The sequence below is a fragment of the Falsiruegeria sp. JB4-1 genome (genome assembly GCF_055693495.1).
In genome coordinates, this window is the sequence record NZ_JBVFTZ010000001.1 from 796960 (window position 1) to 852694 (window position 55735).

The following is a 55735-nucleotide window of genomic DNA, read 5'->3' on the forward strand; positions in this document are numbered from 1 at the left end:
CGGTAATTTGGTTCAACCATTGGGCTGCCTGTTGCTGGGTTCGATCACGATAGTGCCCACCTTGCGCCAACCCGGGCGCGACATAGGCGTTTGGCAAAGCGTATTGGCCGCCCAGCACATCGATCAACAGAAATTGCACCCCGTCGTTGAGAGCTTGGACCAATCCTTGAGTTGATACGATTTGGCCCCCGGGCAATGCTGTTGGGGTGGCCGCATGGAACTGTCCCTGCCGCAATTGATCTGTCGGCGGCACTCCAAAGTCGCGTGTTTCAAAGGCGAGTATCTGCGGATCTAACTGAATGCCCTGCTGCTGTGGTGGGGTCGGATCGGGTACTTCAGGCCCGTTGCTGGGTGGTTGCGCTGGCGTAGTGCCGCCCGGTTCAACTACTACCGGACCAAAGCTGCCGCCGGAAAAATCATCTCCTCCGACTGAGGGCGGTTGTTGTGACTGCTGTGTGTCTGGGGGCTGTTGTGATTGGACAGGTGTGCCACCTTCGGGACCAAAGCTGCCTCCAAATCCGTCAGACGCCGCCCCTTGAGTTGGAGTTTGGGTCTGCTGCACGGGATTTGTTGGTTCAGGGGTGTTGTCGAAATTGCCACCAAAGCTCTGTGCGTGTACCGGTTTCAGGAGCAGGCCGATGGCCAATCCCCCAATCAATGCTGCAGAAGTCACCCATATTCTCTGCATCACTTCACCCTCCCTGCACGTGGCGAGCGATCCAATCATAGTAGTTGGAAAGGCGCGTGTAGACAGAGTAGAGATTTTCATGGGCGCAACGGGATTGCGCATCCAACGGCTCGCGTCCCCAACTAACGACACCGACCTGCAACCATTGCCCGTTCGATTGCCGGATCATCAGCGGTCCGCCGCTGTCACCACTACAGGCAGTGCGGGCTCCGCTGGGAATACCGGCACAGATCATATTGTTTGTCAGGATTGCCCCCATATTGTTGGCAAGCAAGGAAAACGCCTGTTCCAGATGCTCTTGTGCGATACCTGTGGCTTGCCCCAAACTTAGAAGATATCCACCCAGTTCTCGGCGCGACTGCTCGGCCATGCCGACGTTGCAGGTGTCATTCGAAACGATGTCGATATCTGTTTCCATCAGCGTGGCGGGAAACTTCTCTTCTTCCATCATGCCCCAACCGATCACCATTGCCGGGCCGTTGGGTAAGGCTGCACCCTGTTGTGCAATGCTGATTGCGCCAATCGGGCCAGAAGCTTGTTGAATGGGTTGGGTTAGCTGCAGCAACGCGATATCGCTGTCAAATTGGCGCGCGTCATAGTTTTCGTGCACAATGACCCGTGCGACCGGCCGCAAGTCACCTTTGAAAATATCCACCGAACTGGACCGTACCACCACTTTTTCTGGCGGCGTCACTTGCCCGTTGTCGTCCACCAAGCAATGAGCCGCCGTCAGAATCCACTGGCGGGCTATGATCGAGCCACCACAGAACTGTGATTGAAACATACCGTCGTCTGACTGGCTGATGCGGTCCGGGTCATGCAACGAAACCTGCCAGGGCCAAGACCCTTCTTGCGCTGGTCGACCACCAAAAATACGCGAGGCCTCGCCGTCGACAACGTTGGCTTTTGATCGCATTTCCAAAACATGTGCACGTACCGCAACATTGGGTCCGGACGGCAAGGCAATGGATGACAGGTCCGCATTGCTTTGAGCAGTTGCAGCCCCACTCAACGCACCCAGTGTTGCGCTGAGGGCAAACGCTCGCATTTTGTGACCAAAATTCGTTCTCATTCCCGTTTCCTCCCTTTACTGACCGGCCTGGTCCTTAACCTGCCGTGCAAAAACTTCGGGTTTTGGCAACACAGTCCAGTTGAACTGTTCGACCCAAATGTCCGACACCCCCATTGCGCCCATGGCACCGCGTGTTGTGTTGCTTTGTTCTAAATCCTGCAAAAACGCCGCCATTCCCGACGGCGGCAAACCTCGGGTATTGCTGTCGCCAACGCAGGTTTCCAGCAGCCCTTCAAGGTTGAGAGGGGCTGCGTTCGCGCGGGCTTCGGTGATCAAAACAAACAGCCGCTCTTCGTCAGCGCTATACCCACCAGGGCAATCTGAACACATGGTCATGTCGGGACCAAGGCGGCGTGCTTGGCTGACATCCTCGACCCGCTCGTGGCTGACGTGTACGCAATATTGCGCGTCGATGTGTATCCGGTTCACGTCGCGCGCACCGGGCACCAGCCCCTGCACGGCAAAGGAAAGCCCGTCACATTGTTTGATCGTCGCACCTGATTCCAGTGGAGCTTCCTGATCCGGCAACCGGTTGCCTATGGCGATCCTGCATTCCCGCCGGGGGGATAACCCTCTACTTTGGGGTACGAGATCGCCGACTTGCACAGGCTTGGCGAGACCGTCGACCTTGATCGGACTGGGGTTCAGTATCGATGCCTCGCCCCCGGCAGTGGTTAGCAAACGCGACAGATGTTCAGCGCGTGCAATTCGGTCGAGCAATAGCGACAACGGGCTCGAATTCGGCTCCCATCTCAAGCCAACGAGCGAGTCTCCGATCCGAACGCGCGGACCCAACCACAGGGTGTCGCCATCCCACAATGTGGCAACTTCAAACTTGGTCGCGGACAGCTCCAATGGTACGCCTTGCGATTTAGACAACTCTTGAACGGCTTCTTTGAGGGCAAGTTGAATCGGATGTTCCGGGGGCAGTGTCGCGCCGGTGAGAGTATCGACCGGCTCGGCGATCGTCACGGTCAGGTCAGTGGGCCGAGCCAGCACCTGGGCAAACCGCGCCTCGGCAGGCAAAGCCCCTTCGGATGGGCAAAGCTGCGAGGTCAGCGGATGGCATTCCGGGGATACTGGGCGTAAAAATGCCTGTGTCGCTTCGGTGAATTCAAGCTGGGCAACACCAACAAATGCGTTGGGGGGGCTGCGACCTGTTCAACCAACCCCACAAGCGTACCATCCGTCAGTCCATGCACCAGCCCCGCATCCAGTTCATCACCCCGAACAGGAAAGCGCTGCACACCGCTGGTTTGGGCTCCACCAAACAGAGCTGCGTCGATCAGCGACCCTTCCCACAACGGGGTTTGCAGGCGCGCAGCTCCGGGCACGGATTGGTCATTCATGTCTCGCAGAACCGCTTGAAACAACTGTCTGAAGCTGGTCTCTGCCCCGGTTTCAAGCCGCCCCGCAAGCTTAGAGGTGAACAACCCGTACCAGACCTCATCGTGGTCGCCTGGAGCCATGTTCAACTCGCGTGCCACTTCTGACGATTGGGCTGCATAAAAAGCGATCACGCCCCCCATTTCCGCAGCTTGCTCTTGGCTGGTGGACGGAGCGGTGGCAGGCACATCCGAACCCGCCAGAGAGACCCCCAAAGTTGCCGGATCGACAAACCGCGTGGCCACGTCGGTGAGACCAGCTCGCAACCCAGAGCCGGAATGGCAGCTGTCCATCACCAGCCAGACATTCGCACCACGCGCCCGGATTGCATCAACAGCTTCACCGATTTCGTCGTCTGTAATGGCGTTGCGGATCACACCGCTGCCTGGGTCGGCATGGGCTGTGTCTGCTGGTAGAAACACCTCGTCCAAACCGTCGGTCTCGTCAGCATTCAAATCCTTTTGCCGCGTGCCGTGGCCGCTGAGGTGGATATAGACAAAATCTCCCGGAGCGGCGGCCTCGGCCAATTTTGCCAGAGTGGTCAGTATTGCAGAGCGGGTAGGGCGGGCAGCGTCTTCAACGTGATCGGCAAGGACTATGACATTGTCGACCCCTCGCGCCCGCAGAACGCGGCGCAACAGGCGGACGTCGTTTGGCGGGCCTTTCAGATCGGCAATCCCGGTTGAGTCGTCGTAATCCGCAACGCCAACCAGAAGCGCAGTGATCTCTGCCTTGGCCGGAACAGCAAGGCACAGTGCAAGAAAAACGTAAGCACAGCGGAGAAAATACTCCACGGCAATACCCCCAACGCTAACCAAACTATCATCAAATCGAGTCGATCTATGCGCTTTACCTTAGGTCATTTGATCAAGCGCTCAAAACAGTTTCGGTCGCTTTACTTGTCACAAAAGGCGAGTAACATAAGGCTATTGCGACTTTTGGAAATGGATTTTTGCTATGCGGATCTTAAGGATCCTGTTCTGTTTGTGTGTCTTGACGGTATGTCTGTATTCGCAGGCGGGGTTGGCGCAGAACGTTCAAAAACAACATGTTCGGATTCCGAGTCTTTCCCAACTTGCGCTGTTGGAACCACCGGTCGCTTTGAGTGAAGTTGATGTTGCAATCAACAATACGGGGGCAGACAACCCGCGACTGCTATTCGACCTTTTCTTCTACAAAGCGGAGATATTGGAACAACTTGATCGCAATGAGGAAGCCGCAAAGGTCTTATTCGACCTTGCCCGGTTTGCGGCGCGTCAGCGCGCGGTTTTGGATCAGGACCCTGTGCCGCTTTATCGGGCGTCAGCGAAGATTTACGAGATTCTGGATCAGCCGCTCAAGGCCATATCAGCGGTCGAGTTGATCCTTGAAGAGCAGCGGAACGGAGGTTCCTCAAGATCGATACTTGCGGCGACGCTGGAAAGACTGGCGGAGCTTTCTGCTGCCGCGGGGCGTCAGGGTGATGCGGATGGGTACCGCCAGGCCGCCAATGATGCCTTGTCCGACCCTTCCGCAGATGCTCAAACCCGCAGCAGCGATCAAAGAGGATTTCGTGAGGTGGATGTGTTTTATGCCACCGACCGGGCGCGTAGCGGCGCGCAAGACCCGGAAGAATTCTACGGCTATGGCCGCAGTGAACTTGAACTGGGGGTTGCGATGGTCACGATCCCGGACAGTCATGAACCAGGCCTTGTTGAGGCACCTTCAATCTGGCGACTGGAATTTGGTCCGAACCCGGCCAAGCATGTGGTGCTGCAAAGCGTTACGCCAGTGGCCCATGACCAATTCTTTGGCAAGTTGTCCACTCGGCTCAAAGACCCTTCGTCGCCCAATCTGTTTGTTTTTGTCCACGGCTATAACGTCAAATTCGATCAGGCCGCGAAGCGGGCTGCGCAGATGGCCTATGACATGAATTTTCCGGGTGTTCCCGTGCTCTATTCCTGGCCCTCGCGCGGATCGATGATGGGCTATATCTCGGATACTGCGGTGGTTCGATTGAGCGGTCGCAGGCTGTCTCGGTTTCTGGATGATCTGGTGGATCGCTCCGGTGCCAGGTCGATCCATATCGTGGCACACTCGATGGGGAACCGCGCACTGACGGATGCACTGGAACTACTGTCACTGCGGCGTGGGCTGACACCCGAAGATGAACCGATTTTTGACCAGGTCCTGTTTGCGGCGCCTGATGTGGACGCTGACCTGTTCAGTGAAATGTTACCTACCATTCGTCCAGTTGCCCGCCGATTGACTCTTTATGCCTCGCAAAAAGACTGGGCACTAAGTGCGTCGCGAGAGTTGCATGGGCAAGCCCCACGGGCTTACCAGGGTGGCATTGACATGCTCACACATAAAGAAATCGACAGTGTGGACATGTCCGATTTGGGCGAGGACATGCTGGCGCATTCTTACTTCGCTGACGACAGCTCGGCCCTTGCTGACATCGTGGCTCTGTTTTGGCGCAATGCCGATCCGGGGCAGCGTTGCGGGCTGGAACCTGTGAAGACGGACGAAAAGTCGAACCCAATCTGGTTCTACAAGATCGGCAAATGTGCGGATCGCACATTAGTCGAGGTGATGGCTCATTTGCAGCGCGACAACGTCACCGACCCGAAAGTTGCCCGACAAGTGGTTCGCTCGACCGTTGAGGATCCGGCAACCGCCCGTCAGTTGACCCCTGTCGTTGTCAAACTTTTGGGGAACTAGAAACCATCAATCACGGCTTTATTGCGCGATGGTTTGCAGGAACTGCAGGTGTTGAATGTCAGTGCGCAAATCGTTGATGGCGACACCGATTTGATGACGTTGCCAGGCCAACTCGTTGTCTTCGCGACGTTGCTGGGCGGTGGTCTGGTTCTGCGCAGCCCGCTGCCGGTAAAAGGCATTCATCCGAGTTTGCCAGTCAGCGTTGACCTGAAAACTGGATAACACGTGTTTCAAAGTTTCTTCGTCGCTGGCACGGCGCTCAGGCGCTATGCGGATCGAGCGAAGCGGTTCGATCGTTGTTGTTTGCGAGAAGGTGCCAAAATTCGGGTCTAGCGGTTCAAGTTGGAACATGTACCAGCTGAAAAACAGGGTTTCGATCACGGGTTGCCCTGACGGAGAATAAGTCATTTCGATCTCATTCGAGTCAAAAAACACCTTCATCCCTTGGGCCACACCCGCAAACATCTTGCGGTAATTATCCTGCATGGCGGTGTTTGGCCGCTTCGCTACAACCTGCATATCCGAGGGACGTTGCACGGCCCCATTGAACAGTTGATCTGCCGAATTCACCATCTGTACATGACAGTTGGAGCCGCGAAACTGGCTGGCCATGCGATTTCTATCAGCGTGGACCTGGGCTTGCATCATCTGTGCAATCTGCTGGTCAAAACCACGCACGACCACATCATTCCAAAACACCCGATGCCCCGGCTGAATGCGAAATCCGGTGCGCCCATCCGGCGCTGTCAGTTCCACGACCAATTCAAGCACATCACTGGAACTGCAGGGCTTTTGCCAAAAAACCTCACCGCGCGCGGACCACCCCTGCGGCACGTCAATTGAATAGGCAACCAGCGGTGCCTCAAACCCCTGATTGTCCATAATGTCAAAGCGGTGGAAACCTTCGGCCTGTGCTGAAGCGCTGCTGCATAGCAAAACTGAGATAAAGAAAAGCAAATAGGATCGTAGCATTCCAGTAACCCTTAACGTTTCACCTCAAATTCAAAATTGGATAGACCAATAAATACCCCAGAACGAACCAGATCAAAACCAACGCCATAATCCGCCGGTTTGCGTGACGCGAATAACTGCGCTGGATGACCCAGTCTTGCAAGTTGCTCGACGACCGCGCCCGAGGGAAGCTTTGCAAATCCTCGACGACGGCTTGCAGGCCGGAATAGGTTTCACGAAAGGCAAAAATCGTGATCAAGGAATTTAGTGTGTAGAACAAAAAAACAAGCAGACGCTGGACCGCAAACAGATGCTCTGTTGTCCCAAAGAACACCATGACACCGACAATCGCGGCATGGGTATAAAGAACGCGCTGCCACAGCATGTCCAACCGCCCGTTGAACGACAGGGTCAGCCCCATGAGGTCAGCGAAACTGACGTGGTCTTCGTCTGTAGTTTTCTGGCCGTCTTTTTCGCCAGTGTGCTGCACAACGCGTCTCCTTGGGTAAGTGCGGTAAACCCTGTTGCTGTTCACAGTTTATGGAGAACCATCGATAACTTTCAAAAGAATTTGTTGGGTGATCTACCTCGAAAATAGCGAGATTGCATTGGCAACCACATCCAAGAGGCGAGGCTGCTCACGCCAACTCAGCCGAAAAAGTAATTAGCAACATCCAAGCATTGGAAGTGCAAAGACACTGAGCAAAAAGTCAAAATCAGCTGGAAACTGACCTGGACAGAGTAGATTTGAGCAGGGCGATCAAGTTCACTGCACTTTCAGGTCAAGTAGGCGCTTTGCGGGTGATGATCATCAACGAGGGTTTCCCTCAAGACTTTGGTTATTCTTGTGGGCTCTGGTCGCTTTCTGGTTATGATCGCAAATTGGGTTCGGTAATGGAAAGTGTCCGGTTTTACCGCTCTCATTACCCCTCTTTTCTGAAAAGGTTCGGCCAAATGATCCGGCAAGAAACCAATGTAGCGCCCAGACATGATCAGAATGGCCAGTGCGTGTTCCGATTGAACCTTGGCGGATCTACGAAGCTTGAGTTGCTGACCTGTTCGCAGATTGGGTGAATTCACGCTTATCCCTGCATAGTTGCTGTCCCGAACATTCTCCAACGTGATGTCGTCTTGATTGGCTTCAAAAAACGGATGCCCAATGCCACAATACATGTACATATGCTCGCCATAGATTGGGCTGTAGTCCAAGCTTTCCGATGGGCGGTTCAGCGGTACGATCCCAAGGTCAAGCTTTCCCTCGATCACCTGGCTTTCAATAACTGTGGGTGGTTCAAGTGACAATTCAACCTGCACTGCCGGAGCGATTTCGTTGAACTTGCTGATGGATCGGGCAACATACGCCTCTGGATTGGAAGCGCAAAGATCAAACAATGCGACCCTGACTGTGCTTAGCCAAGTTCTCCTTGATCTCGTTAACCTGCACCCGAAACTTGGTGACGGCCGAAAGCAGTTCGTCTGCGGCCTCAAGCACGCGAGTTCCTTCTTCGGTGAGGGAAAACCCGGCTGGCCCGCGATGACACAGCAACAATTCCAGCCGTGTTTCCAGATCCGAGATGTGTTTTGAAATCGTCGAACGCCCGATATTGAGTTCGGTTTCCGCTGCGGAAAGTCCGCCACTGTCCACCACCGCCTTGAAAATTCTCAACAATCTCAGATCGGCGTCGCCAATCCGGGTAACCAAAGATTTTTTTGCCATTCTATGTTCGCTATTTGTGAAACTTTGCGCGAATAAGTTTACATTCAAGAAACATATGAAACAACCTAAGACGACCTCCACCGGAGCAGAATCGGACTGGCTCATCTCTCCCCGCGCCAGCGCGCTCTTCGGACAAATCGACAAATGGGAGGACCTCCATGTCATTTTTCAAAAAGCTCAGCACCCTGACCGCCGCCGTCTCTGTGGCTGCGATCATGGCCGCTGGCGCCGCCGACGCCAAAAACTTCAAGATCGCTGTTGGTGACGGCGCAGGTGGTACACAAGAAGCTCTGGGCAAAGCGTTCATCGCTGCTCTGGAAGAAAGCACAGATCACACTGCAACTCTGTTCCTGAACGGCCAGCTGGGCTCCGAGCAGGACACCGTGAACGAAGCGGCGATCGGCACTCTGGATTTCTCGATCCTCGCGATCAACAACGTGACGCCGTTCTCGCCGACCGTTGGCACGCTGACTCTGCCCTACATGATCTTGTCCCTGGAAGACGCTGAAAAGCTGACCCAAGGTCCGATCGGCGAAGAGCTGGTGGCAAACACCATCCGCGATTCCGGCGTTCGCATCATCGGCTGGGCCTATTCGGGCTTCCGCGTTCTGACCAACTCCAAGCACCCGGTCAAATCGGTTGCGGACCTGTCGGACCTGGTTATCCGTACCCCCAAGAACGAAATCATGATCGCGACATACCAGTCGTGGGGTGTAAACCCGACGCCGATGGCATGGTCGGAAACCTTTGCTGGTCTGCAGACCAAAGTTGTTGATGGACAGGACAACCCTTACATCACCAACTACGCGATGAAGTTTGACGAAGTTCAGACCTACATCACCAACCTGCGTTACCTCTTCTCGATCGAGCCTCTGATTGTTTCCGAAGCGGTATTCCAGGGCATGTCTGCTGATGACCAAGCCGCTGTTCTGGCCGCTGGCGAAGCTGCAACTCAGTTCTCGGCTCAGTACCTGCGCGATCAGGAATCGACCATCAAAACCGAGCTGCAGTCGCGTGGCATGGAAATCGTTGATCCTGAGAACAACGAAGAAGAGTTCATCAAACTGGCAACCGAAGCCGTCTGGCCGAAATTCTACGACTCGGTTGGTGGCATCGAAAAAGTGAATGCCGCTCTGGCCGAAATCGGTCGCGACCCGGTCGAATAAGACCCCGCAGAAAAGACCGGTAAAGAGCGCGATCCTCGCGCTCTTTCCTTTCTCAGGGAGGAGTAACAAGAAATGTTCTGGAAATTCCTGGACAACATAGAGAGCATCATTTGCCGGATCCTACTGTCCGGTTTTGTCGTCCTGTTGTTCACACAAATCATCGCCCGCGAAGTATTCGGCTTCTCGTTCAGTTGGATCGAAGAACTGTCCGTCTACATGTTCGTCTGGTTCGTCTACTTCGGTGCCAGTTATGCCGCGCTCAAAGGTGCCCACAACCGGGTGACTTTCCAGTTCAGGTTCCTGCCCGGAAAATATATCAAATACATCGAAGCATTTGCCGATATCTTTTGGCTCTTCTTCAACGTCTATTTCATCTACCTGGCCTCCGATTTCGTCTTCAACAAGATGAACAAGTTCTGGAAATCCCAGACCTTGGGCATCGAGATGAAGTACATCTACATGGTGCTGCCCTTCGCGTTCACGCTGATGACCATCCGTGTTCTGCAGGTGAACTATCGCAAGTTGATCAAGGGCGAAGAAATCGCTGACCCCGATCAGATCGACCTCGACGAAATCAAAGCTGCCACAGACGCAGCGAAATCCAAATAATTAGGAGGGAGTAGTCATGGAATCTGAAATCGTAAGCATCCTGTTTGGAACCTTCCTGTTCTTGTTGCTCATCGGTGCGCCCATCACGGTCGCGCTTGGCTGTGCATCGCTGATCTCGTTCATCTATCTGGATGAGAACCCGATCAAATTCGTGCAGATCGCCTTTACCTCGGTCGGATCCTTCCCGCTGATGGCGCTGCCCGCCTTTATCCTTGCTGGTGCCTTGATGGAGGCCGCCGGTATCTCAAAACGCCTGATCAACGTGGCCGAAAGTTTGGCGGGCCCATTCACCGGCGGCATCTCGGCCGCGACCGTGATGGCTTGCTTGTTCTTCGGCGCGATCTCTGGCTCAGGCCCGGCAACAACAGCTGCCGTGGGCATGCTGATGATCCCGGCGATGATCGATCGTGGGTACGAGCGTGGCTATGCATCGGCCATCACCGCATCCTCGGGCGGTCTGGGCATCATCATCCCGCCTTCGATCCCGATGGTTATCTTCGGCATTGCCGCGCTTGGCTTTACCGCACCACCTGAAGCGGTCGAGAAATTCGGCACCTTCCAGTCGGTTTCGATCTCGAAGCTGTTCATCGCAGGGTTCATCCCGGCCTTCCTGATTGCGGGTCTCGATCCTGACGCTGAACTACTTCATGTCGAAAAAACGCGGCTACAGCGGTTCGGCTGAAGGTTGGTCCGCCAAGAACATCGGCTGCGAGATGTACCGTGGGTTCTGGTCGTTGATGGCACCGATGGTGATCCTGGGCGGTATCTATACCGGCTTCTTCACCCCGACCGAGGCTGCGATTGTCGCGATCTTCTACACCCTGTTTGTGGGCGTGGTCATCTATCGCGAAATCACCTGGGCCAAGCTGTTCCAGGCGCTGGAAGCCACCACTTGGCTGACAGGTCGTGTTCTGCTGATCCTGTTCACTGCAACCGTGTTCGGCCGTCTGCTGGTTGAAAACCAGATCCCGGCGATCATCGCGGACTCGATGCTGAGCTTCACCCAAAACCTCTATGTTATCTGGGCGCTGATCATCTTCTTCTTGCTCTTCGTGGGCATGTTCATGGAGACACTGGCGACCATTCTGATCCTGGTTCCGGTGATGTTGCCGGTGGCCTATTCGGTGGGCATCGACCCGATCCACTTTGGTGTGGTGATGGTCTGTACTCTGGGTATTGGCTTCCAGACACCGCCACTGGGTGAAAACCTGTTCATCGCATCGGGTATCTCGAATATCTCGATCGAACAGATCTCGCTCCGCGCGCTGCCGTTTGCAGCTGTGAACACGATCGCGATTTTCATCATCGCCTTCTTCCCGGAACTGTCGCTGTGGTTGCCACGCGTCTTTGGCTATTAACCTCGAAAGGATAACTCGATGGAACCAATGGTTACGCATATCCTGTTTGCCACCGACCTGTCGCACAACTCGACATATGCTTTGCGCCACGCTGCTGCGTTGGCCCAAAGCACCGGGGCCAAAATTCACGTGTTGCACGTGAACGAGCCCCTGTCGGACGACGCCAAGGTGACGATGGAAATGTTCATCATGAGCGAGGAAAGCCGCAAGAACGCAATCGAGCGACGCCACGAAATGGTGCGCAAGGTTCTGGCCGAGCGGCAAGCCAACTTCTGGTCCAAGCTCGAAGGGGACGACGCCAAGATTAAGGATCAGGTTGCTTCTATCGAAGTAACCGACGGCCACCCGGCCGAGGTGATCCTGCGTCGTTCGCAAGAGCTGGGCTGTGATCTCATCGTGCTGGGCGCCCATGACCACGGCTTTTCGCACACCTTCCTGGGCACCGTGGCCAAGCGCGTTTTGCGCCGCTCGGCCATCCCGACCCTGATCGTTCCTCACCCCAACGACGGGTGAGACCATAAACCAAGGCTGCCCGCGCATTCACCAACGAATGCGCGGGTGGCCCTTGCCCCCCTAGGGCAGAAAGCCTTTCGACATCATGTTGCGCGTCAACCTGATCTCGAAACGCTTAACTCAAAGGAACAAAGCAATGACCAAAACCCTGACCGCGCAGGACCTCGCCGATACGTTCGACGCGTTCAACCGTCATGACATTGACGGGGTGATGACCCACTTCGCCGATGACTGTGTGTTCTACACTGTCGGCGGTGACGAGAAATACGGCAACAAGGTCGAAGGCAAAGCCGCCATCGCCGCCGCATTCTCGGCTGTATGGGCTAAGCATGAAAGACGCGCATTGGGATCACCACAGCCACTTTGTTCACGGTGATCGCGCTGTGTCCGAGTGGACTTTTTCGGGAACCGATGCAGACGGCATGCGGGTCGAGGCCGAAGGCGCCGATCTGTTCACCGTTCGTGACGGCATGCTCGTCGTGAAACAGGCGCTGCGCAAGTCGCGCCCGATGTTCAAAGCCTAAACCGGCGAACACTAACCGGAGGAGTTAAGAATGGTGGACAACAGCATCCCTCGTCACTGGCCCAAAACCAGCTATGATCCGAAATACGATCCGATCATTGACGCTGGCCCGGGACACAACCGTGATCATGCACCGACCTATTGGATTGGTACTGCGGGTACACCGCCTGCTGATGATGGCCCTGTGTCAGGAGACATGGAAGCCGACGTTGTGATCGTCGGGTCGGGGTATACCGGCCTGTCGACCGCCATTCACCTCGCCAAGGAGCACGGCATTCAGGCCGTGGTCCTTGAAGCCAACACCGTGGCCTGGGGCTGCTCGACCCGCAACGGCGGGCAGGCCCAGATCTCGTCCGGCCGCCTCAAGCGGTCGCAATGGATCAAACGCTGGGGCGTCGATGTGGCCAAAGGCATGCATCGCGAAGTGTCCGAGGCGTTTGAGCTGTTCAATGACCTGATTGCCAGCGACGACATCGACTGCGACCCGCAGACAGGTGGCCACTACTACATCGCGCACCGCGAAAAAGTGATGGCAGGGCTGCAAAATGAAAGCGACCTGCTCAACAGCACCTTTGGCTATGGCTCGCGTATCATCGGTAAGGAAGAACTCCACGCCGAGCACGTGAACGATCAGGAATCCCATGGTGCGATGTGGGAGCCTGACGGAACCTGCATCCACGCAGGTAAGCTGGCATTCGGCTATGTGAACATGGCCCGTCGTCTGGGCGTCAAAATCCACACCGGTAGCCCCGTGATGGGTTGGGAGACCAAGAACGGCATTCACCACGTCCGTACGCCGGGCGGCATCGTCAAGGCCAAGAACGTTGCGCTGGCGACAGCGGGTTACACGCCTCCGGGTCTGAATTCCAAGACCAAGCACCGTCTGATGCCGATCCTGTCGAACTCTATGGTGACACGCCCGCTGACTCAGTCCGAGCTTGATGATTGCGGCATCAAGACCATGTCACCGCTGACCGACACCCGCACATTGCGCCACTATTATCGCCTGCTGCCCGATAACCGGGTGCAGATTGGCTCGCGTTCAGCTGTGACGGGGCGGGATGCGGAAAACGAAAAGCACCTGCAAATGCTGCGCGCCAACCTGGCCCGCAAGTTCCCTGCGCTTGAAGACATCAACCTGGATTATTCCTGGTGGGGTTGGGTCGACGTGAGCCATGACATGATGCCACGCATTTTCCAGCCTGACCCGAATCAACGCATTTTCTATGCAATGGGATATGGCGGTAACGGCGTGATGTATTCGGCCCAGGCAGGCCGTCGCATGGCTCAGCTGGTGGCAGGCAAGAAAGACGAAGCGTTCAATCTGCCGATCTTCACCTCCCCTTTGCCCAGTCACGGCCTATTGACCCCGTTCCGACGAATGGGTCAGCGGATGGCTTATGTCTGGTACTACCTCAAAGACGAAGTAATCTGATTACCTCCCCAACTCAGGCCCCTTCGGGGGCCTTTTTCCTGATAGGAGACGACACCCATGACCCACGTCATTTCCCTGTTTGACGAACCTGCCTCGCGCAGCGAACGCCGCCTTGCTGACCTGCCAGATCGCGTGACTGAAGGCGACCCGCACCACAAGGTCGGCATGCACTTCACCAGTCCCGACGGCAAACTGTCGGCCGGTACTTGGACCTCGACACCTGGCAAGTGGCATGCGTTCACCGACAAGGATGAGTATTGCTACATCGTGTCTGGCCACTGCGCGCTGATCCACGAGGACGGAACGCGCAAGGACTTCAAAACCGGTGACAGCTTCATGATCCCGGATGGTTTTCGCGGTTTTTGGGAGGTTGTCGAGACCACGACCAAGCATTTCGTGATCCGTGACACGTCTGACTAAGACGAACATCAAAAGCAACTAAAGAAGCCCATGCCGGGCTGAGTTTTGCCGGAACGCGAATTGATCGCGTTCCGGCTGTTTTTCTTACGCTACATCAAAGCGATCGGCATTCATCACTTTGGTCCAGGCCTCGACGAATTGCTGAACAAATGCAGCCTCGCCATCGCTGGAGCCATAGACTTCGGCCAGGGCGCGCAGTTGCGAGTTGGAGCCGAACACCAGATCGGCACGGGTGCCGGTCCACTTGATCTGACCCGACGCGCGGTCCTTGCCGTCAAAGACGCGGCTGTCCTCGTCTGCTGCAGACCATTCGATGCCCGCGTCCAGCAGGTTGACGAAGAAGTCGTTCGACAGTTGGCCGGGCCGGTTGGTCAGCACGCCATGTGCCGAGCCGTCCCAGTTGGTGTCGAGCACGCGCATACCACCAATCAGCGCAGTCATTTCTGGTGCGGTCAGGGTCAGCAACTGTGCCTTGTCGACCAGCAGCTCCTCGTCAGCGACGCTGAACCGGCCCTTGGTGTAGTTGCGGAAACCATCGGCGATGGGTTCCAGCACGGCGACGGATTCAACATCTGTCTGCTCGGCGCTTGCGTCGGTACGACCGGTTGCGAATGGCACCTCGACAGAGTGACCAGCAGCCTTGGCTGCCTGTTCGATGGCGGCAGAGCCACCCAGAACGATCAGATCTGCCAGCGACACTTTCTTGCCGCCCGATTGCGCGCCGTTGAACGCGGATTGCACGCCCTCAAGCGCCGACAGGACCTTGGCCAATTGCGCCGGGTTGTTGGCCTCCCAATCCTTTTGCGGCTCCAGACGCACGCGTGCGCCGTTGGCACCACCACGCTTGTCCGATCCACGGAATGTCGAGGCCGACGCCCAGGCTGCCGAGACCAGCTCCGACACCGACAGGCCAGTTGCCATGATCTGCTCCTTGAGTGCGGCCACATCGCCCGCATCCACCAGATCGTGGTCGACGGCAGGGACGTTGTCCTGCCACAGCAGTTCTTCGGCCGGGACATCGTCGCCCAGGTACAGGCTGCGTGGGCCCATGTCGCGGTGGGTCAGCTTGAACCAGGCGCGGGCAAAGGCGTCGGCGAACTGATCCGGGTTTTCGTGGAACCGGCGCGAGATCGGCTCGAGGTCGGGGTGCATCCGCAGCGACATGTCGGCAGTGGTCATCATCGGTGCATGGCTTTTTGACGTGTCATGTGCATCGACAACCATGTGCTCGGGCGCGACGTCCTTGGCTTGCCATTGCTGGGCACCTGCGGGGCTTTTCACCAGCTCCCACTCATAGCCAAACAGCACGTCGAAATAGCCGTTGTCCCAAGTTGTCGGATTCGGTTTCCAAGCGCCTTCAACGCCGCTGGTGGTGGTGTCACCACCTTTGCCGGTGCCAAGGCCGTTTTTCCAGCCAAGACCCATCTGTTCGATGGACGCGGCTTCGGGCTCGGCGCCAACCAGATCGGGATCGCCTGCACCATGTGCTTTGCCGAAGGTGTGACCACCCGCAACCAGCGCGACGGTCTCTTCGGGGTTCATCGCCATACGGCCAAAGGTGTCGATGACGTCGTTGCCGGACAGAACCGGGTCAGGGTTGCCATCTGGGCCTTCGGGGTTGACGTAGATCAGGCCCATCTGAACCGCCGCCAGCGGGTTTTCCAGATCACGCTCACCCGAATAGCGGCTGTCTTCCTTGTCAGACGTAGCCAGCCATTCCTTTTCTGCGCCCCAGTAAATGTCCTGCTCGGGCTCCCAGATGTCTTCTCGACCGTCGGCAAAGCCAAAGACCGGCCCGCCCATGGATTCGATGGCAACGTTCCCGGCCAGGATCATCAGGTCAGCCCATGAGATTTTGTTGCCGTACTTCTGTTTGATCGGCCACAGCAGACGGCGCGCCTTGTCCAGGTTGCCGTTGTCCGGCCAGCTGTTGAGCGGCGCAAAGCGCTGGTTGCCGGTCGAGCCACCACCACGCCCGTCGGCGGTGCGATAGGTACCGGCACTGTGCCACGCCATGCGAATGAACAAGCCGCCATAGTGACCATAATCCGCAGGCCACCAATCTTGACTGTCGGTCATTAGGGCGGTCAGATCGGCCTTGAGCGCCTGCAAGTCGAGCGATTTGAACGCTTCGGCATAATCGAAGTCCGGGTTCATCGGGTTCGACTTCGACGAGTGCTGATGCAGGATGTTTAAGTTCAATTGGTTCGGCCACCAGTCGCGGTTGCCAGTTCCTCCTCGAGACGTGTTCACGGGGGCACCGTGCATCACGGGGCATTTCCCTGCGCTGTTGTTTCCGTCCATTTTTGCTCTCCGATCGTGGCTTTTGTATTCTAAATTCGCTGCGTGAATGCTGAAACAGACACTCAACAGGCCATTCTGCCGATTCTCGCGGATTTCGCGAGGGTTCAGGTAAGAATAGAGCTGCCAAGTACCTTCAACAGATTGGTTTGGAACGAAAAAACACGCCTGTGTGCCAATCCGACTTCAACGCTTCGACTCAAAGCCTAGCGGACAAAATGGATTGGAGAAAATTGTTTATTGTCATCGTTTCAATAAGTTTTCATTATCAGTCGGAAACCCGGTGACCATCCGAGAAAGAAACGTTGAAACACGCGCCCTTGTCAGTTGGGATCAGTGCGATTTCTGCGCCATGAGCCTGCAACAAGTTGCGCACGATCGGCAATCCCATGCCGGTGCCGCCTGAATCCCGGCGTGACGTGAAAAACGGCTCAAAGACATGTGCTTGATTGCCGGGTGACACGCCCGGTCCGTTGTCCGCGATCTGCATTGACGGAATTGTATCTGCCTGCGTGACCTCTAGCGTGATCTGAGTGGCCCCGTGCTGAGAGGCATTGTCCAGCAGATGTGTCAGTACGATCCGAAGTCCCTCGCCCGACAATGGCAGAGCGACGTCACCGCCAGAGGTGGTCACGTCGAGTTCGGTATGCGAGGCCCGAATGGTATCCATGATATCGCTTAGCCTGCATCTGCCATGATAGGCGGGTTCACGCGCGGCCGTGATACGATGCAAGGCGCTCAGCTGATCCTGCATCTGCTGCGCTGCCCCCTGAATTTGGTGCACCAATTGCCGATCCTCGGTGTTCAATTCGGGGTTATCCTCCAAAAGCTCGGCGGCGGCGTGGATGGCAGACACCGGTGTTTTCAACTCGTGTGTGACGTGATCGGCGAAGGTGCGAATAGAGGCTTCGCGCCGTTGCAGGGCATGCGCCATGTCCAGCACGCTTTGCCCCAAGCGATGCAATTCCTGTGTGCCGTAATGTTCAAGCGGATCTGCGCCCTTTGATTGGCCTAACCGCACCGCTTCGGCCCTCTGCGAGAGCTCGGAAATCGGGCGCAGCAGTAGTCGCACCAACAGAACGCCAAGGGCCAAAGTGGCTAATCCGATCCCAATGGCCAAAAGCACGGCTGCGGGGCGAAAGCCGATTTCGGGACCCAAATAACGCAGCACCACCAACCCGGCCAGCGACATCCCCAGAGTTCCGGTCAACGCGCCGCCAAGAACGAACCACAGGGGGGACGCCACTTGCGGCTCATACTGGCCACGGGCGCAGGCGCAGGCCAACGCCATGCACGGTTTCCACCCCGTCGCTCCAACCGGCCTCGGCCAGTTTTCGGCGCAGGTTGCGAAGGTGGCTGTCCAGCGTGCGGTCGGACACGGGGCTGCCCGCGCCATAGATGGCATCCGTCAGTTGCGACCGTGTGATGACATGGTCCGGGCGTTGGAGCAGAGTTTGCAGGATTTGCGCCTCGGTGCGGGTCAGCGTGACGGGTGTTCCGCCTATCGCACACAGGTGACGCTCGGGGTCCAGTGTCAGATCGCCGTGGCGGTGAATGGTTGGCGTATTCGAACGTTGGCTGCGTTTCAGGATCGTCTTGATCCGCGCCACCAACTCGCGCGGGCTGAACGGTTTGGTGACATAGTCATCCGCCCCCAGCTCCAGCCCGAGAATGCGGTCAATCTCGTCATCGCGAGCGGTCAGAAACAGGATCGGCACATCAGAGGTTTGTCGCAGGCGGCGGCAGACCTCGAGCCCGTCAAGCTCGGGTAGACCGACATCCAGCACGATCAGATCCGGGGTGTCGCGGGTGGCTGAAACCAGCGCCTGCTGCCCGTTCGAGGCAGTCGCGACCTGATAACCGGCGCGGTTCAGTGTCAGCGTCAGCAACTCGCGAAGTCGCGGGTCGTCATCAACGACGAGGATATTCATGACTGACCTCTGCTTGATCCACGACTGGGTTCATGGCAGCGAGATTACCCAGCACCCGCCAGCTCCGAAAGCCCCAATCCCGCCAGCCTTCGATCTGCGGGGCAGGGACATCACATCCGGGGATGTCTTGTAGGGCAGCCGCGGCCATGGGGCCGAATTGACAGGCGTAATATGTGTCCACATTGTCTGTGCGAGACAGATTGGAGCGAACGATCAGATCTGCGAAGTTTACGAACGCACAGGCGTACAGCACACCGAGGCCCAAGGTAACGCAGCGCGTCAATAGCCAGAAGTTGGATTTGGAGTGCCAGATTTGCCAGGCGACCAAAACCAGCCCGATGGCAACAACGCCCATCCAGATTGCGGCGTGCACGCGAAGGTAGGTCAGACCGTAGACCGAGGTGTAGAGTTCAAGCCGCAGAAGTGAAGACAGCACTAGCGCCACGTTCTGAGCCAACCACAGCAACAGCAGCGGTTTGAGCCAACCCTTGTCGCCCAGATGTGGACGTGTGACCAAGGCAAAGGCACCTGCCAACAGCGCAGTGATCAGAAGCGGATAAGCACCCCGGTGGGCGTATGTGGCATAGCTCATCCCCTCGGGCAGGCTGACCCCGCCCCAAAGGTAGAAGGCATCCAGCACGGTTTGCACGGCCAGAAGCGCATTGAAGGTGATCAGCGCGTTGCCGGTGCTGGTTTTGTTCACGCCCCATGTGCTTGGGTGAAAGAAGCCCGAGAGTGACCCGGGTTTGCGCGGATAGGTCTGGCGTTGCGCCAGCGGCGGGACCATCAGGGGCCAAATCAATAGCGCCGTACCGATCCAGAACAGCAGGCGGCTGAGTGCTCTTTCCGGGTCGAAACTGTTCAGCCGGATTGAGTTTGTCCAATGCAGCAAGATCGGATTTGCCTCAATCAGCAGGGCGCTAAGAATCAGCAGCCCGCCCATTGGAAAGCCCCAGGCGCGCAGGGCAGCATTGATCTTTGAGGTCGCGCCCGGTTGCGGGAGCGGGGCGGCGGCCCGATGTCGCCCATTCCAAAGGTCGCGCGCGCCCCGCAGTGGCACCGAACGCAGGATGAGGCCACCGGTGCGCGCGATCTGGGCCAGCGTTGCCCTGTCCCCCAAAACAACCCACGCAAGGCTGCCCAAGAGGCCCAAAGCCAGAAATAAGACTGATAGCGCCTGCAGGTGTTCGATCACGGGAAGACTGGCGACTGCCAGGAGTGACGACGGTCCGGACCAGTTTACCTTTGGTCTGCGCAGTATCCAGGTTGCGGTAAGGATCGACGCGGCAAAGATCACCAGCGACAACCCCTTGGGGTGGTCAAAAAAGAAAGTCCGCGAGTGCGATCAGCCCGATCAGTACTGCCAACCAGGGCACGCGTGTGCTGTCCCCACTGCACATGGGCTCTGGCGGAGACGTATCCTCTAGCCACCAGCTGTCTTGCGCGATCGATGCGGGAAGTCCGCGTATTTCCAGTGTTTGCGTCATGTTCCGTGCCCCTTTTTGTTGGCTTTGGGACAGTCATGACAGACGCGGGTGCAGGTCTCGCGCAGCAGATGAGCAGATTTCGTGCAGATCAGAGAGAGCGAGTAAACAGCTGCCCGAATTCGGGGCGCTGGTCCGCCACGCCGCTCAGGCGCAGCATGTGCCAGGCCAGGGCGTGATTGCTGGAAATCACCGGAACTCCTGCCCGCACCTCGGCCTCGGGGATAATGTCGAGGCAACGCAGGTTTGTGCAGGAGATCACGACCGCATCGCACTCCGCATCCTGCGTGACGGCATCAACGGCGCTCAGGATGGCCTTGGGCGTGATCCGGGCCACCACGCGGTCATCGCTTTCCTCGAACGAGGCAAAGCTGGCGATGGTGTTTCCAGCCTGTTCCAGTTTGTCGCGCATCTGTGCCGAGACCTGCGGAAGGTAAGGCGTGACAAAACCCAGGCGGGTCGCGTCTATCGCTTTGCAGGCCGCGATTATAGCACTGAGTGGCTCGGTGACCTGAGCCTCGGGGCGGGCGGATTGGATCGCCTCGCGTACCCCATCAGGCCCGATCACTGTCGCGGCTGACGTGCAGCCATAGCCGATTACGTCGAACTGCAGCGACGACGGGAACAGGCTGGCCGAGGCGGGAAGATCCGCTGCCATTTGTTGCAGGGTCTCAGGGCGGATTTCGGGCACCATCGGTATGCGATTGTGATAGAGAGCCACGCCCGGCTCGCGCGTCATCCGCGCAAATTCCTGTTCCAGCGTTTCATCGGTTTCCAGCACTACGACGCCCAGATTGGCTCGCGTCCCGATCCCCGCATCCGTGTCAAATGGCAGCTTCATCACATCCCTCTCAGATCACCGGCAACTCGGGCGCAGCGCGACGGCTCAGCAAGCGCGGTGCACCGTTCTGGATCACCAGATTTTCCTCGTGCACCATTGTGCGGCCATCGCCGTAGCCAAGCGATGGTTCCAGCGTGATCACCATACCCTCTTGTAGGATGGTTTCGTCAAATTCCGCGTGCGAGGGCCATTCGGTCAACTGCATGCCCAGACCATGCCCCAGACGGCCCACATTGGCGTCTTGGTCGTCCAGTTCCGCGATCACCTGGCGCATGGCGTGGAACAGGTCACGGCAGCTGGTGCCAGGGCGGGCGGCGTTTAGTCCGGCCTCGGTCGCGCGCCAGAGCACGTCATAGGCACGGTGCGAGGCATCGTCGGCACGGGTGATGGCAAAGTTGCGGTCAAAGTCGCAGAAATAGCCGTCGAATGTGGCGCCAGTGTCCAGCATCAGAATATCTCCCGCTTGCAAGGGACGGCGTGACGGCGGAGAGATCACATCGTGATAGCCGCCCTGATCGGCACCGCCCACGAGATAGGGTACATCATCTGCGCCAAGTGACAGCGCACGCCGCATGGAAGGCGCGAAAGACGTCCTCGAGCGGGGTACCCTCGCGGGCAAATTCTGAGGCAGAGTCAAACGTGTCCGAGCCGATGGCGCAGATGTGGGCAAGCTTGGCGATCTCTGCTTCGGATTTCACCATTCGTAGTTGGCGGATCAGGCCGGTGGCATCTTTGACGAACATGTCAGGCAGCCCCGCCATCAGGCGTTCATAATCGCCGAGCGGCATCCGCAGGCCGGTTTCGTGGCCCTTCAAGATGCCCAAGGTCTGACCAGCGGCATTCAAGGGTCCCAGCAGATCGAGTAGCAGAGAAATTCCGTCGTCATCCGGATTTGGCGCGTCCCAAGTGCGAATGTCGCGAACCCAGGTGCGCCCCATCAGGTCGGCTCCGATGCCGGGGATCACCGCGACTGGCTCACCCTTGAGGGGGAGATACAGGAACCATGGTCGCGTTGGACTCTGCCAGAACAAGGTTTGAAACCCGCTGAAGTAGCGCACTTCGGGTTCGCTGAGCAGCAAGATGCCGTCGAAACCCTGTTGTGCCATAAGGGCCTGCGCCTTGGTCAGTCGGGTTTCGAACTCGGATTGTTCAAAGCCGCGTGTGGGGGCTTCAGGCATCGTGCCCCTCCATGATGCGGGCGTAGATTTCAGGGTCGGTCACACCCTCGGAACCGATGAGCAGCACACGCGAGGTTTCATCGAGCCCAAGCGCAGCCTTGAGGTCAGTGGCCTGACACGCCGCAACCACGGCAGCTAGACCGGCGACTGCGCTTTCGCCGAGCTTCGATAGGCTCTTCGCCGTTCTGGGGCCGGGCCAGCATGCGGACGGTGGGGGCGACGATGCTGTCGGGAATGGTCAGGTAGTCGCTGGCCTCCTGGCTGAGGATCTCCCACGCCATGGGGGACGGCTCACCGCAAGACAGGCCTGCCATGATCGTCTCTTCTTGGATGGCAAAATTTGTGGCAGCCCCTGCCTTGGCGCTTTCATAAAGACAAGCGGCCAAATCGGGTTCAACCACGACCACACGCGGGCTGTCCGCTCCCCAATACTGGCGCAATCCAGCCGCGACTGAGGCCGCAAGACCGCCGACGCCGCCTTGCAGGAACACATGGGTTGGGGCCTGATCCATCGCCTCGCAGGCCTCGCGCGTCATCACGCCATAACCTGCCATCACGTCGCGCGGTGGTTCGGTGTAACCGGGCCACGAGGTGTCGGATACCACGTACCAGCCGTTTTGTTCGGCTTCTTCGCGGGCCAGTGCGACCGAGTCGTCATAATCGCCGGTTATGCGGATGATCTCGGCCCCCAGCTCGCGCATTGCAATGGCGCGGCCTTCGCTGACCTCGGCGTGGATGTAGATGCGGCACGGTGCACCCAAGCGCTGGCAGCCCCAGGCGAGCGAGCGGCCATGGTTGCCGTCAGTCGCCGACACGAGGGTGATTTTGGCGCAGTCATCGCGGTACTTGCCTGCACTGATGTCGGCGAGTGTCACATCGGTGTCCAGACGTTCCGACAACACGCGCTGCAACACGCGCATGGCGGCATACGACCCGCCAAGTGCCTTGAAACTGCCGAGGCCGAACCGCGGGCCTTCGTGTTTGTAGTATATCGCGCCCAGACCCAATTCCTTGGCCAATCCATCCAAGGAAGCCAAAGGCGTTTCAGCATAACCGGGCCAGCTTGTGATCTCATCCACGGCGCGTGAGAAATCTTCGGCCGACAGCACGCGGGTGGCGGCATCGCCTGCATCGGGGGTGCGGTGGACGTGGTGCAAAGTTGCGGATTGATAAGGTGTCATCGGGGTCAGTCCTGTCGTTGTGGCAACCGGTCACGGACCAGCTGCGCCCATAAGTTTGCGCCAATCGGCAGCAGGGCATCGTTGAAATCATAATCCGCCGAATGCAGCGGTTGGCCGTTGCGCCCCTCGGTTCCGTTGCCCAAGAGCAGGAAGCAACCGGGCACGGCGGCCGCAAAATGGGCGAAATCCTCGGAAAAGCTCATCGGGGTGCGGTCAGGGATCGTGTCCAAACCTTGCGTGCGGGCGGCTTGAACGACGGCCTCGGTCGGGCCGGGGGCATTGATGGTCTCGACAAACTCGGTGTTGAACGAGACGTTGATCTGCACGTCATGCGCCTGCGCGATGCCCGTCGCGATCCGACGCATGTGTCGCTCAATCTCGGCACGGTCCTGTGGAGATCGCGCCCGCGCGTCCCCCTTGAGCGTTGCGTGGCCAGGCAGCACGTTGCGCTGCCCGTCGGTCAGAAATTCGGTAACTGAAACAACCGCGCCTGCGCCAGGGGCCAGTTTGCGCGCCACGATAGTTTGCAGGGCCTGGACCAGCTCGGCCCCTACCGTAATCGCGTCCACGCCCGCTTGCGGCATTGAGGCGTGGCCGCCCTGACCGGTGATGGTCAGCTCAAACAGGCTCTCGGATGAGCAGATCAGCCCGGGGCGTGTCGACACTTGACCCACCGGCGCGCCGGGGAGGTTGTGGATGGCATAAACCTCTTCGATGGGGAAGCGCTCCAACACACCTTCGTCGATCATGGCCTGTGCGCCCAGCCCGTGCTCCTCATTGGGTTGAAAGATGAACACGACCGTGCCGTCAAAGTCAGGATCGGCAGCTAGGGTTTCGGCGGCGCCGAGCAACATGGTCATGTGTCCGTCGTGCCCGCAGGCGTGCATGACACCGGGCGTTTCAGATGCATAGTCCGGGCCCGCGATTTCCGTGATCGGCAGCGCATCCATGTCGGCTCGCAATCCGATGGCGCGGTTGCCGGTGCCCGCGCGCAGGATACCGACTACGCCCACACCCTCGTGTACCTCAAGCCCAAGTGCACGCAGATGATCGGCAACGCGGGCCTTGGTGCGCTCCTCCTGAAACCCCAATTCAGGGCAGCGGTGAAAGTTGCGTCTAAGGGTGATCAGATCGTCGGGGGAGGGGGCATAGTCTTGTTCTCCGCGTAGGTGCTGCGAGTATCCATCTAAGTTCGGGTTTTTGAGCGTCAGAGTTCGTCTTGGTAGTGACGAAAATAATTGCCATTTGGCTAAATTGATATGAAATTCGGAACATGGATGAAAAAGACAAACAGATCCTGCAGCTGGTGCAGAGCAACGCGCGGTTGACCGCCGAGGTGATCAGCCAGGACGTGGGGCTGTCACCCGCGGCGGTGCAAAAGCGGTTGAAAAAGCTGCGGGAAACCGGGGTGATCGAGCGCGAGATTGCAGTGGTCTCACCCGTGAAGGCTGGGCGTGAGTTGACCATCATTGTCGAAGTCATTCTTGAGCGCGAAAACCTGGCGCAGTTGGATGCCTTCAAGCGGCGCATCCGGGCGGCGGAATGCGTGCAGCAGTGTTACTATACTACGGGCGAGGCGGATTTTGTGCTGATCCTGACTGTGGCGGACATCAAGGAATACGAGCGCTTCACTCAAGAGCATTTCTTTGAGCAATCCAACATCAGCCGATTCAAAACCTCGATCGTGATGGACCGGGTCAAGGTATCGTTGGACGTGGTTTGAGGCGGCAGAGGGGGCGCTGCCCCCGTAGCAGCGCGACTCCGCCGTCACATTTCAAACGAGAAGAATATGGGTGTTGCCCGCGGGTTGTTAGGTGCAGGCGGCCATCAAGCGATAGACGATCTGGGCGGTCGTGAAGTCCCAGGCGGCGTTACCATCTGGGGCGAGTTCCACGACGTCGAAACCGACGCATTTGCGGCCCTTGAGGGCGTGCTCGACCAGATGCAGCGCCTGATAATAACCCAAGCCACCGGGAACCGGCGTGCCGGTGGCAGGCATCAGGCTGGGGTCGAGGCCATCGACGTCAAAGCTGACATAGACCAGCTCGGGGAAGTCATTCGGCAGGTCGACGGCGTGTGTGTTGTGCGTCACCAGCTCTTCGGCGTCTTTGAAGAAGATGCCATTAGAGGCGCGGCTGTCGACCTCTTGCTGGCACAGTGCACGCACGCCGAATTGGGCCAGTTTTATCCCATCCTCGGCCAGCAGGTGCATGACGCTGGCGTGGGAATGCCTTTCGCCCTGATACGCCACACGCAGGTCGGCATGGGCGTCGATCTGTACGATGCCAATGGGTTTGCCAAGCGCGCGGGCGACGCCAGTAACGGCGCCGTAAGACAGGGAATGCTCGCCGCCCAGAGTGACAGGGATTTTGCCCGCGTTGATCGCGGCTTCGGTGCGCTGTGCCAGACGTTCCATGACGTGCGGTAGAGGACCGTCACAATCGAGCGGGGTTTCGGTGAAGATGCCGTCGGCGCAGGGTTCGGATGAGCCAACTATGCGCTCCAACTCGTTGCTGGCCTCGATGATTGCAGCGGGGCCGTTGGCGGTGCCAGAGCCGTAGGATACCGTGCGCTCCAAAGGCACCGGGATCACGCGGAAACGGGCCGCTTCGGTGCGCTCCGCGTCGGTCAGTTCACTGTCGAGGAAAATGCTCATGCCCATATCCTTAAGAAAGGCGGTCCTTGAAGTCGTCATAGCCGAACTGTTTGATGATCTCCAACTCGTCCGTCTCGCTGTTCCACACTGCGATTGTGGGCAGGGGGACACCGTTGAAGGTGTTTGTCTTGACCATCGAATAATGCGCCTGATCGAGGAAGGCAAAACGCTGGCCGATCTCTAATGGCTGGTCCCACGTGTAATCACCGATCACGTCGCCCGCCAAACAGGACGGCCCGCCCAATCGGTAGGTGTGGCCTGCGTCGGTCTCGTCCATCAGGGCAGGGCGATAGGGGGCTTCGATCACGTCGGGCATGTGGCACGTGGCCGAGATGTCGGTGATTGCAAGGTTCATGCCATTGGTGGGCAGGTCGAGGATTTCGCCCACCAGGATGCCTGCGTCGAGCGCCACTGCCTCGCCAGGCTCCAGATAGACCTCAACGCCGTGTGTCTCGCGGATGGATTTGATGAAATCGACCAGAGCGTCGCGGTCATAGTCATCGCGTGTGATGTGGTGGCCGCCGCCGAAGTTGAGCCATTTGAGGTCGGGCAGATAGGGCGCGAGCTTTGGGGCAACCGCTTCCCATGTGCGAGCGAGCGGTTCAAAGCCTTGTTCGCACAGCGTGTGCATGTGCAGGCCATCGACGCCCTGCATGATTTCGGGCGTGAGTTGCGAAACAGGCGTTCCCAGTCGCGAGCAGGGGGCGCAGGGGTCGTATTTCGGAATCTCGCCCTCGGAGTGTTCAGGATTGATACGCAAGCCTATCTGTACGCCTGCGGCTTGGGCTTTGGCCAGAAAACGGTCTTTTTGCGCTGGGCTGTTGAAGATTATGTGGTCCGACAGGGACAGGATTTCGTCTATGTCGCTGTCTTTGTAGCCTGCGCAGAAGGTCGCTACCTCGCCGCCGTATTCCTCGCGGCCCAGGCGGGCTTCATAGATGCCGGATGCGCAGGTGCCGCCCAGATGTTGGCGCACCAGCGGGGCAAGGGCGAACATCGAGAACGCCTTGAGCGCGCTCAGGACATGGGCGCCGGAGCGTTCTGCGACTTCTGACAGGATCGAAAGGTTGAGTTCAATGGCCTTTTCGTCGACGACGAAGCAGGGCGAGGGGACGCGTTTGAGGTCGAAGTTGCGGAAGGCTCCGGCGTCGCCAGCCTGTGTGGTCATCATGTCTGTCATGACAATCCATTCCCTTTCATTCTAGCCGGTGGCCTGCGGATTTAACGCATTATCAGAGAAGGCCCATTACCCAAAGTGGCACTATCAATGACAGCATATGGGCGATGAGAGCGGCAGGGTTTTCCACTGCCACTCGAACGCTGGATTTTTCCAAGCGAAACATTTTGACCGTGTCTGTCCTGTAGCGCTTGGAAGCGAAAAGAAGGAGCGTATAGGTTCCAAACATCAATCCGATCAGAATGAGCATTTGCTGATCTGACGACATTGTTTCTAGACGCTCCCTTTTTTGTAGATAGCGGCTGAGATTTAGAACTCGACCGGGCCGTCCAACTCGTGAACTTGCCAGGGCAGGCCGTGCTCATTGAGCATGTCCATGAAGTTGTCAGGATCCAGCTGTTCCATGTTCCAGACGCCGGGCTCTTTCCAGTTGCCTTTCAGCACCTGCGCCGCACCGATCATGGCGGGAACGCCGGTGGTGTAGCTGACCGCCTGGCTGCCGACCTCGGCATAGCATTCTTCGTGGTCGCAGATGTTGTAGATGTAATAGGTCTTCTCGCCCGAGCCATCCTTGGCCTGACCTGTGGCAATGTCACCGATGCAGGCCTTGCCCTTGGTTTCTGCACCCAAATCGCCGGGATCGGGCAGCAGGGTTTTCAGGAACTGAATCGGGATGATTTCCTTGCCGTCGTGCATCACCGGGTCGATGCGGGTCATGCCGACGTTTTCCAGCACTTTGGCGTGCATGATGTAGGCATCGCCAAAGGTCATCCAGAAACGGGCGCGTTCGATCTCGGGGAAGTGGGTGGTCAGGCTCTCCAATTCCTCGTGATACATCTGGTACATGTTTTTGTTGCCGATGGCCGGGAAGTCGAACTCAACCTTGGTGGTCATGGCAGGGCTGGTTTTCCATTCGCCGTTTTCCCAATGACGCACCTCGGCCAGAACCTCGCGCAGGTTGATTTCCGGGTTGAAGTTGGTGGCGAATTCCTGATCGTTGGAGCCACCGTTGGCATCCAGCACGTCGATCTGGCGGATGGTGTCCAGCTTGTGTTTCTTCAACCAAGTTGCGAACACGCTTGTCACGCCGGGATCAAAACCCGAACCTAGGATCGCAGTCAGGCCAGCCTCTTTGAAGCGGTCCTGATAGGCCCACTGCCAGTGGTATTCGAATTTGGCCACATCCTCGGGCTCGTAATTCGCGGTGTCCAGATAGTGACAGCCCGCTTCCAAGCAGGCATCCATCAGCACGAGATCCTGATAGGGCAGGGCCAGGTTGACCAGCAGCTCGGCCCCCGTTTCCTTGATCAGCGCAACCGTGTCGGCCACCTTATAGGCGTCCAGTTCGGCGGTCTTGATCTCGACACCCACGCGCTCTTTGACAGCGGCAGCGATCGCATCGCATTTCGACTTGGTTCGGCTCGCCAGCGTAATCTCGGTAAAGATGTCGCTGTTCATCGCCATTTTGTGCACTGCGGCGTGGGATACGCCTCCTGCACCGACAACCAGTGTCTTACCCATGCGCAAATCTCCTCTGGATGGGGGTTATTCGTAGTAAGTATAGCCGTTGATGCTGTCGCGATAAGCACCAATGATCAGCTTGCGTTCGCTGGCTTTCAGCGTACCGGCGGAAATCGCGCCGTCAACGAGCTTGCGGAAGGCGGCGACGCAATCGGTCGGGTCGAATTCGACATAGGACATGACCTGGCTGATTGTATCGCCCTCTTGTTCATGCAGCAGGTCGAACCCGCCGTCCGCGCGCAAGTCGATGGTGACGACGTTGGTGTCACCAAACAGATTGTGCAGATCGCCGAGCGTTTCCTGATAGGCACCGACAAAGAAGACGCCCAGGTAATATGGTTGATCCTCGGGCAGTGAATGAACCGGCAACGAGGGTGACACGCCATCGGCCAGAATGAACTTGTCGACCTTGCCGTCGCTGTCGCAGGTGATGTCAGACAGAACTGCGCGTCGGTCGGGCGTTTGGTTCAGCATCTGCAGGGGCGCGATCGGGTGCAACTGACCGATGGCCCAACTGTCGGGCAGCGATTGGAACAGGGAAAAGTTGCAGTGATAGATGTCGGCCAGCTTTTCTAGCTGATCATCCACATCTGTCTCACCCTCTTGTGCGGCCACCAGCGCCTTGATGCCGGCCATCAGGTTCAGGTAGATGCGCTCGGCCCGGGCCATCTGGCGCAGGTCGATATAGCCTCGCCGGAACAGCGCGCGCAGTTCGTTGCGATAGAATGTGGCGTCGTTCCAGCATTCCTGAAGACGCTCGGGTTTGAGATAGCCGCCAACCGCCGCCAAGTCCGAAACCAGATGGTGATCATCGGCCTCAACCTCGGGGGCAGAGGGCGCGTCATAGAGCGTGCTTTCCAGCACGTTGAACAATAGCATCGAGGATGTGGCGACCACGGCCCGCCCGCTTTCAGTCACCAGCGTGGGGTGATCCACTTCGGCCTCGTCCATCGCATAGAGCACGGTTTCAACCACATTGGCGCAGTATTCTGCTACCGTGTAATTGATCGAGTTTTCCGCCGCTTTTTTCTCGCCGGTATAGTCCACACCCATGCCGCCACCCAGATCCAGGTGGGTCAGAGCTACACCTTCGGCGGTCAGCTCGGTGTAGTACCGACATGCTTCTCCGACAGCGCGACGCACGTCGTTGACGTCCTGCACCTGGCTGCCCAGATGGGAATGCTGCAGCTTGAGGCACTGAAGCAACCCCGCATCCCGCAACTTGTCTACTACGGCGACCAGTTGATCGGTGTTCATCCCAAAAGCCGAGCGGTCGCCCGAGCTTTCTTCCCATTTGCCGCTGATCTGGTTGGTGAGCTTCACACGAACGCCCAACAAAGGTTCGATCCCGAGCTCCTTGTAGACCTCGATCACGGTGTCGGCCTCTTTCGGGCTTTCCAGCACGATCACTGTGTTGAAGCCCAATTTGCGCGACAGGATCGCCAGCTGGATGAACTCGGCATCCTTGACACCGTTGCAGACTATCAGCGCGTCCTTGGCCAGTCGGTGAGCCAGAGCGATGACCAATTCGGGCTTGGACCCGGCCTCGAGCCCATAGTTGTATTTGTGGCCGAACTCGACAATCCGGTCGATGACCTGAGCCTGCTGGTTCACCTTGATGGGAAAGACGCCGCGATAAGCACCCTGATAGCCGGTGCGTGCGATGGCGCTGGCAAAGCTGTCGTTGATCTGTGCGATCTCGTGCTCAAGATATGAGCTAACCCTCAGCACCATGGGTGATTTGATCCCGCGCTCGTCCAGATCACTAAGGATACCGGGCAGGCTGACGGCGGGTGCGTCGGGGGCCAGCGGATTCCGTAGCCCGATATCCCCCTCGTCGGTCACCACAATCAGGCCTTTGCCCCATTTGTCTACGCCGTAGACCATGTGCGGTTCGTCGAGAGGTTGTTTCAATCAAAGACACCCATTCTGCAGGAGTTTCAACATAGGTGGACGCCCTTTAGGCGAGGTCCGTGATCTCGTCCAAGGCAAATCTTGTTTCAGAGCTGTTCGGGGGCATGCGATTGATAGGATCAGACTCGGCTTGGTTCACCTCCAAATTCGCAAAAACCGACCACCAGCTGAAGTTGGTGCTTGACAATTTATCTGATTAGTTGACTTAAACGGTCAACTAAAATTCCGACTTCTTCTGTCGGGTAATATGTGAAGGGTCCCTATGTCCAAGTTCAACCTTAAACTCACAACGGCGCTTTTCGCTGCCACATTGTTCAGCGGCGCAGCATTCGCGGATCAGGCGTATGGTCCGTTTCCTGTCACCGTGAAAGGCTACGAAGGCGACAAAACCAACTCTGTCTCTTACTCAGGCCAAATCGCTCGTCATGTCCTGCATGACAGTCTGAAGAAAGCAGCCGCCAAGGGTGACGGTGGCAATAACGCTGCAGAAGTCGAAGCTCTGATGCTCGCCTATTTCAATGGCTCGGACGAAGACCTTGCGATCATTGCTCCTGCGTCCAAAGATGGATTCCCGGTGATGCAATCGACTGTGAACGAAATCTCGTCCGGCAAAAACATTTCCGGCAAGTTCTACAAGGGTGCCATGACAGCGTGGCCGGGCAATCAGTCCGGTGTTGATGTCGCCCTGCAGATGATCAGTTTGGCTGCTGCTTCGAACCAAGGCTACGACCCGGTGAACGGCATGGACTGGGGGCAGTTGATCTCGAAGTTTACACTTGGGGCAATGGCATACAACCAGGCGGTAGACAACTATCTGGACGAAAAGCTGGAAGCCGACAACAAACCCAATGACAAGCCTTACAAAGAAGGTGCGCATTATACAGGCAAGGAACATTCCTGGGATGAGGCGTTTGGCTATTTTGGCGCCGCAGCTCATTCGGTAACTCTGTCGCCTGAGCAGAACTATGGAGTGTCCAAGCAAAAGGATATGGCCGCAGCTGATGCAAATGGCGATGGTGTGATCGACCTGAAAACCGAAATGGTTTTCGGTCCGGCCTACTACGCGGCCGGTGCTGACAAAGGTGGCAACAAGAACACCCAGTACATGGCCACCATTTTCAATGCTTTCCGTGATGGTCGCGCATTGATTACCTCGGCCAATGGTGAGGCGCTGACAGACGAGCAGCGCCTGCAGCTCAAGAACTATGCTGATATCATCGAAACCAACTGGGAAAAGACACTGGCCGAAGCCACGTTCAAATATGCCGGTTCGGTTTACACGGATATCAACAAGATCAAATCGGGCGAGGACACCGACAAGGCACTGCGCAACTATGTCAAGCACTGGGGTGAGCTCAAAGGCTTCTCGATGGCGCTTCAGTCGGGCAAGAACAATCTGGGCGCTGCAGCGATTGACATGAACTGGCTGATCGGTTTCGGCCCTGCCATGCCGGATGGCAAGATGGTGTCCGATATAGACGCGGATGGTAATTTTGTGCGCGGTCGCGAAATGTCGATGGATGATTATCAGGTCAACATGCTGAAGGTGCAGAAACTGTTGATCGATACCTTTGGAATCGAATCTCGCGCCAACGATGCGACTGCAGATCTGGCTGCGCTGGCCGACAAGTTGGGCGAAAACGCCTCGGCCGAAAACGACTAAGGATCTTCCGATCCGTGCCCGGTGATGAACTCAGCATCGCCGGGCATTCTCAGCCGAAAGGCATACTTTGGATCTTGTCGACTATATAGGGTCTGTTCTGGCAGACTTCAGCAACCCCAAGAAGCGCGTCTTTTTGGGGTATCTGTTTTTGACGGTTCTGATCGCGTTCGTTTGGTTGGTTGCAGTCCGGAAATCTTCAATCCGGCGGGCATTTCAGCAGGTATTTGATCGCAAAATCCTATTTTCGCCGTCGGCCAAGGCGGACTACAAGATCTTCCTCATCAACCGTGCATTCACGATGTTCATCTCGCCCTTGCTGGTCACACAGCTGGCAATCGCGACAGCCTTGTATTACGCACTTCATGATCTGAGCTTTTTACAGCGAGGGGTTTTCTCTGAAGCCCCAGCAGGCGTGATCGTAGCACTGTTCACGCTGACCATTTTTGTGGTTGATGACTTTACCAAGTATCTGTTGCACCGCTGGATGCACCGTTGGCCACTGTTATGGGCCATTCATAAAACCCACCACTCTGCGGAAACCATGACCCCGATAACGGTGTACCGAACGCACCCTTTGGAGGGGGTGCTTTACAGTCTGCGCAGTGCCGTTGCGCAGGGAACGACAATGGCCGTCTTCCTCTTTCTGTTTGGGAGCGCGGTTGATCTTTATACAGTGCTCGGCGTCAACGTCATGTCGTTCGTGTTTCACGTCACAGGCTCAAACCTGCGGCACTCACACATAGCAATTCGATATTGGCCGTGGCTGGAACATGTTCTCATATCTCCGGCGCAACATCAGGTGCATCACTCAATTGCACGCGAACATCATGACAAGAATTTCGGTGTTGCATTGGCCGTGTGGGATTGGATCTTTGGTTCCTTGCATTTGTCCGAACAGGATGCCGTATTGAAGTTCGGTCTGCAGCCGACTGAATCTCATCCATCGAATGTACTTTACATCTACCTGCGCCCGTTTGCAGACATTGCCCAAATCTTCAGGCGCCGCGTTCGCAAGTTGCGAGAAGGCGGTAAACGATCGTTGGCTGGCAACCCTAAAAAGCGCGCTTCACAGCCAAGGTCCCTGGGTTGAACAACGCTGAATCCATTGGCTATTTGTCCATTGGGTACTTTGATTGTGTGGTGAGTTGCGTCCAGAATACCGATTGATGTTTGCGATGGTGTCTATCCGACAAGAGCGACCACAACTCACAAAGAAAAACCGTTCAGGCGGTTTGCACGAATGATGGTATGTCTGTTTTGTTTCAGCGAATATCGCTAGGATTTGAGCACCGGCTCTACCGACTTTGGCAGCGGTAGCTCTGTTCACAATGTGATACATGGTTGCCGATCTATTTGGTTCGATCTTGACTGACGAAAGACAATTGGGAATTCCAGATCAGTCACCAGGAAGAACAAAAAGCCAGTCGAACCATGCAACATTGGTTTCTTGATCAAAGATCTGGCGATGAATTATTGGGTCTCGTGTCTGAAACCAGCCGCATTCCAAGATGAGCCGGTGGCGAACCTACGGCACATCCACCACGTGCGGGGTCACGAACCAGAAAAGGTATCGCTGCCAGGTGCTCCCCACCGACAAAGAAGGCCGGACACCGGTCCGGATCGATTTCGCTGTTGCTTCCGGCATAGCAATCCTGTGTCCACTCCCAGACACTTCCATCCAGATCGGCTATTCCTTCGGGAGTACTGGAAAAACTACCCTGCGGTTTCAGTGCACGTGGCGCGATCCCCTCTGTCAAATAGGCTGAGGCCCAGGTCAGCGAAGGATCAGTAAAAATTGGATCCGGCTCTTCCGGTAATACAGAGCTGGCCATTTGTTCCCATTCCGCAATTGTTGGTAGGCGAAATTCATGTCCTGTCGCAGCGTTGAACCATTGCAGGTACTCATTGACGTCCAGGTAGCTAAGACCGGTGGCTGGTGTTGTCGCGGGATCAAGGCCAGGACGGGTGCGCAGTTTCAGGATACAGCCACCGTCCTCGTGGCAACGGTTCCATTCGTTCACCGTGACCTCGTAGCGTTGAACTTGGAGTGCCTTGCCGTCGGGCATAACGATCAGGCGATCGGCCATGTCAGGCATGGGCTGTGTTGGGACCGAGGAATAGTTCTGCCATGTCCACCCGGCCAAAAGTACCACCGCCACACTGGCACCCATCAGGCAAATTTTGCCCCTCGTGGATGTCAGGTGTATGGCGGTGGCGTTCATGGTCTATCGTCCAGCAGTCTTAGGTTGCAAAGGGACGCGGAGCGACGACCTGTTCCATCAGATTGTTGTCCCACTCACCTTCTACGATGAAGTGTGCGGTGGCACCCAGCAGCGCCGCTTCGATCAGGTTGTGGTTCACATAGGCGTACACGCCGGGCTGTTCGAAGGTGTACATCGCCGCAACCGCACATCCGCCCCGGACAAACCAGGTTTCAACGCCGGTCTGGGGTGTGTCCGTGAACGAGGTTTCCCAGACATAGTTACCGTGACCACCGATCAGGTGCGGGCGGGTGTCGCGGTTGGCTTGGTTGTGGATCATCAGAACCGTCTCACCAACGTTGAACTTCAGCGCATTTTCGCCGGTCAGAGCACCAACCGCGCCGTTGAACACCGAGTGCGTGGGTGTCAGCGTCCGCATCGCATCCAGGCTGTCGGCATAGTCGTCACCGGCGGCTTCATAAGTTTTGTACTCGCCGTTTTCGTCCATCGGCAGGTAGTAGTCCTGCTCGCCGATATAGGCGATCTTATCGTACTTCAGCGGGTTGCCATCGGCGTCTTTCAGACCGTCACGCGGCAGCACCATGACTGCGCCGTTCATTCCGTGGGTGACGTGATAAGGGATCATCGCCCCACCAGGTGCGCAGTGATAGGTGAAACAGCCAGGCTTGGTCGCTTTCCAGCGCAGCACGGTTTCCTCGCCCGGATAAACGTGGGTCAGGCCACCACCGCCCAAAGCGCCGGTCGATGCGTGGAAGTCGATGTTGTGCTCCATCACGCTGTCTTCGGGGTTGCGCAGGGTCAGCTCAACCATATCGCCTTCATGGCAGATGATCAGCGGACCGGGGACCGAGCCGTTGTAGGTCAACGCCCAAACGGATGCACCGGTGTCTTCGTCCACCACCATCAGACGTTCGGTGGTGTCCATGGTGATCTCGATGATCTTCGGGCCACCGGTGGCAATCTGCTCGTGCTCAGGGGCAAAGGGCGGCGCAACAAGTTCCTGCTTCACACGGGTATAGCCCGACAGATCCGCAGGCTTCGCAGTGCTGTCTGCAGTCTGCTCGGCGGCTGCCTTGTGCAAGTTCTTTGACGCGGCATCCGCCTTGAGCGGCATGGGGCTGCGTCGGGCAGCCATGGCGGTGGCGCCGGTCATCGCGGCGGCACCGGCCAGAACCGATCCGCGCAGCACATTGCGGCGGCTTGTTTTCATAAGGCCTGGGTTGATGAACTTGGTCATTTTATCCTCCTTGGGGTCGGATGTGGGCGGCAGGTCCTAATCCTGCCGCCGAAACAGGGATCAGAAGTTTGCCAATTGGGCTTCAAAACGTTGCTTGGCTTTCTTCGGCACGCGGCCTGCCAGGAAATCCTCGGGCGGCTGGACGTCGCCAACGGCAATCGTCATCACCATGCCCATGGCGTAGTGCGGCTTGCAGATCACGCCATAGACACCTTCGGTTTCCAGGGTGACCTCAATCTCTTGGTTTATCTTGCCTTTAAAGCCTTCGGCGCCTTCAGGGATCAGGCCTTTGCCGGTCTCGGCGTTGTGGCCCTTGTCACTCGCCAGAAACTTGATGGTGTCCCCTGGTGCGGCCTGAATGAACGCTGGCTCAAAAACCATACGCTCGCCGTCGGCGCCCTTGTTGAGCATCTTGACCTCATAGGTTTCCGCAAAGGCAGCGCCGACCATCATTGTGGCCAAGGCGGCTCCGGTTGCAATTGCGCGGATCATCGGTCTGTCCTTCCATTTTTGATCTCTTGAGCTGGACTCTATTGGGTTGTGCGAAACGAAATTTGCGCTGGCGCAAGGTTTCCGGCGTTTTTGGAAGGTGGGATTGGCAGTGAACTGGCTTTGTTGCCGCGAATGTGCCAATTCGGAAGTGCAATGACTGAGAATGCCAAGAAGATCCTGCCGCGGCTTGATGAAAGCCTGCTGACGCACCTGCCGCCGTTTTCGAAACTCGAGCGGCGCCAGATTCGCGTCATTCTGGATCAGGCCAGTTCGCGGCGTTACGACGAAGGTGCACATATCTTTGAAGAGGGGGAGAGGGCCGAGCGGTTCTTTATGCTGCTAGATGGATATGTTCGCGTCGTCCGTGTCACTCAGACCGGTGAGCAAGTCACAGCTCTGCACATTCCATCCGGGCAGCTGTTGGGTATTGCCAAGGCCATCGGGCGCGAAAGCTATCCGGCCACGGCGGTAACCGCGACTGAATCCATCGTGCTCAGCTGGCCGATGCGATTGTGGGACACGTTCGTTGCGGAATACGACGGCTTTGCGACCGAGACCTACAAGACCGTGGGCCACCGTGTTGGCGAACTGAACACGCGCATCGTGGAACTGGCCACGCAACAGGTAGAACAGCGTGTCGCCAATGCGCTGCTGCGCCTGATCAATCAAACCGGGCGCAAGGTCGATGACGGGATCGAGATTAACTTTCCTATCACCCGCCAGGACCTGTCCGAGCTGACAGCCACCACCCTGCACACGGTCAGCCGGTTGCTGAGTGCTTGGGAAAAGCAAGGCATTGTCGAGAGTAAGCGCAAGCGTATCAAAGTTTGTGACCCTCACGCTTTGGTCGAATTGTCTCAAAACTAATTGTCGATAGCGCTTTGAAGCTCGGCCAGAAACTCCTGTTCGTCCAAATCGTATTCGAGACAAGCGTCGGTGATGCTGTGGAACGGATTGACCACGCAGCCCACGCACAGCATCCCATGACGTAAAAAGACGGAAATGGTTTGTGGCCACAGGCTCAAAACGTCCGACAGCATCAGATCAGGGTCATCTAGGCGGGGCATACGCGGCTCCTTTCCCCTAAACGTAGAGACTGAACCGCGACAAACGTTGTGCTGGCGCAAATTTGGACCTCACTACCCGGGCTACCAATAGGCATCCCGAGGTGAAGGAGGCCGACGCATGGCTGAAATCTTAACAAAATCGAGGGCGCGCAACATCTTCTACGGGGGCTCGATATTCTTTGTCGTGATCTTTGTGGGGATGACCGTCCACAGCCACCGATACGTGGTGAACCAATCAACCGCAGGTATGGAACTGAGCGAAGAGGTCGTGTTGGGCAAACACGTCTGGGAGCGCCATTCCTGCATCAACTGTCACAGCCTGCACGGCGAAGGCGCCTATTTCGCGCCCGAGTTGGGCAACGTCATGACCCGGTGGGACGTGATGGATTCGCCGGAAGACGCCTATGAGACGCTGGATGGCTGGATGAAATCGCAGCCCACCGGCATCGAAGGTCGTCGCCAAATGCCGTTCTTTGAGCTGACCGAAGAAGAGACACGCGGCTTGGCCGAGTTCCTTCGTTGGGCCGATCAAACCGACACGCAGGGCTGGCCGCCCAACGACGCGGGTTAAGGGGCGCAAGGAGAAAAACCATGAAATATCAATCTCAAAAAGTGGCGCTCTATTACTTTCTGGCGGCCATTGCGCTGTTTGGCATTCAAGTGCTGGGCGGGCTGCTGGCAGGCTGGATCTATGTCTCGCCCAATTTCCTGTCTGAACTTTTGCCATTCAACATCATCCGCATGATCCACACCAACGCGCTGATCGTCTGGCTGTTGCTGGGCTTCTTCGGGGCCGCATACTTCCTGATACCCGAGGAATCAGAACGCGAGATCTATTCGGTCAAACTGGCCTATATCCAGTTGATTATCCTGCTGGTGGGCACGTTGGGCGCAGTGGGATCCTACCTCGTGGGCATCCACGGCGGGCGTGAATTCCTTGAGCAACCGCTCTGGGTCAAGTTCGGCATTCTTGTTGCTGCGCTGATCTTCTTGTTCAACATCTCGATGACGGTTCTCGCGGGTAAGAAAACCGCGATCACCAACGTGTTGCTCATGGGTCTGTGGCTGTTGTCGCTGTTGTGGGTCTTTGCCTTTATCAACCCCGACAACCTGAGCCTGGACAAGATGTACTGGTGGTTTGTTGTTCACCTGTGGGTCGAGGCGACCTGGGAACTGGTGATGGCCGCGATCCTGGCCTTCCTTCTGCTGAAACTGACCGGTGTGGACCGTGAAGTGGTGGAAAAATGGCTCTATGTCATCGTCGCCACTGCGCTGTTTTCCGGCATCCTTGGCACCGGGCACCACTTCTACTGGATCGGTTTGCCGGGCTACTGGCAGTGGATCGGCTCCATCTTCTCGACGCTTGAGGTGATCCCCTTCTTCCTGATGATGAGCTTTGCCTTTGTCATGGTCTGGAAAGGCCGCAAGAACCACCCCAACAAGGCCGCGCTTCTGTGGTCGCTGGGGGCATCAACGGTGGCCTTCTTTGGCGCCGGTGTCTGGGGCTTCCTGCACACGTTGCACGGGGTGAACTTCTACAGCCACGGCACGCAGATCACCGCGGCCCACGGTCACCTGGCATTCTACGGAGCTTATGTGGCGCTGAACCTGGCGATGTTTACTTACGCAATGCCGATGCTGCGCGGGCGGATGCCGTACAATCAAGTGCTGAACATGGCCTCGTTCTGGCTGATGACGGGTGGCATGGCGTTCATGACCTTTGTCCTGACCTTTGCGGGAACCATCCAGACCCACATGCAGCGGGTGGTCGGTGACTACTACATGGACGTGCAGGACAGCCTGTCGGTGTTCTATCTGATGCGGTTCGGCGCGGGTGCCGCCGTGGTGATCGGGGCGCTGCTCTTCATCTACGCAATGCTTGTTGTTCGCAAAGACGAAGTCATTGCCCCCGGTGACGCAAGTTCGGTTCCAGGAGAGTAAGGTATGAACATGCAATCTCCCCCACCTTGCCGTATTATCAGCCTGTCGCGCGCGAGTGTGAGCTGTTCGAGACGGCTTATGACAATGGTTTGCCCCTTCTTCTGAAGGGGCCGACCGGCTGCGGCAAAACCCGCTTTGTCGAACATATGGCAGCGAAACTGGGTAAACCGCTTTACACCGTGGCTTGCCATGACGATCTGTCGGCGGCGGACTTGATCGGGCGCTATTTGCTCAAGGGCGGCGAAACCGTCTGGGTCGATGGCCCGCTTACACGTGCCGTGCGCGAAGGCGGTATCTGTTACCTTGATGAAGTGGTCGAGGCGCGCAAGGACGTCACCGTGGTCCTGCACCCGCTGACGGACACACGGCGCACGCTGATGATCGACCGCACGGGTGAAGAGTTGGTTGCACCGAGCGAGTTCATGCTGGTGGCCTCTTACAACCCCGGCTATCAGAATGTGCTCAAACGTCTGAAACCCTCCACCCGGCAGCGGTTTCTGTCGGCGTCCTTTGACTTTCCCCGCGAAGAGACCGAGATCGCGATTGTCGCGCAGGAAAGCCGGTTGGAGCCGGGCCGCGTTGCGCCCTTGGTTCGGCTTGGCGGGCATATCCGCGAGCTGTCGGGCATGGACCTGGAAGAAGGCGTTTCAACCCGTCTGCTGATCTATGCCGCCACCCTGATGGCTGGCGGAATGGGCGTCACCCAAGCGATTGAGGCTGCCATCGTTGAGCCGCTGACGGATGAACCGGACATGCAGCAGGCGCTGCGCGATCTGGTTGCCACCATTTACGGATAGGCCCATGCGATTTCTGGATCTGATGGAGCCCGAAGAGGCGGTAGGCAACCTCTGGCATGACATGGCCAGTGGCATCGCCTTGGGCGAGAGTCACCCGCAGGCGGCGGTGACACTTGCCTCGGTCCGTTCAAGCCTTTCCGTGCTGTTTCGGGCCCTGGGGGGCGCTAAAGGCGTCGAACTGGCCGAGGCCCCGGCCACACTGGTGCGCCACCGCCGTCCCATGCGTCGCAGTTTGGGGGCGGAACGAGACCGGGAATGGGTGGCAAGTTATGATGGCGAGCGGCTGTCTTTGCCACCCGCCATCGCCGCTTTCCCCGAGGCACGCCTGAACCGGGCCGCATATTTCTGGCTGACGGCTCAGGCCGCGGTCAGTCAGCTGACCGAATTGAACCTCCCCGAGGCTGGTCCCGCCTTAGACGTGGCGCAAATACAGGCAAACGCCCACGCCGCTGATGTGGCGTTCAAACAATGTCCGGGGTTGCGCCAGGCCTATGCTGAAATGGCGCAACACTGCACAGGTTCGCGACCCCAAGTGATCCGGTCAGGTTTGGAGGCCGAAATCGAAAAGGCCGTTTGTGATCAGCTATGTGGTTTTTCCTCAGCACTCCAAACAGGTGATACTCCGCGCGGCTACAAACCCTTTGCTCCGGTCCCTATCTGGCTGAAGTACGCCAGACCGGGGTCCGGCGCTGCGGCCACAGACGAGCAGGCCGATCCTGTCGCTCCGCCTCCCAATGCGGCACACACAAATCGTAAGCTGGGTGAACGCAAGGATCAGGACCAACAGAACCGCAAGGACAGCTTTATCATCCACCGTTTTGAATCGATCCTGTCTTGGGTCGAGTCGATGAACATCAACCGCAGTGTCGATGATGACGACGACGAAAACGCCCAGAAAGCGGCGGACGATCAGGACCAGATCACCCTGTCCAAACACGACCGCAAAGCCGCAACGCGTCTGCGATTGCATCTGGATCTGTCGCCCGCCGATGCCGATCACGAAGCGCTGGCGGGTGAATTCACTTACCCGGAATGGAACCACCGCTCGCGCAGCTACATGGATGGGCATTGCCGCGTGCTCGAAGCGCCGGCACAGCCGGACGACACGCATCCGTTCCAACCCAACGAACGCCGTGTACGCGAAGTGAGGCGCCAATTCGAGGCACTGCGCCCCCGCCGTATCCTGCAACCTAGGCAAGTCGACGGATCCGAATTGGATTTGGATGCCTTGTTGACGTCACGGGCCGATCTAATGGCCAATGGACGCGGCTCTGACCGCATCTGGCAGGAATTGCGGCAAACTGAACGTGACCTATCCGTGGCCTTTCTAATCGACAATTCCCGCTCGACTGAAGCCGCTATTGGGGACACATCCGTTATCGAAGTGGCGCGCGAAGCCATGGCAGCGCTGGCCAGCCGGCATCGATGCTGCTGGGGATCGGTTCGGCATCTGGGGTTTTTCATCGCTCAGGCGCGATCGGGTGTTTCTGACCAAGTGCAAACCCTTTGACACACCACTGAACGCCGAAACCGCCGCCAACATCGGCGCCTTGCGTCCCGGCCATTATACTCGCCTGGGCACCGCGATCCGCCACGTCAGCGCGCAACTGGCTGATGAACCCTCGGCCCACAAGCTGTTGATCATCCTGACCGACGGCAAGCCCAACGATCTGGACCACTACGAGGGCCAGCACGGCATCGAGGACAGCCACATGGCTGTGCGCGAAGCGCGGCGCAATGGGCTGAGCCTGCACGGCGTCATCATTGATGAAGATGGCCAGGACTGGTTCGCCCGCATCTTCGGCCGTGGCGGTTTTACACTGCTGCCCAACCCCGAGCGGCTGACCCGCGCCCTGCCAGAAATTTACCGAACCCTGACGAAGGAAACCTGACATGCTACGTTTCGCCATTTTCTTTTTTGCTGTCGCAACACCGGTCTGGTCGGAAACCTTCGACCGTCCAATACCACAGGCCCAGTCCGCTACGGCAGAGCTCTGGTTTGCGCTTGGCAGTATTGCGTTGGTTCTTGCACTGATTGCGGTGCAGCTTTTGGTTGCCAGGCGATGAAGCAACAAAGTTGGTCCGTTATTAAGATCACGTTGGCCCTGTATCCATTTGGTGCCGGGGCCGCAGCCGTGAACGTGTTCTTTGCGTCCTTGATCTTTAGCTGGGTGGGTGCTCCCGTGCTGTCGACTGGATGGTCTATCCTTTTGGGCTGTGTGATTGGTGTTCCAGCAACGTGGTATTTTGCGCGCCACATTAGGCATCTGATCGAAATCGCCGATAATGGGGCAAAAAATTAGGGGCCGAAATTTCAATTGCCTGACCACGTCGTTGTGCAAGCTTAAGGGCTCGTGTTCCCAACCATTTTGATCGACTGTGATTCATCATGACGGTTGCGGCCTAGCGCAACCCACGCCGCACATTGACGTCACCAGTTTTGGCATCGCCGCCCGGTTTATCGCGTTCCAGGACCCTGAGCAGGGTGGGTGTTTCCTGCCCGCAGATTGACGTGCAGTGCATGGGGTGGAACCAACCGAAATGCAGAAAGTGGGCCGTCCCTTCCGCATCGCGTCGACCTGTTTTGATTGGCAGTGCCTTCAATGGGCCTTTCAATAGTCGGCTGTGAAACTTGATCCTAAGACGTATCTGAGCAAAACAGCACCCGCTCATTTCTGAACGGGTGCCGATCAAAGCATTGGGGTGGAAGGGAAGAGGAGCAGACCCCGCTTTGAAGACTTGGCCGATCAGGACGCGTTGGCCTTGATGGCGGCAACCACGCGCTCGGGTGTCATTGGCATGTCGACCCAAACCCCAATTGCGTTGTAGACAGCTTGGGCAACCGCCGCGATGCCTGCGGCAATCGGGGATTCCCCGGCACCGCGGGCGCCAAAGGGGCCAACAGGATCGGGATCTTCGACAAACAGAACCTCGGCGTCATGCGGGAAGTCGGCACAGCGTAAAAGCTTGTAGTCGAGCAGATTGCCGTTCTTCAGCGCACCTGTTTCCTGGTCAAAGATCATGTGTTCATAGATCGCAAAGCCGGATCCGCAGATCGCAGCACCAATGATCTGGTTCTTGAGCACTTGAGGGTTCACCACCGTGCCGCTGTCCTGAACACACAGAAAATCGATCAGTTTGATCTGGCCGGTTTCGATGTCGACCTCGACCTCGCAGAATTGCGCGCCGAACTGACGTGCAAAAGTGGTCGAAGGCGGCATCGGTACCCGTGGGCTGCCAGTGATCGAAGACGTCTGTCCCAGCGTGTCCGAGCGCAGCTCGTTCAGCACGTCGGAAAACGGAATCCGCTGGTTGTGCTTGCCGGGATCGCGGTGAATGACCTCGCCGTTTTCTACGTCCAATTCGGATGGATCGACGCCATCAAAAAACTCGCGTGCGGCGATGGTCAGAAGCTGGTTCTTGACGTCACGGGCAGCCTCGCGGCTGGCCCAGCCGGTGCGGTACATGGTCGAGGACGCCAGCGAGCCGTGGTTCCATGGGCAGCTGTCTGTATCGCCGGTTTCGATGGCGACTTGATCAAGCGTCAGGCCCAGTTCCTCGGCAACGACCATGGCACTGGGTGGTTTCGGCCCCGGCGCCCTGACGCCCCACAGCGCAATGCACCTTGGCCGAGCCATCGGGGTTCATCCGAACCATGGAGTTTGACGCGCCTTCAAATTCCACACCGCAGACATGAGCGCCGGTTCCAACGCCAATCCCGCGACGCAATGGGCCGTCGGTTTGGGTGGGGACAGCCCAACCTTTCCAGCGGTCTTTCCAGTTGAACTTGTCCGAGCCCTTTTCGAGCAGCGCACGGGTTCCGCCAGCCGACAGTTTGAACAGCTCTGGCCAATCCTTGCGCAGATGTTCGGGCACGTTGTTGATGTATTCGTCCACTTGTCCCTTAAGGTTATGGCGGCTGTGCTGCATCCGCAGCTCATCACCCGACACGATCTGGTTCTTGATGCGGAAATCGACCGGATCGATTCCGACCTTTTCGGCCAGCTGATCGGCACAGCGCTCGACACTGGCGCCAAGCGTACAGTCACCGACCCCGCGCATGCAGCCTGCGGTCACCATGTTGGTGTTGATGCCGTGGATGCTGTAATCACCGTGGCCGTTCTTGCCCCACATGTCGACGCAGAAGAACCCCACATCATCCTTGAAGCCGTAACCGCCATTGTCGATCAGGTGGTCAAACTCAAAGAACGTCAGCTCACCATCCTTGGTGCAGCCCATCGACCCGCGCGTGCGCTCCTGATGGCGGCGTTTGACGGTGGCCATGCATTCTTCGTTGTCCAGTTCAATCTTGGCAGCTTTGCCGACCTTCTTGGCCAGCAGCACCGTGATGAGCATGAAGTTGTTCGACCACCATTGCCCAAACGAGCTGCCGCTTGGCAGGGCCTGCACCCGGATCTTGGACAGTGGGATGCCCAAGGCCTCGTGTACGCCGTCGCGCAGTTCGCTGGGGGTCTGCGACGAGGTGATCACATTCACCCGATCACCCATCCATTCCGCGATACAAGCGTTGCGGCCAAGGGGGGCATATTGCTGGCTTTCATAGAAGATGTCGCAATCTACGGTGACGTCTGCGGCCGCCTTACCGGCGTCGACATCCCCCCAGGACACGCCATAAGGGTCGCGCTCGTTGCCTTCATACCGGATTTGGGGGGCATCTGCTTTGCGCGCCTCCTCCATGTCGAAGACGGCGGGCAGCAGTTCGTATTCGATTTCGACCAGCTCAGCCGCCTTGGCCGCGGCCTCGGGCGTGGTGGCTGCGACGGCTGCCATGTCGTCGCCCACAAAGCGCCCGATCCCATCCAGCACCTTGCCGCGATAGTTGAACCAGGCCGCTTCCCAATCGTTCTGTGGAACGTCGTGATGTGTCAGGATGCCAACGTAGCCCGGCACCTCTTCGGCCTTGCTGGTGTCGATCTTGATAATTTTGGCGTGCGGGTGCGGGCAGCGGACGATCTTGCCGTGCACCATGTTCTGCACTTCGTAGTCGACTCCGTAACGGATTGTTCCGGTTACCTTTTCAACGGCGTCCTTCACATGCAGGCCGTGACCCACAACCTTGAGGCTCTTGTCGTGTTTTACCATGTTATCCTCCCGCCCATGTCGGGCGTGTCGTTGCAGTGTCGGGTTATTCGGCGGCCTGCGCCGGGGCGTTCATCAGCTCGGCGGCACGCAAGACGGCCTTGACGATGTAGGGGTAGGCGCCGCAGCGGCAGATGTTGCCGCTCATACCGACCGAAACTTCGTCCGCTGTGGGGTTTGGGTTCTCTTCCAGAAACGCCTTGGCGCTGAGGATGAAGCCGGGTGTACAGAACCCGCACTGAAACCCCTGTTCTTCGATAAAGGCCTGCTGGATCGGGTGCAGGGTTTCACCGCTCGCCAAGCCTTCGATGGTCATGATGTCCTTGCCTTCGGCCTGCTGCGCCAGCATCAGGCACGAGGTCTGCGGCAACCCGTCGACCAGGATGGTACAGGACCCACATTCCCCTTCGGAACAGGACACGCGAGCACCGATCAGCCCCAGATCGGTGCGCAAGGCATCGGCCAGGGTCCGATCGCCGCGGTCCGAGATTTCGACATTGCGGCCATTGACTTTGAGTACGGTCATCAGATCGCGCCTCCGTGGTTTTTGATGGTGTCTTCCAGCGCGCGGCGCAGCATGATCTCGACCATGTCCTGCCGGTATCCGGCAGAGGCGCGCACGTCTGTAATGGGTTTGGCGTGTTTCGCGGCTGTCGCCGCGACCGAGGCCAGCGTTTCGACGGTCACATCCGTCAGCGCCACCCCTTCGAGCTGGGCACTGGCGTCGGGCGCGTTCAGGATGATCGGAGCAACAGCGCCCAGACCAAAGCCGACCTTGCGGATCACGCCATCGGAGCCAACGGTCACCGCAGCAGAGCCATTGACCAGCGCGATGTCCACGACGGTTCGATCAATCCGGCGATAAGAGACATGGACAGTCCCATCCGAGGGCAGGGGGATCGACACTTCTTCGAGGATCTCGACCCCGTTCAAGGCGGTTTTGTTGACTCCTTTGAAGAAGTCGAACATCGACACCGCGCGCGAGCCGTCTTTGCCAAGGATCTTTGCGGTCGCGCCAAGTGCGACAAACGCCGGGCTAAGGTCCGCTGCCGGCGATGCGTTACACAGGTTGCCGCCCACCGTCGCCAAGGTCCGTGTCTGCGGGGTTGCCATCAGCTTGGTGATCTTGCTCAGCGAGGCCAGAACGTGGTGCTGGTCTGCCGACCGCTCCAGCACTGGCCAGTGATGTCAGCGCACCGATGCGGATCGCATCGCTTTCGACGTGGATGTAGTCCAGCTCGGACAGGTCGCGAATGTCGATGCAGGCGGTTGGCTTGGTCTTTTCCTGCTGCCAATGCAGCGTCATATCTGTACCGCCAGCCCAGATCTTTGCCCCTTCGCCCTTTTCGGCAAGCAAGGCGACCGCCTCGGCCGGGGATTGAGCACGTTGATATGTGAATGTTGATTTCATTGCATTTTCCACAACTTTCCAGGGCGGGGGCAGTGACGCCCCCGGCTGTTGAAGGTCCGCCCCCCGTCTAGGCGGGCGACAAAATCTGTCGGGATCAATCAGATCGGCAGGCGTCCAACCCAGCTGTTGTTGCCATAGGTTTCGTCGAACCCCTCGGCGTCGAGCCATTCGATGATGGATGGATCAATGCCGTCGTCAGCCGAAATCGTTGCATCGGCCACGCCAGCCTCGTGATAAACCTTGCTGAACAGGTCCCACGTGTCTGCCAGATACCCGGCTTCGCAATCGACATCCTTGCCGACCAATGCACCCCAGCCGCTTGGTTTGCCATCGGGTTGCGGGGCTTCAGTCGGGATGCTTTCGCACAGCGGTTTCCCGTCCCCCATTCCAAGGGCGCCCTTGTTTTGATCAATGGTCAGCATCACCGCGCCAGCCTGTGTCAGACGCACGTCTTCCTCGGGCCAGTCCAGTCCTTTGGCGATGATTGCGTTGCCTTCGGCCGGGTTTTGCTTCCACCAATCAACGGCCTCGAACCAGGCGCGGATTACCTCGCGGGCGACCTCGGGCTTTTCTTCCAGCCAGTTTGTTGAACACGCAATCGAATCCGACACCAACCCGCGTTCATAGGTCTTGTCGGTAAAGGTGCTTTTCAGAACATGCGCGCCATCGCGCTGTGCTGATTGGGTCGAAAACGGAATAAAGTTCACATCCACATCCAAAGCGCCGCTGGAGAACGCGGCGGTTGCATCCTGCGGGAGCATGATGCTGTGGTTGGCGCCATCAAAGGGAATGCCGTTCTTTTTCAGCGTCAGCAGCATCCACATGTGATTGAGGAAGCCATAGTCGGCGGCATAGGTCTTGCCCGCCAGATCAGCCTCGGATTGGATCGCGCCATCTACCACCATTTCGTCCAGGCCATAAGACATGAGCGGAACAGCCACGTGTTTGACCGGCACGTCCGCCGCTGCGGTCACCACGGTGGAATCCATCGTGGTCATCATGCATTGAATCGATCCGCTGACCAGACCGGCGTTGCGGGCGGTGATGTCCTCGATGATCTTGACGTTGATGTCGACGCCATCGGCCATGCCCTTTTCCTTGGCGATGAACCAGGGACCATAGACCGAGACGGACAGCATGGTGACGGTGAATTCTTCCTCGGCGGCGGCTGTTCCAGCCATCACCGTTGCGCCCAAAGCCAACGAGCTGGCAGCGGTTTTAAGGATGGATTTGATTTTCATTTTTTCTTCTCCCGTGGTGGATTTCAGGCGGCCTGCAGCTGAATTTCTTCGCGCATCCAGGCAAACATTTGTTTCTCGATTTCCAGGTATCCGGGCTGGCTCAGCAGATCTTCCTTGCTGGTAAAGCGGTAGCCCTGCTTGAAATCCATGTAGACGTCTTCTTTGATCCGCCCTGGTGTGCGGGTGTAGAACACGATGCGGTCGGCCATATAGATGGCTTCCTGAATGTCGTGGGTGACCATGATCACGGTCTTTTTCTCGACATCCATGATCTCGACCATCATCTCCTGCATTTCCCAACGCACCTGCGCATCCAGTGCGCCAAAGGGTTCGTCCATCAACAAAACTTCGGGTTTCTGGGCGAGCGTCCGGGCAATGGCGACGCGCTGTTTCATGCCGCCTGACAGCTCTGCGGGGTATTTGTCGGCTGCGGCACTCAGGTGCACCTCTTCCAGCAATTTCTGCGCGCGGTCCCGGCGTTCTGCGGCGGGAATGCCCAAGATCTTCATGCCGTACTCGACGTTCTGGCGCGCTGTCAGCCAGGGAAAGGAGGTATAGGCCTGAAAGATCATACCGCGATCGGGGCCGGGGCCTTGGACAGATTGGCCGCTGACCAGAATGTCGCCCGTGGTGGGTGTTTCCAGCCCGGCCACCATCCGCATGACGGTGGTTTTGCCGCAGCCCGAGGGGCCGACAAAGGCAACAATCTCGCCTTCCTTGATGTTGAGGGACACGTTGTCGACGGCGGTAAAGGATCCACCCAGATAGGTCTTGGTCACTTCGTTGACGCTGATGATGTTGCGGTCGCTGATGTCACGTTTCAGTTTCATGATCTCTTTCCCCCTCAGCCCTTGCGTTTCCGGTTCCATGGGAAGGCGTAGTGCGCTGCCACCCGGAACACGATGTCGGTTAGAACCCCCATGATGCCGATGGTCAGAATGCCGGCCATGATCACATCAACCTTGAGGAACCGGCCTGCGCGCATCATCACCGCGCCGATGCCATCCTGGGCGGCGACAATTTCGGCAATCACCAGATAGGTGTAGGCGACCGCGATCATGTTGCGCATCGAGTCCATGATCGCAGGCGAGGCGGCACGACCAACGACGTTGATCACGATCTCTTTGCGCGATGCACCCATGGTTTGCGCGGCTTCGATCAGCTCTTTGGGCACGGCTTCGGTGTTGTCCAGGATCAGGGCGATCAGAAAGAACACCACGCCCAAAACAAGCAGGGCCATCTTTTGGCTGTCGGTTGGTCCAAACCACACCAGCAGCAACGGAATGAACGAGGCGGCGGGCAGGTAGCGCGCGCCCGAGATCACCGGATTAATCAGCGCGCGGATCGGGGCAAAACAGCCCATCAGGATGCCAAGCGGGATCGCGATCACGCAGGCGATGAAGAAGCTGCCAAAGATCCGATAGGCGGAAATACCGACATCCGACATATAGTCCTTTTCCTGGATCAGATTGATCAAGGCCTGCACAACCGATAGCGGCGACGGCAGGAACCTTTTGGCTTCTTCTGCTGTCAAAAGGTGCGCCACCTCCCACAGGCCAAAAAAGAACAACGCGCCAATCAGGCCGTATGTCATCGTTTGTCTACCGCTCAGAGTGACCAGAAGCTGAAGTTTCTTCGGCTTGGCGGCCGTTTCCTTCAGATCCGAGGTTCCGGCTTTGATACTTGTGTCCGACATCTCATTTCCCTGTTGCCAGCACGTGGTTGAACCCACGTCCCAATTTTCGGTTCCCAACATGATCTCTTTTATTTAGTGATGGGATCGCAAGTTATTCACAGATACATTGAGTGGGATCAATGTAACCAAAGGAGGGCGATGTGTACCGGCTGAGTGACACTGACATCCGTCTGCTGCATGTCTTTCGTGCGGTTGTTGAATGCCGCGGGTTTTCCAATGCTCAGGCGGTTTTGAATGTGGGCCAGCCCACCATCAGCAGTCATATTAACCAGTTGGAACAACGGCTTGGCTTTCGCTTGTGCGATCGCGGGCGCACCGGTTTTCGCCTGACACGCAAGGGCGAAAGCGTATACCAAGAGACGTTGGTTCTGTTCAAAGCGCATGAAAAGTTCCAGAACATCACGCTCGAGCTCAAGGGAAAGCTGAGCGGGTTTCTGAAGCTTGGTTTGATCGACAGCACTGTGACCGACCCCAACAGTCCAATCATCCGCAGCCTTGAGATGTTGAACAACAAGGCCAACGAAATAGCGATTCGCCTGTCGATCCTAACACCCAACCATCTGGAAAAGGCGGTGCTGGACGGGGATATCGATATCGCGTTTGGCACCTTTGACCGTCAGGTTCCCAATTTGCGGTACAAGCCCGTCTATGTGGAACACAACACGCTCTACTGCTCGCGCAATCACCCCATCGCCGGGTTGACCAAAAAGGCCGACATCCGCCAGGCAGTGGCCGACAGCCGCAAGGTCACCCGATCCTATCTTGAGGGAGAAGATCTGTTTCCGCTTGGGAGCGACCACAGCGTGAACCACGCCTCGGTCGAATTTCTCGAAGCGGCGGCGGTGATGTTGCTGGCAGGGGGGCATATTGGGTTTCTGCCCAACCACTATGCCGAGATGTGGGAGAAGTCCGGGAAGCTGGTGCCGATCCTGCGCGATGAATACGTCTATACGTCCGAGTTCTTCATCGTGACCCGCAAGAACCTGCGTGGATCGGTGATTGTCGAGACCTTTCTGGAAGATCTCGACATCGCGATTGCGGAAATAGACGCGGATCTGGACACGAGCATCGCAGATCCGGTGTCTTAGCCGGTAAAATTTGGGATCGGGCTGACCGGCGCGTCATAATACGGCAACTGGTCCCGGCGCGGGGAATAGGTTCCGTCGTCTGTCACTTTCTGTACGTGAGCCGCGATGTCTTCCATCGGTGCAAACCAGACGTCGCCACGCGCCATCACTTCTTCGAGGAAAGCGCTCATCACCTCCCACCGGGCCAGACGGCCTGTGGCAAAGGGGTGCACAACTGGAATCCACAGTCCCCCGTGCCGGTACGCGGCTTCGAATTCTTGCCGGAAAGTTTCAAACCCTTCGCGTGGGGCGCGGATGGGCATCATGTAATCCAGATCGCCCGACTGCACATATTGCGGCCAGTCATCCAGGCCCCAATGGGTCGGAAGCTCGACCAGGGACCCTTTGGAGCAATCCAGAAAATAGGGGACGTCATCGCCCATCAGTGAGGCGTCATAGGAAAACCCGCGCTCGGCCAGCAGGTCTGCGGTCCGGTCCGAGAAATTGTAGAGCGGGGCGCGGAACCCTCGTGGCGCCTGACCGGTTGCGGATTTGATCACATCCAGTGCCCGGTCCAGCCAGTATTCTTCTTCGGCCGCGGGCAATTCGCTGGGGTGTTCGTGAATATAACTGTGGTGAGCGACCTCGTTGTCGCCCTCAAGCATCGCCTCGACGGCGGCCGGGTAGCGCTCGATGCACCAGGTACGGCACAAAGAATGTCTGCCGAATGCCCAGGCGCTTGTAGGTGTCGACAATGCGCGGCACGCCGACCTCTGGCCCATAGCGCAGCATGGAAATGGCAGAAACCCGCGAATGCCCATCGTTTTTGTGTGCAACATGGATCAAGCTGTCCGCATCCATGTCAAAGGTAACGCAAGCGGCGCATTTGGCCCCGTTTGGCCAGGGAACCGGGTTCTTGATCATGGCATCACACTCCCACCGTTGACGTGCATCCCCTGTCCGGTGATGAACTTTGAGGAATTCGAGGTCAGGAATACGGCCATATCGGCAATCTCTTCGGCGTCGCCGAAGCGCGACAGCGGAATGTCCAGCTCTTTTGTCCGCCATTCCTCGGTCATCTGATCCGCTGACAACATTGCCGTGTCGATGGGGCCGGGACAGATCGCGTTGACCAGAATCTTGGGGGCGAACTCTTTGGCCCACGAACGCATCAAACCGATGACCCCGTGTTTGGATGCCACATAGGGCGAGAAGGTCTCGCGCCCCAGATACCCCAGATCGGACGAGATCAGGATCACTCGCCCGCCGTGGGGTTGCATCGCCCGGATCCCTTCGCGCCCTATCAGGAAGGTGCCGCGCAGGTTGACGTCGATGACGCGGTCAAACTCTTGCGTGTTCGTCTCGAGTAGCGGTTTTTCGTGGATGATCCCGGCGCAGTGGACCAGGAAATCCAGACGCCCGATGTACTGGCGCACCTGCGCAAACAGCGCCAGCACGTCCTCTTCGTTCGACACATCACAGGCGATGGAAACCGCGCGGCCCGAGGCGGCCTCGATCTCGGTCACGGTTTGGTCGGGTGCTTCGATATCAACGCAGGCTGTCCACACACCGTGCGATGCCAGAGCCTTGGCGCAGGCTGCGCCAATACCACTGGCGGCACCCGTCACCACGGCCCGGCGACCGATCAATTCTGCCCCATAGTTGACCGAGCCCATAACTCAACTGGCCCTGTTGTGCAGGATGCGGCCAATAAGGTTCATCAGAACCTGCGCAGCCAGGGTCGAGGTCGAGCCCGAGTGGTCATAATCCGGCGCCACCTCGACCAGGTCGATACCTACGATGGTGCCGCGCTTGGCCAACCCATCGAGAAATTCCAGAACTTCGTAGTACTGAAACCCGCCATGGCTGGGCGTGCCTGTGCCGGGCGCGATCGAAGGGTCAAACGCGTCGATGTCGATAGTGACATAGTACCGCTTGCCTTTGGGCACGCGGTCCAGCACACCCTGAACACCCAGTTTGCGCAGGTGGCGCACCGACAGGATATCTGATCCCATCTCTCGCGCCTGGGTGTAGCCTTCTTTCGCGGTGGACGAGACGTTTCGAATACCCAATTGGGTCAACCCGGTGACATAGTCCTTTTCCGCGGCGCGTCGCATTGGGTTGCCGTGCCCGTAACGGACACCGTGGCGTTCATCCACGAAATCCAGATGGGCGTCGATTTGTACGACGTGGATCGGCTCTTGATCGTCAAAGGCATTGATGCAGGGAATGTTGATCGAATGATCGCCACCAAGAACGACGGGCAGGGCGCCGACCTTGAGAATGGCGCGAACACCCGCCTCTATATTGGCGTGGCTGTTGATCGTATCGGTGTGGATAATGTCGGCATCGCCGATGTCCACGATCTTGGTTGTGCCCGCGGGCAGATAGGTGATGTCGTCTTCGAAGTCATAGGCCCCGCCATGACCGAATGAGAACAAAGTGGACGCCTCGCGGATTGCGCGAGGGCCAAACCGCGCGCCAGATCGCCACTGGCACCCGAAATCAAAAGGGGCACCCAGAACGGCAACATCCGCGTCAATTGCATTCCAATCTGCCACATACTCGCCTTTGGCGAAGGTACAAATGCCAACGAACGGCAAATTCAGTCGACCGCCTTCGTATCCATGGCTGCTCATTGATGAATCTTTCTTGTTTTGTGGGCTCCGTTGAAGTCACGGTAACAGCACATAAACATCGTTAAACTTGCCAGCTTGAGATGATAACATTGATCAATGCCAATGTAATTGAACCTCAAAGCGGATGCAGGATCGGATGTTGAACGAGCCTAACCCAAAGAAGAATTGTCATCGCTTCGTAATAATGAGTTGAAAATCAATGATATCGATCACAATGGGAGGCCTCAGTGCACTGTCACTGGGCGTCGCCGACTTCATTGCCAGCCAGAATTCCACGCGCATCGGAGCTACTCGATCATTGGCGGGTATGTTGATGATCAGCTTTCCCGTTCTGAGTCTCTTTATGCTGTTTCAGAACGGGTTTGTGGGCCTGTTCTTGGTTGCAAATCTGCAGGCGATCCTCCTGGCCTGCTTGCACGGTGTGGCGATGACCGTGGCATTGCTTTTGTTTTTTCACGCCATGTCCATTGGTAAGATTAGTGTTGTTGCCCCCATCGTTGCGGCTCATCCATTGGTGATTGTTGGATACCATTTGCTGTTGGGAGCAACCTTTTCGACGATACAGCTACTTGCTGTGCTGGGTATCCTTATGGGCGTGGCACTCGTCGGTGCGTGCAGTGGTGGTCACACAGGCGGCAACAGGCCGAAAAAACGCTATGCCAAGTTGCGAGATGTAGTTGTTGCATCGCTCGCCGCAAGCACGACATACGGCGTTGCGATCCTGTTTCTCCAAGGCGCAGCCAACACCATTTCCGACCTGCAGGTACTGTGGCTTGGGCGCTGTATTGGCCTTGTCACTGTCATGATCATCTTACGTGTTCGAAGACAGTCGCCGATCCCTACGTCCGCGCGGTGGTGGGGGCTATTTGCAATCCATGGGTTACTGGACTCAGGAGGCCTCTTATTCTTGCTGATGGGTACAACCGAAGGGATCGATGGATCCATCACAGCTGTTGTGGCTTCCACCTTTCCGGTTGTTACCATGGGGTTAGCATGGAAGGTTCTGAATGAGCGGGTTAGGCCACTACAAATTTTCGGAACAGCGCTGGTTCTGGCAGGGGTCGCCTTAACCGCCGCCCACTAGGCCATAATTTGTTTTTTCAGACGTCAGGCAGATATCCACTTAGCCACGCGATCTTCCACGAGGTTGGGTTAATCTGTACTTTGCACTCAGGCAACCTGAGCAACTTGCTTTTGATGGATGGTTAGCTTGCTCGCCTTCTAACTGAACAATTTTCAGTGAAAATGGCGGAGAGGAAGGCAGCCATATCAATCGACTAAGAGATTGTTAGGCATCTATTAAAAATAAAATCACTGAAACACTACCGCATTTCATTCCATGCCATATCCGTAATTCTAGCGTTTGCAGTTCACTTGTAAGTGCTTACCTTGCCTAAGGTCTGGCGTGCATGCAGCATCCAGGAAACCGCGCCTTGTGACAATTGTACACGACAACGGCATCCCTGCTTGTTTGTTGCGTAAGTCAATATCCTGCAAAGAGGGCGGATTCCGGTCATTCTCTGCGAGCGCGAAGCCATTTGGGTGCCGACAGGGAAGCCGACATTCAAATGGCGAGCATTTTGGAGTTTGAGCTGCGCCACCCGAAGTCCGCTCAGTGCCCATAGTAACGAGCGCTGCGAGCTACAACAGCGGCTGCAACGCACACTTAAGCTGCCACAATCCCAGACCGTCTCACACGAAAAATTCCGCTCGCTCTGCCACCCAATTCATGGCGATCAAGCTGGCGAAGACGGCGACGGCGGCTCGCGACCCGACCCATGCGCGGCCCGGTAACTTGCGTCGGAACAGAACAAGAGGCCAGATCAGCAAAAGGATCATCAACTGCCCTCTTTCGACACCAACATTGAAGGCCAGCAAGCTGTGTCAGACATTTGGCGCATCAACCCGCAAGATTTGGTGCAGCATGAAAGAAAAGTCAAAGCCGTGCAGCAAACCGATGCTTGAGGTGATGGCAAAGGCTTTTAGATCACCATGTTCCTGGGCAAGGGGACGAACGGCCATTATTGCGGCGTAGATAATTGACAAAGCAATTGCCTACTCGACTGTCGGGATGAACTAAGCGCCGCTTGGGTCAGAGACGTGCAGACGTCCTTCTTCGAAAGAAAGCGAGAACGGATCATCACAGGACTCAACCGATAAGGACGCAGATCTTCCGACCCAAAAGTTTATTTTCGCACGTTTTCAGCGTCCCTGTAAGCAACCCTTACGCGGTTTACGAACGTATACCCCTTAGACACCATGGCGACCGGGAGGAACGTTCATGACGCAAAAAGTAGGTTTGGGAGGTATTGTCTCATACGGCATCGGATCGATTGCATATGGAATCAAGGACAACGGGTTCTCGACTTTCCTGATGATCTATTTCAACCAAGTTTTGGGGCTTCCGGCTTACCTGGTTGGGATCGCCTTGTTGATC

The 55735-nt window shown here is 57.4% G+C and carries 59 protein-coding genes and 3 pseudogenes (2 of these 62 running past the window's edge); 23 read left to right on the forward strand and 39 right to left on the reverse strand.

The window, feature by feature from the left end; genetic code table 11:
• The 4 genes in view from ACZ1HE_RS04085 to ACZ1HE_RS04100 are tightly spaced (at most 29 nt apart) and all read right to left on the reverse strand, a layout consistent with a single transcriptional unit that may run on beyond the window.
• Positions 1 to 688, reverse strand: the 5' portion of a protein-coding gene (locus ACZ1HE_RS04085) for a rhodanese-like domain-containing protein (RefSeq protein ID WP_472619663.1). The gene continues 173 nt to the left of window position 1, outside the view; only the first 688 of its 861 coding nucleotides appear in the window; its start codon is at positions 686 to 688; its stop codon lies beyond the left edge, outside the window.
• A gap of 4 nt (positions 689 to 692) precedes the next feature.
• Positions 693 to 1760 carry a serine protease gene (locus ACZ1HE_RS04090; protein ID WP_472619664.1) on the reverse strand — a complete coding sequence of 356 codons (1068 nt, stop codon included), beginning with the start codon at positions 1758 to 1760 and terminating at the stop codon, positions 693 to 695.
• A gap of 15 nt (positions 1761 to 1775) precedes the next feature.
• Positions 1776 to 2786, reverse strand: coding sequence for a hypothetical protein (locus ACZ1HE_RS04095; protein WP_472619665.1), 1011 nt, complete (start codon positions 2784 to 2786; stop codon positions 1776 to 1778).
• Between the two features lie 29 nt (positions 2787 to 2815).
• The gene (locus tag ACZ1HE_RS04100) at positions 2816 to 3940 is read right to left on the reverse strand and encodes a caspase family protein (protein WP_472619666.1); all 1125 of its coding nucleotides are present in this window, start codon (positions 3938 to 3940) and stop codon (positions 2816 to 2818) included.
• Between the two features lie 307 nt (positions 3941 to 4247).
• Between ACZ1HE_RS04100 and ACZ1HE_RS04105 the strand changes: the two genes are divergently transcribed.
• Positions 4248 to 5849, forward strand: coding sequence for an alpha/beta hydrolase (locus ACZ1HE_RS04105; protein ID WP_472619667.1), 1602 nt, complete (start codon positions 4248 to 4250; stop codon positions 5847 to 5849).
• A gap of 18 nt (positions 5850 to 5867) precedes the next feature.
• Here ACZ1HE_RS04105 and ACZ1HE_RS04110 read toward each other — a convergent pair whose 3' ends face one another.
• The 4 genes from ACZ1HE_RS04110 to ACZ1HE_RS04125 all read right to left on the reverse strand — a co-directional run bounded on the left by ACZ1HE_RS04110 (position 5868) and on the right by ACZ1HE_RS04125 (position 8517).
• Entirely contained in the window at positions 5868 to 6821 is a 954-nt protein-coding gene (locus ACZ1HE_RS04110) for a hypothetical protein (protein ID WP_472619668.1), read from the reverse strand.
• Positions 6822 to 6840: 19 nt separating this feature from the next.
• On the reverse strand, positions 6841 to 7290 hold the full coding sequence (locus ACZ1HE_RS04115) for a hypothetical protein (protein ID WP_472619669.1): 450 nt from the start codon (positions 7288 to 7290) through the stop codon (positions 6841 to 6843).
• Between the two features lie 287 nt (positions 7291 to 7577).
• Positions 7578 to 8288, reverse strand: coding sequence for a substrate-binding domain-containing protein (locus ACZ1HE_RS04120; RefSeq protein WP_472619670.1), 711 nt, complete (start codon positions 8286 to 8288; stop codon positions 7578 to 7580).
• Positions 8185 to 8517 carry a LysR family transcriptional regulator gene (locus tag ACZ1HE_RS04125; RefSeq protein ID WP_472624349.1) on the reverse strand — a complete coding sequence of 111 codons (333 nt, stop codon included), beginning with the start codon at positions 8515 to 8517 and terminating at the stop codon, positions 8185 to 8187. Before ACZ1HE_RS04125 ends, ACZ1HE_RS04120 begins: the two co-directional genes overlap by 104 nt.
• 158 nt (positions 8518 to 8675) lie before the next feature.
• Between ACZ1HE_RS04125 and ACZ1HE_RS04130 the strand changes: the two genes are divergently transcribed.
• The 9 genes from ACZ1HE_RS04130 (at position 8676) to ACZ1HE_RS04170 (ending at position 14541) form a co-directional block, all read left to right on the forward strand.
• The gene (locus ACZ1HE_RS04130; protein WP_472619671.1) at positions 8676 to 9683 is read left to right on the forward strand and encodes a TRAP transporter substrate-binding protein; all 1008 of its coding nucleotides are present in this window, start codon (positions 8676 to 8678) and stop codon (positions 9681 to 9683) included.
• A gap of 72 nt (positions 9684 to 9755) precedes the next feature.
• Positions 9756 to 10292: a TRAP transporter small permease gene (locus ACZ1HE_RS04135; protein ID WP_472619672.1), complete on the forward strand. Its 537-nt coding sequence runs from the start codon at positions 9756 to 9758 to the stop codon at positions 10290 to 10292.
• Positions 10293 to 10308: 16 nt separating this feature from the next.
• On the forward strand, positions 10309 to 10974 hold the full coding sequence (locus ACZ1HE_RS04140) for a TRAP transporter large permease subunit (RefSeq protein WP_472619673.1): 666 nt from the start codon (positions 10309 to 10311) through the stop codon (positions 10972 to 10974).
• Positions 10940 to 11650, forward strand: a complete 711-nt coding sequence (locus ACZ1HE_RS04145; RefSeq protein ID WP_472619674.1) for a TRAP transporter large permease — start codon at positions 10940 to 10942, stop codon at positions 11648 to 11650. Before ACZ1HE_RS04140 ends, ACZ1HE_RS04145 begins: the two co-directional genes overlap by 35 nt.
• Positions 11651 to 11668: 18 nt before the next feature.
• Complete coding sequence (locus tag ACZ1HE_RS04150; RefSeq protein ID WP_472619675.1) at positions 11669 to 12163, forward strand: universal stress protein; 495 nt, start codon at positions 11669 to 11671, stop codon at positions 12161 to 12163.
• Between the two features lie 136 nt (positions 12164 to 12299).
• On the forward strand, positions 12300 to 12539 hold the full coding sequence (locus ACZ1HE_RS04155) for a nuclear transport factor 2 family protein (RefSeq protein WP_472619676.1): 240 nt from the start codon (positions 12300 to 12302) through the stop codon (positions 12537 to 12539).
• Positions 12540 to 12546: 7 nt separating this feature from the next.
• Positions 12547 to 12687 (forward strand): hypothetical protein, encoded by a 141-nt coding sequence (locus tag ACZ1HE_RS04160; protein ID WP_472619677.1) that lies wholly within the window; start codon positions 12547 to 12549, stop codon positions 12685 to 12687.
• Positions 12688 to 12717: 30 nt separating this feature from the next.
• Positions 12718 to 14121 (forward strand): NAD(P)/FAD-dependent oxidoreductase, encoded by a 1404-nt coding sequence (locus tag ACZ1HE_RS04165; RefSeq protein WP_472619678.1) that lies wholly within the window; start codon positions 12718 to 12720, stop codon positions 14119 to 14121.
• A gap of 57 nt (positions 14122 to 14178) precedes the next feature.
• Positions 14179 to 14541: a cupin domain-containing protein gene (locus tag ACZ1HE_RS04170; RefSeq protein WP_472619679.1), complete on the forward strand. Its 363-nt coding sequence runs from the start codon at positions 14179 to 14181 to the stop codon at positions 14539 to 14541.
• Positions 14542 to 14625: 84 nt separating this feature from the next.
• Here ACZ1HE_RS04170 and katG read toward each other — a convergent pair whose 3' ends face one another.
• The 10 genes and pseudogenes from katG to ACZ1HE_RS04220 form a co-directional block, all read right to left on the reverse strand.
• Positions 14626 to 16845 (reverse strand): catalase/peroxidase HPI, encoded by a 2220-nt coding sequence (gene katG, locus ACZ1HE_RS04175; RefSeq protein ID WP_472619680.1) that lies wholly within the window; start codon positions 16843 to 16845, stop codon positions 14626 to 14628.
• Between the two features lie 265 nt (positions 16846 to 17110).
• The gene (locus tag ACZ1HE_RS04180; protein ID WP_472619681.1) at positions 17111 to 18133 is read right to left on the reverse strand and encodes a sensor histidine kinase; all 1023 of its coding nucleotides are present in this window, start codon (positions 18131 to 18133) and stop codon (positions 17111 to 17113) included.
• Positions 18096 to 18773, reverse strand: coding sequence for a response regulator transcription factor (locus tag ACZ1HE_RS04185; RefSeq protein WP_472619682.1), 678 nt, complete (start codon positions 18771 to 18773; stop codon positions 18096 to 18098). The genes ACZ1HE_RS04180 and ACZ1HE_RS04185 overlap by 38 nt, the downstream gene beginning before the upstream one ends.
• Entirely contained in the window at positions 18754 to 20070 is a 1317-nt protein-coding gene (locus ACZ1HE_RS04190; protein WP_472624351.1) for a DUF4153 domain-containing protein, read from the reverse strand. Before ACZ1HE_RS04190 ends, ACZ1HE_RS04185 begins: the two co-directional genes overlap by 20 nt.
• Positions 20071 to 20092: 22 nt before the next feature.
• Positions 20093 to 20260, reverse strand: a complete 168-nt coding sequence (locus ACZ1HE_RS04195; RefSeq protein ID WP_472619683.1) for a hypothetical protein — start codon at positions 20258 to 20260, stop codon at positions 20093 to 20095.
• A gap of 88 nt (positions 20261 to 20348) precedes the next feature.
• Positions 20349 to 21098 (reverse strand): maleate cis-trans isomerase family protein, encoded by a 750-nt coding sequence (locus ACZ1HE_RS04200; protein ID WP_472619684.1) that lies wholly within the window; start codon positions 21096 to 21098, stop codon positions 20349 to 20351.
• Between the two features lie 10 nt (positions 21099 to 21108).
• Positions 21109 to 22276, reverse strand: a pseudogene (locus ACZ1HE_RS04205) (M24 family metallopeptidase).
• Positions 22269 to 22406: a hypothetical protein gene (locus ACZ1HE_RS04210; RefSeq protein ID WP_472619685.1), complete on the reverse strand. Its 138-nt coding sequence runs from the start codon at positions 22404 to 22406 to the stop codon at positions 22269 to 22271. The pseudogene ACZ1HE_RS04205 and the gene ACZ1HE_RS04210 overlap by 8 nt, the downstream one beginning before the upstream one ends.
• On the reverse strand, positions 22381 to 23457 hold the full coding sequence (locus ACZ1HE_RS04215) for a diaminopropionate ammonia-lyase (RefSeq protein ID WP_472619686.1): 1077 nt from the start codon (positions 23455 to 23457) through the stop codon (positions 22381 to 22383). The genes ACZ1HE_RS04210 and ACZ1HE_RS04215 overlap by 26 nt, the downstream gene beginning before the upstream one ends.
• A gap of 5 nt (positions 23458 to 23462) precedes the next feature.
• Positions 23463 to 24587: an amidohydrolase gene (locus ACZ1HE_RS04220; protein WP_472624353.1), complete on the reverse strand. Its 1125-nt coding sequence runs from the start codon at positions 24585 to 24587 to the stop codon at positions 23463 to 23465.
• 143 nt (positions 24588 to 24730) lie between these two features.
• Between ACZ1HE_RS04220 and ACZ1HE_RS04225 the strand changes: the two genes are divergently transcribed.
• On the forward strand, positions 24731 to 25180 hold the full coding sequence (locus ACZ1HE_RS04225) for an Lrp/AsnC family transcriptional regulator (RefSeq protein ID WP_472619687.1): 450 nt from the start codon (positions 24731 to 24733) through the stop codon (positions 25178 to 25180).
• An 87-nt stretch (positions 25181 to 25267) separates the two neighbouring features.
• Here ACZ1HE_RS04225 and speB (ACZ1HE_RS04230) read toward each other — a convergent pair whose 3' ends face one another.
• The 4 genes from speB (ACZ1HE_RS04230) to speA form a co-directional block, all read right to left on the reverse strand.
• On the reverse strand, positions 25268 to 26113 hold the full coding sequence (speB, locus tag ACZ1HE_RS04230; RefSeq protein ID WP_472619688.1) for an agmatinase: 846 nt from the start codon (positions 26111 to 26113) through the stop codon (positions 25268 to 25270).
• A gap of 10 nt (positions 26114 to 26123) precedes the next feature.
• Positions 26124 to 27293, reverse strand: coding sequence for a carboxynorspermidine decarboxylase (nspC, locus tag ACZ1HE_RS04235; RefSeq protein ID WP_472619689.1), 1170 nt, complete (start codon positions 27291 to 27293; stop codon positions 26124 to 26126).
• Positions 27294 to 27599: 306 nt separating this feature from the next.
• Positions 27600 to 28811: a saccharopine dehydrogenase family protein gene (locus tag ACZ1HE_RS04240; RefSeq protein WP_472619690.1), complete on the reverse strand. Its 1212-nt coding sequence runs from the start codon at positions 28809 to 28811 to the stop codon at positions 27600 to 27602.
• Positions 28812 to 28835: 24 nt separating this feature from the next.
• Positions 28836 to 30698, reverse strand: coding sequence for a biosynthetic arginine decarboxylase (speA, locus tag ACZ1HE_RS04245; RefSeq protein ID WP_472624355.1), 1863 nt, complete (start codon positions 30696 to 30698; stop codon positions 28836 to 28838).
• 289 nt (positions 30699 to 30987) lie between these two features.
• Between speA and ACZ1HE_RS04250 the strand changes: the two genes are divergently transcribed.
• A complete protein-coding gene (locus ACZ1HE_RS04250; protein ID WP_472619691.1) occupies positions 30988 to 32388 on the forward strand; it encodes a DUF4856 domain-containing protein in 1401 nt (466 codons plus the stop codon).
• Between the two features lie 67 nt (positions 32389 to 32455).
• On the forward strand, positions 32456 to 33478 hold the full coding sequence (locus tag ACZ1HE_RS04255) for a sterol desaturase family protein (protein WP_472619692.1): 1023 nt from the start codon (positions 32456 to 32458) through the stop codon (positions 33476 to 33478).
• A gap of 361 nt (positions 33479 to 33839) precedes the next feature.
• On the opposite strand, the gene ACZ1HE_RS04260 is transcribed toward ACZ1HE_RS04255, so the two are convergent.
• From ACZ1HE_RS04260 to ACZ1HE_RS04270, 3 genes are read right to left on the reverse strand one after another with little or no spacing between them, the layout of a single operon-like run.
• A complete protein-coding gene (locus tag ACZ1HE_RS04260; RefSeq protein ID WP_472619693.1) occupies positions 33840 to 34610 on the reverse strand; it encodes a formylglycine-generating enzyme family protein in 771 nt (256 codons plus the stop codon).
• A gap of 19 nt (positions 34611 to 34629) precedes the next feature.
• Complete coding sequence (nirK, locus tag ACZ1HE_RS04265) at positions 34630 to 35847, reverse strand: copper-containing nitrite reductase (protein WP_472619694.1); 1218 nt, start codon at positions 35845 to 35847, stop codon at positions 34630 to 34632.
• Between the two features lie 60 nt (positions 35848 to 35907).
• Complete coding sequence (locus ACZ1HE_RS04270; RefSeq protein ID WP_472619695.1) at positions 35908 to 36339, reverse strand: pseudoazurin; 432 nt, start codon at positions 36337 to 36339, stop codon at positions 35908 to 35910.
• A 153-nt stretch (positions 36340 to 36492) separates the two neighbouring features.
• Between ACZ1HE_RS04270 and ACZ1HE_RS04275 the strand changes: the two genes are divergently transcribed.
• Positions 36493 to 37206 carry a Crp/Fnr family transcriptional regulator gene (locus tag ACZ1HE_RS04275; RefSeq protein ID WP_472619696.1) on the forward strand — a complete coding sequence of 238 codons (714 nt, stop codon included), beginning with the start codon at positions 36493 to 36495 and terminating at the stop codon, positions 37204 to 37206.
• Here the strand turns inward: ACZ1HE_RS04275 and ACZ1HE_RS04280 are convergent.
• Complete coding sequence (locus ACZ1HE_RS04280) at positions 37203 to 37406, reverse strand: DUF1858 domain-containing protein (protein WP_472619697.1); 204 nt, start codon at positions 37404 to 37406, stop codon at positions 37203 to 37205. The genes ACZ1HE_RS04275 and ACZ1HE_RS04280 overlap by 4 nt on opposite strands.
• Positions 37407 to 37524: 118 nt before the next feature.
• Between ACZ1HE_RS04280 and ACZ1HE_RS04285 the strand changes: the two genes are divergently transcribed.
• The 6 genes and pseudogenes from ACZ1HE_RS04285 (at position 37525) to ACZ1HE_RS04310 (ending at position 42447) form a co-directional block, all read left to right on the forward strand.
• Positions 37525 to 37977 carry a c-type cytochrome gene (locus ACZ1HE_RS04285; protein ID WP_209249789.1) on the forward strand — a complete coding sequence of 151 codons (453 nt, stop codon included), beginning with the start codon at positions 37525 to 37527 and terminating at the stop codon, positions 37975 to 37977.
• A gap of 20 nt (positions 37978 to 37997) precedes the next feature.
• On the forward strand, positions 37998 to 39347 hold the full coding sequence (locus tag ACZ1HE_RS04290) for a cbb3-type cytochrome c oxidase subunit I (protein ID WP_472619698.1): 1350 nt from the start codon (positions 37998 to 38000) through the stop codon (positions 39345 to 39347).
• 26 nt (positions 39348 to 39373) lie between these two features.
• Positions 39374 to 40144, forward strand: a complete 771-nt coding sequence (locus ACZ1HE_RS04295) for an AAA family ATPase (protein ID WP_472619699.1) — start codon at positions 39374 to 39376, stop codon at positions 40142 to 40144.
• Between the two features lie 4 nt (positions 40145 to 40148).
• Positions 40149 to 42036: pseudogene (locus tag ACZ1HE_RS04300) on the forward strand (nitric oxide reductase activation protein NorD).
• 1 nt (position 42037) lies between these two features.
• A complete protein-coding gene (locus ACZ1HE_RS04305) occupies positions 42038 to 42211 on the forward strand; it encodes a protein NnrT (RefSeq protein ID WP_472619700.1) in 174 nt (57 codons plus the stop codon).
• Positions 42208 to 42447 carry an NnrT protein gene (locus ACZ1HE_RS04310; protein ID WP_472619701.1) on the forward strand — a complete coding sequence of 80 codons (240 nt, stop codon included), beginning with the start codon at positions 42208 to 42210 and terminating at the stop codon, positions 42445 to 42447. The genes ACZ1HE_RS04305 and ACZ1HE_RS04310 overlap by 4 nt, the downstream gene beginning before the upstream one ends.
• A gap of 444 nt (positions 42448 to 42891) precedes the next feature.
• Here the strand turns inward: ACZ1HE_RS04310 and ACZ1HE_RS04315 are convergent, their stop codons facing one another.
• The 8 genes from ACZ1HE_RS04315 to ACZ1HE_RS04350 all read right to left on the reverse strand — a co-directional run bounded on the left by ACZ1HE_RS04315 (position 42892) and on the right by ACZ1HE_RS04350 (position 49592).
• Complete coding sequence (locus tag ACZ1HE_RS04315) at positions 42892 to 43716, reverse strand: xanthine dehydrogenase family protein molybdopterin-binding subunit (RefSeq protein ID WP_472619702.1); 825 nt, start codon at positions 43714 to 43716, stop codon at positions 42892 to 42894.
• Positions 43682 to 45247, reverse strand: a complete 1566-nt coding sequence (locus tag ACZ1HE_RS04320; RefSeq protein ID WP_472619703.1) for a xanthine dehydrogenase family protein molybdopterin-binding subunit — start codon at positions 45245 to 45247, stop codon at positions 43682 to 43684. The genes ACZ1HE_RS04315 and ACZ1HE_RS04320 overlap by 35 nt, the downstream gene beginning before the upstream one ends.
• A gap of 43 nt (positions 45248 to 45290) precedes the next feature.
• Positions 45291 to 45770: a (2Fe-2S)-binding protein gene (locus ACZ1HE_RS04325; protein WP_472619704.1), complete on the reverse strand. Its 480-nt coding sequence runs from the start codon at positions 45768 to 45770 to the stop codon at positions 45291 to 45293.
• Positions 45770 to 46357, reverse strand: a complete 588-nt coding sequence (locus ACZ1HE_RS04330) for an FAD binding domain-containing protein (RefSeq protein WP_472619705.1) — start codon at positions 46355 to 46357, stop codon at positions 45770 to 45772. The genes ACZ1HE_RS04325 and ACZ1HE_RS04330 overlap by 1 nt, the downstream gene beginning before the upstream one ends.
• Positions 46305 to 46655 (reverse strand): FAD binding domain-containing protein, encoded by a 351-nt coding sequence (locus ACZ1HE_RS04335; protein WP_472619706.1) that lies wholly within the window; start codon positions 46653 to 46655, stop codon positions 46305 to 46307. The genes ACZ1HE_RS04330 and ACZ1HE_RS04335 overlap by 53 nt, the downstream gene beginning before the upstream one ends.
• Positions 46656 to 46753: 98 nt before the next feature.
• On the reverse strand, positions 46754 to 47896 hold the full coding sequence (locus ACZ1HE_RS04340) for an ABC transporter substrate-binding protein (RefSeq protein ID WP_472619707.1): 1143 nt from the start codon (positions 47894 to 47896) through the stop codon (positions 46754 to 46756).
• Between the two features lie 23 nt (positions 47897 to 47919).
• A complete protein-coding gene (locus ACZ1HE_RS04345) occupies positions 47920 to 48726 on the reverse strand; it encodes an ABC transporter ATP-binding protein (protein ID WP_472619708.1) in 807 nt (268 codons plus the stop codon).
• Positions 48727 to 48740: 14 nt separating this feature from the next.
• Complete coding sequence (locus ACZ1HE_RS04350) at positions 48741 to 49592, reverse strand: ABC transporter permease (RefSeq protein WP_472619709.1); 852 nt, start codon at positions 49590 to 49592, stop codon at positions 48741 to 48743.
• 140 nt (positions 49593 to 49732) lie between these two features.
• Here ACZ1HE_RS04350 and ACZ1HE_RS04355 point away from each other — a divergent pair, with 140 nt between their 5' ends.
• Positions 49733 to 50680 (forward strand): LysR family transcriptional regulator, encoded by a 948-nt coding sequence (locus tag ACZ1HE_RS04355; protein WP_472619710.1) that lies wholly within the window; start codon positions 49733 to 49735, stop codon positions 50678 to 50680.
• Here the strand turns inward: ACZ1HE_RS04355 and ACZ1HE_RS04360 are convergent.
• Genes ACZ1HE_RS04360 through speB (ACZ1HE_RS04375) form a run of 4 tightly spaced genes read right to left on the reverse strand, consistent with a single transcriptional unit; the run spans position 50677 to position 53298 of the window.
• Positions 50677 to 51372 carry a polysaccharide deacetylase family protein gene (locus ACZ1HE_RS04360; RefSeq protein ID WP_472619711.1) on the reverse strand — a complete coding sequence of 232 codons (696 nt, stop codon included), beginning with the start codon at positions 51370 to 51372 and terminating at the stop codon, positions 50677 to 50679. The genes ACZ1HE_RS04355 and ACZ1HE_RS04360 overlap by 4 nt on opposite strands.
• On the reverse strand, positions 51317 to 51583 hold the full coding sequence (locus ACZ1HE_RS04365) for a hypothetical protein (protein WP_472619712.1): 267 nt from the start codon (positions 51581 to 51583) through the stop codon (positions 51317 to 51319). The genes ACZ1HE_RS04360 and ACZ1HE_RS04365 overlap by 56 nt, the downstream gene beginning before the upstream one ends.
• Complete coding sequence (locus ACZ1HE_RS04370; protein ID WP_472619713.1) at positions 51580 to 52335, reverse strand: SDR family NAD(P)-dependent oxidoreductase; 756 nt, start codon at positions 52333 to 52335, stop codon at positions 51580 to 51582. Before ACZ1HE_RS04370 ends, ACZ1HE_RS04365 begins: the two co-directional genes overlap by 4 nt.
• Before the next feature lie 3 nt (positions 52336 to 52338).
• On the reverse strand, positions 52339 to 53298 hold the full coding sequence (speB, locus tag ACZ1HE_RS04375) for an agmatinase (RefSeq protein ID WP_472619714.1): 960 nt from the start codon (positions 53296 to 53298) through the stop codon (positions 52339 to 52341).
• A 199-nt stretch (positions 53299 to 53497) separates the two neighbouring features.
• Here speB (ACZ1HE_RS04375) and ACZ1HE_RS04380 point away from each other — a divergent pair, with 199 nt between their 5' ends.
• The gene (locus ACZ1HE_RS04380; protein ID WP_472619715.1) at positions 53498 to 54382 is read left to right on the forward strand and encodes an EamA family transporter; all 885 of its coding nucleotides are present in this window, start codon (positions 53498 to 53500) and stop codon (positions 54380 to 54382) included.
• Positions 54383 to 54990: 608 nt separating this feature from the next.
• Here ACZ1HE_RS04380 and ACZ1HE_RS04385 read toward each other — a convergent pair.
• Positions 54991 to 55344, reverse strand: a pseudogene (locus ACZ1HE_RS04385) (HupE/UreJ family protein).
• Positions 55345 to 55579: 235 nt separating this feature from the next.
• Here ACZ1HE_RS04385 and ACZ1HE_RS04390 point away from each other — a divergent pair.
• Positions 55580 to 55735, forward strand: the 5' portion of a protein-coding gene (locus tag ACZ1HE_RS04390; protein WP_472619716.1) for an MFS transporter. The gene runs 39 nt beyond the window's last position; the window shows 156 of its 195 coding nt (coding positions 1-156); its start codon is at positions 55580 to 55582; its stop codon lies off the right edge, out of view.

Coding starts and splice junctions, on each gene's coding strand:
- ACZ1HE_RS04315 (WP_472619702.1), bottom strand. CDS start 43,716: ATGGTCGTTGCCGAGGAACTGGGCCTGACGCTTGATCAAGTCGCCATC.
- ACZ1HE_RS04305 (WP_472619700.1), top strand. CDS start 42,038: ATGCTACGTTTCGCCATTTTCTTTTTTGCTGTCGCAACACCGGTCTGG.
- ACZ1HE_RS04280 (WP_472619697.1), bottom strand. CDS start 37,406: ATGCCCCGCCTAGATGACCCTGATCTGATGCTGTCGGACGTTTTGAGC.
- nspC (WP_472619689.1), bottom strand. CDS start 27,293: ATGACAGACATGATGACCACACAGGCTGGCGACGCCGGAGCCTTCCGC.
- ACZ1HE_RS04145 (WP_472619674.1), top strand. CDS start 10,940: ATGTCGAAAAAACGCGGCTACAGCGGTTCGGCTGAAGGTTGGTCCGCC.
- ACZ1HE_RS04195 (WP_472619683.1), bottom strand. CDS start 20,260: ATGACGCAAACACTGGAAATACGCGGACTTCCCGCATCGATCGCGCAA.
- ACZ1HE_RS04250 (WP_472619691.1), top strand. CDS start 30,988: ATGTCCAAGTTCAACCTTAAACTCACAACGGCGCTTTTCGCTGCCACA.
- ACZ1HE_RS04345 (WP_472619708.1), bottom strand. CDS start 48,726: ATGAAACTGAAACGTGACATCAGCGACCGCAACATCATCAGCGTCAAC.
- ACZ1HE_RS04270 (WP_472619695.1), bottom strand. CDS start 36,339: ATGATCCGCGCAATTGCAACCGGAGCCGCCTTGGCCACAATGATGGTC.
- ACZ1HE_RS04260 (WP_472619693.1), bottom strand. CDS start 34,610: ATGAACGCCACCGCCATACACCTGACATCCACGAGGGGCAAAATTTGC.
- ACZ1HE_RS04150 (WP_472619675.1), top strand. CDS start 11,669: ATGGAACCAATGGTTACGCATATCCTGTTTGCCACCGACCTGTCGCAC.
- ACZ1HE_RS04285 (WP_209249789.1), top strand. CDS start 37,525: ATGGCTGAAATCTTAACAAAATCGAGGGCGCGCAACATCTTCTACGGG.
- ACZ1HE_RS04275 (WP_472619696.1), top strand. CDS start 36,493: ATGACTGAGAATGCCAAGAAGATCCTGCCGCGGCTTGATGAAAGCCTG.
- ACZ1HE_RS04320 (WP_472619703.1), bottom strand. CDS start 45,247: ATGGTAAAACACGACAAGAGCCTCAAGGTTGTGGGTCACGGCCTGCAT.
- ACZ1HE_RS04340 (WP_472619707.1), bottom strand. CDS start 47,896: ATGAAAATCAAATCCATCCTTAAAACCGCTGCCAGCTCGTTGGCTTTG.
- ACZ1HE_RS04370 (WP_472619713.1), bottom strand. CDS start 52,335: ATGGGCTCGGTCAACTATGGGGCAGAATTGATCGGTCGCCGGGCCGTG.
- ACZ1HE_RS04240 (WP_472619690.1), bottom strand. CDS start 28,811: ATGGGTAAGACACTGGTTGTCGGTGCAGGAGGCGTATCCCACGCCGCA.
- ACZ1HE_RS04110 (WP_472619668.1), bottom strand. CDS start 6,821: ATGCTACGATCCTATTTGCTTTTCTTTATCTCAGTTTTGCTATGCAGC.
- speB (WP_472619714.1), bottom strand. CDS start 53,298: ATGAGCAGCCATGGATACGAAGGCGGTCGACTGAATTTGCCGTTCGTT.
- speA (WP_472624355.1), bottom strand. CDS start 30,698: ATGGTCTACGGCGTAGACAAATGGGGCAAAGGCCTGATTGTGGTGACC.
- ACZ1HE_RS04185 (WP_472619682.1), bottom strand. CDS start 18,773: ATGAATATCCTCGTCGTTGATGACGACCCGCGACTTCGCGAGTTGCTG.
- ACZ1HE_RS04090 (WP_472619664.1), bottom strand. CDS start 1,760: ATGAGAACGAATTTTGGTCACAAAATGCGAGCGTTTGCCCTCAGCGCA.
- ACZ1HE_RS04310 (WP_472619701.1), top strand. CDS start 42,208: ATGAAGCAACAAAGTTGGTCCGTTATTAAGATCACGTTGGCCCTGTAT.
- ACZ1HE_RS04125 (WP_472624349.1), bottom strand. CDS start 8,517: ATGGCAAAAAAATCTTTGGTTACCCGGATTGGCGACGCCGATCTGAGA.
- ACZ1HE_RS04130 (WP_472619671.1), top strand. CDS start 8,676: ATGTCATTTTTCAAAAAGCTCAGCACCCTGACCGCCGCCGTCTCTGTG.
- ACZ1HE_RS04170 (WP_472619679.1), top strand. CDS start 14,179: ATGACCCACGTCATTTCCCTGTTTGACGAACCTGCCTCGCGCAGCGAA.
- ACZ1HE_RS04140 (WP_472619673.1), top strand. CDS start 10,309: ATGGAATCTGAAATCGTAAGCATCCTGTTTGGAACCTTCCTGTTCTTG.
- ACZ1HE_RS04365 (WP_472619712.1), bottom strand. CDS start 51,583: ATGATCAAGAACCCGGTTCCCTGGCCAAACGGGGCCAAATGCGCCGCT.
- ACZ1HE_RS04325 (WP_472619704.1), bottom strand. CDS start 45,770: ATGACCGTACTCAAAGTCAATGGCCGCAATGTCGAAATCTCGGACCGC.
- katG (WP_472619680.1), bottom strand. CDS start 16,845: ATGGACGGAAACAACAGCGCAGGGAAATGCCCCGTGATGCACGGTGCC.
- ACZ1HE_RS04335 (WP_472619706.1), bottom strand. CDS start 46,655: ATGAAATCAACATTCACATATCAACGTGCTCAATCCCCGGCCGAGGCG.
- ACZ1HE_RS04215 (WP_472619686.1), bottom strand. CDS start 23,457: ATGACACCTTATCAATCCGCAACTTTGCACCACGTCCACCGCACCCCC.
- ACZ1HE_RS04180 (WP_472619681.1), bottom strand. CDS start 18,133: ATGGCGTTGGCCTGCGCCTGCGCCCGTGGCCAGTATGAGCCGCAAGTG.
- ACZ1HE_RS04330 (WP_472619705.1), bottom strand. CDS start 46,357: ATGGCAACCCCGCAGACACGGACCTTGGCGACGGTGGGCGGCAACCTG.
- ACZ1HE_RS04350 (WP_472619709.1), bottom strand. CDS start 49,592: ATGTCGGACACAAGTATCAAAGCCGGAACCTCGGATCTGAAGGAAACG.
- speB (WP_472619688.1), bottom strand. CDS start 26,113: ATGAGCATTTTCCTCGACAGTGAACTGACCGACGCGGAGCGCACCGAA.
- ACZ1HE_RS04225 (WP_472619687.1), top strand. CDS start 24,731: ATGGATGAAAAAGACAAACAGATCCTGCAGCTGGTGCAGAGCAACGCG.
- ACZ1HE_RS04135 (WP_472619672.1), top strand. CDS start 9,756: ATGTTCTGGAAATTCCTGGACAACATAGAGAGCATCATTTGCCGGATC.
- ACZ1HE_RS04380 (WP_472619715.1), top strand. CDS start 53,498: ATGATATCGATCACAATGGGAGGCCTCAGTGCACTGTCACTGGGCGTC.
- ACZ1HE_RS04165 (WP_472619678.1), top strand. CDS start 12,718: ATGGTGGACAACAGCATCCCTCGTCACTGGCCCAAAACCAGCTATGAT.
- ACZ1HE_RS04290 (WP_472619698.1), top strand. CDS start 37,998: ATGAAATATCAATCTCAAAAAGTGGCGCTCTATTACTTTCTGGCGGCC.
- ACZ1HE_RS04200 (WP_472619684.1), bottom strand. CDS start 21,098: ATGAAGCTGCCATTTGACACGGATGCGGGGATCGGGACGCGAGCCAAT.
- ACZ1HE_RS04155 (WP_472619676.1), top strand. CDS start 12,300: ATGACCAAAACCCTGACCGCGCAGGACCTCGCCGATACGTTCGACGCG.
- nirK (WP_472619694.1), bottom strand. CDS start 35,847: ATGACCAAGTTCATCAACCCAGGCCTTATGAAAACAAGCCGCCGCAAT.